This window comes from Kitasatospora sp. NPDC049258, from assembly GCF_040678895.1.
Classification (GTDB): Bacteria; Actinomycetota; Actinomycetes; order Streptomycetales; family Streptomycetaceae; genus Kitasatospora.
In genome coordinates this window covers 1-55,339 of record NZ_JBFAQT010000002.1, presented here as the reverse complement: position 1 = coordinate 55,339, position 55,339 = coordinate 1, and the positions used below count along the sequence as shown (strand labels likewise).

The 55,339-nt window shown below is 74.5% G+C and carries 55 protein-coding genes and 1 pseudogene; 30 read left to right on the top strand and 26 right to left on the bottom strand.

Annotated features, from left to right (window positions below; all coding sequences use genetic code 11):
• Nucleotides 1-17 precede the first annotated feature (17 nt).
• Complete coding sequence (ligD, locus tag AB0K43_RS02155) at nucleotides 18-944, top strand: non-homologous end-joining DNA ligase (RefSeq protein WP_363635253.1); 927 nt, start codon at nucleotides 18-20, stop codon at nucleotides 942-944.
• A 111-nt stretch (nucleotides 945-1,055) separates the two neighbouring features.
• Nucleotides 1,056-1,253 carry a DUF1508 domain-containing protein gene (locus tag AB0K43_RS02150; protein ID WP_363634805.1) on the top strand — a complete coding sequence of 66 codons (198 nt, stop codon included), beginning with the start codon at nucleotides 1,056-1,058 and terminating at the stop codon, nucleotides 1,251-1,253.
• A gap of 225 nt (nucleotides 1,254-1,478) precedes the next feature.
• Here the strand turns inward: AB0K43_RS02150 and AB0K43_RS02145 are convergent, their stop codons facing one another.
• Nucleotides 1,479-1,991: a hypothetical protein gene (locus tag AB0K43_RS02145; protein WP_363634803.1), complete on the bottom strand. Its 513-nt coding sequence runs from the start codon at nucleotides 1,989-1,991 to the stop codon at nucleotides 1,479-1,481.
• A 44-nt stretch (nucleotides 1,992-2,035) separates the two neighbouring features.
• Nucleotides 2,036-2,392, bottom strand: a complete 357-nt coding sequence (locus AB0K43_RS02140; RefSeq protein ID WP_363634801.1) for a DUF488 family protein — start codon at nucleotides 2,390-2,392, stop codon at nucleotides 2,036-2,038.
• Between the two features lie 120 nt (nucleotides 2,393-2,512).
• Between AB0K43_RS02140 and AB0K43_RS02135 the strand changes: the two genes are divergently transcribed.
• From AB0K43_RS02135 to AB0K43_RS02100, 8 genes are all read left to right on the top strand, one after another.
• Complete coding sequence (locus AB0K43_RS02135; RefSeq protein ID WP_363634799.1) at nucleotides 2,513-3,598, top strand: NUDIX hydrolase; 1,086 nt, start codon at nucleotides 2,513-2,515, stop codon at nucleotides 3,596-3,598.
• A 72-nt stretch (nucleotides 3,599-3,670) separates the two neighbouring features.
• On the top strand, nucleotides 3,671-4,054 hold the full coding sequence (locus tag AB0K43_RS02130; protein ID WP_363634797.1) for a DUF6188 family protein: 384 nt from the start codon (nucleotides 3,671-3,673) through the stop codon (nucleotides 4,052-4,054).
• A gap of 139 nt (nucleotides 4,055-4,193) precedes the next feature.
• Nucleotides 4,194-4,490, top strand: coding sequence for a DUF4193 domain-containing protein (locus AB0K43_RS02125; protein ID WP_350640198.1), 297 nt, complete (start codon nucleotides 4,194-4,196; stop codon nucleotides 4,488-4,490).
• 251 nt (nucleotides 4,491-4,741) lie between these two features.
• Nucleotides 4,742-5,941, top strand: coding sequence for a DUF5685 family protein (locus tag AB0K43_RS02120; protein WP_363634795.1), 1,200 nt, complete (start codon nucleotides 4,742-4,744; stop codon nucleotides 5,939-5,941).
• A gap of 123 nt (nucleotides 5,942-6,064) precedes the next feature.
• A complete protein-coding gene (gene dnaE / locus AB0K43_RS02115; RefSeq protein ID WP_363634793.1) occupies nucleotides 6,065-9,619 on the top strand; it encodes a DNA polymerase III subunit alpha in 3,555 nt (1,184 codons plus the stop codon).
• A 62-nt stretch (nucleotides 9,620-9,681) separates the two neighbouring features.
• A complete protein-coding gene (locus AB0K43_RS02110) occupies nucleotides 9,682-10,455 on the top strand; it encodes a hypothetical protein (protein ID WP_363634791.1) in 774 nt (257 codons plus the stop codon).
• Between the two features lie 638 nt (nucleotides 10,456-11,093).
• Nucleotides 11,094-11,477, top strand: a complete 384-nt coding sequence (locus AB0K43_RS02105) for a hypothetical protein (RefSeq protein WP_363634789.1) — start codon at nucleotides 11,094-11,096, stop codon at nucleotides 11,475-11,477.
• 236 nt (nucleotides 11,478-11,713) lie between these two features.
• On the top strand, nucleotides 11,714-12,052 hold the full coding sequence (locus AB0K43_RS02100; RefSeq protein ID WP_363634787.1) for a hypothetical protein: 339 nt from the start codon (nucleotides 11,714-11,716) through the stop codon (nucleotides 12,050-12,052).
• 20 nt (nucleotides 12,053-12,072) lie between these two features.
• Here AB0K43_RS02100 and AB0K43_RS02095 read toward each other — a convergent pair whose 3' ends face one another.
• Nucleotides 12,073-12,441: a metalloregulator ArsR/SmtB family transcription factor gene (locus AB0K43_RS02095; RefSeq protein WP_363634785.1), complete on the bottom strand. Its 369-nt coding sequence runs from the start codon at nucleotides 12,439-12,441 to the stop codon at nucleotides 12,073-12,075.
• Nucleotides 12,441-12,812 carry a hypothetical protein gene (locus tag AB0K43_RS02090; protein ID WP_363634783.1) on the bottom strand — a complete coding sequence of 124 codons (372 nt, stop codon included), beginning with the start codon at nucleotides 12,810-12,812 and terminating at the stop codon, nucleotides 12,441-12,443. The genes AB0K43_RS02095 and AB0K43_RS02090 overlap by 1 nt, the downstream gene beginning before the upstream one ends.
• A 444-nt stretch (nucleotides 12,813-13,256) precedes the next feature.
• On the opposite strand from AB0K43_RS02090, the gene AB0K43_RS02085 reads away from it, so the two are divergent.
• Complete coding sequence (locus AB0K43_RS02085) at nucleotides 13,257-14,171, top strand: hypothetical protein (protein WP_363634781.1); 915 nt, start codon at nucleotides 13,257-13,259, stop codon at nucleotides 14,169-14,171.
• A gap of 68 nt (nucleotides 14,172-14,239) precedes the next feature.
• Here AB0K43_RS02085 and AB0K43_RS02080 read toward each other — a convergent pair.
• Nucleotides 14,240-14,632: pseudogene (locus tag AB0K43_RS02080) on the bottom strand (pyridoxamine 5'-phosphate oxidase family protein); the annotation flags it as partial.
• A 122-nt stretch (nucleotides 14,633-14,754) separates the two neighbouring features.
• Here AB0K43_RS02080 and AB0K43_RS02075 point away from each other — a divergent pair.
• Complete coding sequence (locus AB0K43_RS02075; protein ID WP_363634779.1) at nucleotides 14,755-15,942, top strand: Ig-like domain-containing protein; 1,188 nt, start codon at nucleotides 14,755-14,757, stop codon at nucleotides 15,940-15,942.
• Between the two features lie 97 nt (nucleotides 15,943-16,039).
• Nucleotides 16,040-16,558, top strand: a complete 519-nt coding sequence (locus AB0K43_RS02070) for a histidine kinase (RefSeq protein WP_363634777.1) — start codon at nucleotides 16,040-16,042, stop codon at nucleotides 16,556-16,558.
• A gap of 16 nt (nucleotides 16,559-16,574) precedes the next feature.
• Here the strand turns inward: AB0K43_RS02070 and AB0K43_RS02065 are convergent, their stop codons facing one another.
• Nucleotides 16,575-17,477 carry a polysaccharide deacetylase family protein gene (locus tag AB0K43_RS02065; protein ID WP_363634775.1) on the bottom strand — a complete coding sequence of 301 codons (903 nt, stop codon included), beginning with the start codon at nucleotides 17,475-17,477 and terminating at the stop codon, nucleotides 16,575-16,577.
• 123 nt (nucleotides 17,478-17,600) lie between these two features.
• Entirely contained in the window at nucleotides 17,601-18,782 is a 1,182-nt protein-coding gene (locus tag AB0K43_RS02060) for a PP2C family protein-serine/threonine phosphatase (RefSeq protein WP_363634773.1), read from the bottom strand.
• Nucleotides 18,783-19,020: 238 nt separating this feature from the next.
• Between AB0K43_RS02060 and AB0K43_RS02055 the strand changes: the two genes are divergently transcribed.
• From AB0K43_RS02055 to hypE, 13 genes are all read left to right on the top strand, one after another.
• Nucleotides 19,021-20,112 carry a hydrogenase expression protein HypE gene (locus tag AB0K43_RS02055; RefSeq protein WP_363634771.1) on the top strand — a complete coding sequence of 364 codons (1,092 nt, stop codon included), beginning with the start codon at nucleotides 19,021-19,023 and terminating at the stop codon, nucleotides 20,110-20,112.
• 108 nt (nucleotides 20,113-20,220) lie between these two features.
• Nucleotides 20,221-22,005, top strand: a complete 1,785-nt coding sequence (locus AB0K43_RS02050) for a nickel-dependent hydrogenase large subunit (protein ID WP_363634769.1) — start codon at nucleotides 20,221-20,223, stop codon at nucleotides 22,003-22,005.
• Nucleotides 22,002-22,547, top strand: a complete 546-nt coding sequence (locus tag AB0K43_RS02045; RefSeq protein WP_363634767.1) for a hypothetical protein — start codon at nucleotides 22,002-22,004, stop codon at nucleotides 22,545-22,547. Before AB0K43_RS02050 ends, AB0K43_RS02045 begins: the two co-directional genes overlap by 4 nt.
• Nucleotides 22,544-23,188, top strand: a complete 645-nt coding sequence (locus tag AB0K43_RS02040; RefSeq protein WP_363634766.1) for a DUF5947 family protein — start codon at nucleotides 22,544-22,546, stop codon at nucleotides 23,186-23,188. The genes AB0K43_RS02045 and AB0K43_RS02040 overlap by 4 nt, the downstream gene beginning before the upstream one ends.
• A complete protein-coding gene (locus tag AB0K43_RS02035; RefSeq protein WP_363634764.1) occupies nucleotides 23,185-23,844 on the top strand; it encodes a DUF6084 family protein in 660 nt (219 codons plus the stop codon). The genes AB0K43_RS02040 and AB0K43_RS02035 overlap by 4 nt, the downstream gene beginning before the upstream one ends.
• Nucleotides 23,841-25,238 (top strand): hypothetical protein, encoded by a 1,398-nt coding sequence (locus AB0K43_RS02030; RefSeq protein WP_363634762.1) that lies wholly within the window; start codon nucleotides 23,841-23,843, stop codon nucleotides 25,236-25,238. The genes AB0K43_RS02035 and AB0K43_RS02030 overlap by 4 nt, the downstream gene beginning before the upstream one ends.
• On the top strand, nucleotides 25,235-25,762 hold the full coding sequence (locus AB0K43_RS02025) for a hydrogenase maturation protease (RefSeq protein ID WP_363634760.1): 528 nt from the start codon (nucleotides 25,235-25,237) through the stop codon (nucleotides 25,760-25,762). Before AB0K43_RS02030 ends, AB0K43_RS02025 begins: the two co-directional genes overlap by 4 nt.
• Before the next feature lie 331 nt (nucleotides 25,763-26,093).
• Nucleotides 26,094-26,477 (top strand): hydrogenase maturation nickel metallochaperone HypA, encoded by a 384-nt coding sequence (locus AB0K43_RS02020; RefSeq protein WP_363634758.1) that lies wholly within the window; start codon nucleotides 26,094-26,096, stop codon nucleotides 26,475-26,477.
• 4 nt (nucleotides 26,478-26,481) lie between these two features.
• Complete coding sequence (hypB, locus tag AB0K43_RS02015) at nucleotides 26,482-27,342, top strand: hydrogenase nickel incorporation protein HypB (protein ID WP_363634756.1); 861 nt, start codon at nucleotides 26,482-26,484, stop codon at nucleotides 27,340-27,342.
• A complete protein-coding gene (gene hypF / locus AB0K43_RS02010) occupies nucleotides 27,339-29,693 on the top strand; it encodes a carbamoyltransferase HypF (protein ID WP_363634754.1) in 2,355 nt (784 codons plus the stop codon). Before hypB ends, hypF begins: the two co-directional genes overlap by 4 nt.
• Before the next feature lie 32 nt (nucleotides 29,694-29,725).
• On the top strand, nucleotides 29,726-30,016 hold the full coding sequence (locus tag AB0K43_RS02005; RefSeq protein WP_363634752.1) for a HypC/HybG/HupF family hydrogenase formation chaperone: 291 nt from the start codon (nucleotides 29,726-29,728) through the stop codon (nucleotides 30,014-30,016).
• Nucleotides 30,013-31,146, top strand: a complete 1,134-nt coding sequence (gene hypD / locus AB0K43_RS02000) for a hydrogenase formation protein HypD (RefSeq protein ID WP_363634750.1) — start codon at nucleotides 30,013-30,015, stop codon at nucleotides 31,144-31,146. Before AB0K43_RS02005 ends, hypD begins: the two co-directional genes overlap by 4 nt.
• On the top strand, nucleotides 31,139-32,230 hold the full coding sequence (gene hypE, locus AB0K43_RS01995) for a hydrogenase expression/formation protein HypE (RefSeq protein WP_363634748.1): 1,092 nt from the start codon (nucleotides 31,139-31,141) through the stop codon (nucleotides 32,228-32,230). Before hypD ends, hypE begins: the two co-directional genes overlap by 8 nt.
• Nucleotides 32,231-32,301: 71 nt before the next feature.
• On the opposite strand, the gene AB0K43_RS01990 is transcribed toward hypE, so the two are convergent.
• The 4 genes from AB0K43_RS01990 to AB0K43_RS01975 are packed head-to-tail and all read right to left on the bottom strand — an operon-like array spanning nucleotide 32,302 to nucleotide 36,570.
• Entirely contained in the window at nucleotides 32,302-33,402 is a 1,101-nt protein-coding gene (locus AB0K43_RS01990) for a glycerate kinase (protein WP_363634746.1), read from the bottom strand.
• Nucleotides 33,399-34,238 carry a sugar phosphate isomerase/epimerase gene (locus tag AB0K43_RS01985; protein WP_363634744.1) on the bottom strand — a complete coding sequence of 280 codons (840 nt, stop codon included), beginning with the start codon at nucleotides 34,236-34,238 and terminating at the stop codon, nucleotides 33,399-33,401. Before AB0K43_RS01985 ends, AB0K43_RS01990 begins: the two co-directional genes overlap by 4 nt.
• Nucleotides 34,235-35,344 (bottom strand): dihydrodipicolinate synthase family protein, encoded by a 1,110-nt coding sequence (locus AB0K43_RS01980; RefSeq protein WP_363635251.1) that lies wholly within the window; start codon nucleotides 35,342-35,344, stop codon nucleotides 34,235-34,237. Before AB0K43_RS01980 ends, AB0K43_RS01985 begins: the two co-directional genes overlap by 4 nt.
• A gap of 38 nt (nucleotides 35,345-35,382) precedes the next feature.
• The gene (locus tag AB0K43_RS01975) at nucleotides 35,383-36,570 is read right to left on the bottom strand and encodes a Gfo/Idh/MocA family oxidoreductase (RefSeq protein ID WP_363634742.1); all 1,188 of its coding nucleotides are present in this window, start codon (nucleotides 36,568-36,570) and stop codon (nucleotides 35,383-35,385) included.
• A gap of 162 nt (nucleotides 36,571-36,732) precedes the next feature.
• Between AB0K43_RS01975 and AB0K43_RS01970 the strand changes: the two genes are divergently transcribed.
• Nucleotides 36,733-37,767: a LacI family DNA-binding transcriptional regulator gene (locus AB0K43_RS01970; protein WP_363634740.1), complete on the top strand. Its 1,035-nt coding sequence runs from the start codon at nucleotides 36,733-36,735 to the stop codon at nucleotides 37,765-37,767.
• Between the two features lie 18 nt (nucleotides 37,768-37,785).
• On the opposite strand, the gene AB0K43_RS01965 is transcribed toward AB0K43_RS01970, so the two are convergent.
• On the bottom strand, nucleotides 37,786-37,995 hold the full coding sequence (locus AB0K43_RS01965) for a hypothetical protein (RefSeq protein WP_363634738.1): 210 nt from the start codon (nucleotides 37,993-37,995) through the stop codon (nucleotides 37,786-37,788).
• Nucleotides 37,996-38,191: 196 nt separating this feature from the next.
• Between AB0K43_RS01965 and AB0K43_RS01960 the strand changes: the two genes are divergently transcribed.
• A complete protein-coding gene (locus AB0K43_RS01960; protein ID WP_363634736.1) occupies nucleotides 38,192-38,950 on the top strand; it encodes a hypothetical protein in 759 nt (252 codons plus the stop codon).
• Between the two features lie 364 nt (nucleotides 38,951-39,314).
• Here the strand turns inward: AB0K43_RS01960 and AB0K43_RS01955 are convergent, their stop codons facing one another.
• On the bottom strand, nucleotides 39,315-39,509 hold the full coding sequence (locus AB0K43_RS01955; RefSeq protein WP_363634734.1) for a hypothetical protein: 195 nt from the start codon (nucleotides 39,507-39,509) through the stop codon (nucleotides 39,315-39,317).
• Nucleotides 39,510-39,574: 65 nt separating this feature from the next.
• Between AB0K43_RS01955 and AB0K43_RS01950 the strand changes: the two genes are divergently transcribed.
• Nucleotides 39,575-40,165, top strand: a complete 591-nt coding sequence (locus tag AB0K43_RS01950; RefSeq protein WP_363634732.1) for a sigma-70 family RNA polymerase sigma factor — start codon at nucleotides 39,575-39,577, stop codon at nucleotides 40,163-40,165.
• A 63-nt stretch (nucleotides 40,166-40,228) separates the two neighbouring features.
• On the opposite strand, the gene AB0K43_RS01945 is transcribed toward AB0K43_RS01950, so the two are convergent.
• A complete protein-coding gene (locus tag AB0K43_RS01945) occupies nucleotides 40,229-40,627 on the bottom strand; it encodes a hypothetical protein (protein WP_363634730.1) in 399 nt (132 codons plus the stop codon).
• 144 nt (nucleotides 40,628-40,771) lie between these two features.
• On the bottom strand, nucleotides 40,772-41,500 hold the full coding sequence (locus AB0K43_RS01940; RefSeq protein WP_363634728.1) for an alpha/beta hydrolase: 729 nt from the start codon (nucleotides 41,498-41,500) through the stop codon (nucleotides 40,772-40,774).
• Between the two features lie 123 nt (nucleotides 41,501-41,623).
• Here AB0K43_RS01940 and AB0K43_RS01935 point away from each other — a divergent pair, with 123 nt between their 5' ends.
• Complete coding sequence (locus AB0K43_RS01935; protein WP_363634726.1) at nucleotides 41,624-42,253, top strand: alpha-ketoglutarate-dependent dioxygenase AlkB; 630 nt, start codon at nucleotides 41,624-41,626, stop codon at nucleotides 42,251-42,253.
• A 10-nt stretch (nucleotides 42,254-42,263) separates the two neighbouring features.
• Here AB0K43_RS01935 and AB0K43_RS01930 read toward each other — a convergent pair whose 3' ends face one another.
• From AB0K43_RS01930 to AB0K43_RS01880, 11 genes are all read right to left on the bottom strand, one after another.
• Entirely contained in the window at nucleotides 42,264-42,725 is a 462-nt protein-coding gene (locus tag AB0K43_RS01930; protein WP_363634724.1) for a DUF5990 family protein, read from the bottom strand.
• A gap of 29 nt (nucleotides 42,726-42,754) precedes the next feature.
• On the bottom strand, nucleotides 42,755-43,807 hold the full coding sequence (gene sbnB / locus AB0K43_RS01925; RefSeq protein WP_363634722.1) for a 2,3-diaminopropionate biosynthesis protein SbnB: 1,053 nt from the start codon (nucleotides 43,805-43,807) through the stop codon (nucleotides 42,755-42,757).
• 44 nt (nucleotides 43,808-43,851) lie between these two features.
• A complete protein-coding gene (sbnA, locus tag AB0K43_RS01920; RefSeq protein ID WP_363635249.1) occupies nucleotides 43,852-44,949 on the bottom strand; it encodes a 2,3-diaminopropionate biosynthesis protein SbnA in 1,098 nt (365 codons plus the stop codon).
• A 153-nt stretch (nucleotides 44,950-45,102) separates the two neighbouring features.
• Nucleotides 45,103-46,521, bottom strand: coding sequence for a condensation domain-containing protein (locus tag AB0K43_RS01915; RefSeq protein ID WP_363634720.1), 1,419 nt, complete (start codon nucleotides 46,519-46,521; stop codon nucleotides 45,103-45,105).
• Nucleotides 46,518-46,784: an acyl carrier protein gene (locus AB0K43_RS01910; RefSeq protein ID WP_363634718.1), complete on the bottom strand. Its 267-nt coding sequence runs from the start codon at nucleotides 46,782-46,784 to the stop codon at nucleotides 46,518-46,520. The genes AB0K43_RS01915 and AB0K43_RS01910 overlap by 4 nt, the downstream gene beginning before the upstream one ends.
• Before the next feature lie 85 nt (nucleotides 46,785-46,869).
• A complete protein-coding gene (locus AB0K43_RS01905; RefSeq protein ID WP_363634716.1) occupies nucleotides 46,870-48,396 on the bottom strand; it encodes an acyl-CoA dehydrogenase family protein in 1,527 nt (508 codons plus the stop codon).
• Nucleotides 48,393-50,123 carry an acyl-CoA dehydrogenase family protein gene (locus AB0K43_RS01900; RefSeq protein WP_363634714.1) on the bottom strand — a complete coding sequence of 577 codons (1,731 nt, stop codon included), beginning with the start codon at nucleotides 50,121-50,123 and terminating at the stop codon, nucleotides 48,393-48,395. Before AB0K43_RS01900 ends, AB0K43_RS01905 begins: the two co-directional genes overlap by 4 nt.
• On the bottom strand, nucleotides 50,120-51,880 hold the full coding sequence (locus AB0K43_RS01895; RefSeq protein ID WP_363634712.1) for a fatty acyl-AMP ligase: 1,761 nt from the start codon (nucleotides 51,878-51,880) through the stop codon (nucleotides 50,120-50,122). Before AB0K43_RS01895 ends, AB0K43_RS01900 begins: the two co-directional genes overlap by 4 nt.
• An 8-nt stretch (nucleotides 51,881-51,888) precedes the next feature.
• A complete protein-coding gene (locus AB0K43_RS01890) occupies nucleotides 51,889-53,322 on the bottom strand; it encodes an MFS transporter (RefSeq protein WP_363634710.1) in 1,434 nt (477 codons plus the stop codon).
• Nucleotides 53,319-54,296 (bottom strand): ornithine carbamoyltransferase, encoded by a 978-nt coding sequence (locus tag AB0K43_RS01885; RefSeq protein ID WP_363634708.1) that lies wholly within the window; start codon nucleotides 54,294-54,296, stop codon nucleotides 53,319-53,321. Before AB0K43_RS01885 ends, AB0K43_RS01890 begins: the two co-directional genes overlap by 4 nt.
• 64 nt (nucleotides 54,297-54,360) lie before the next feature.
• Nucleotides 54,361-55,339: alpha/beta fold hydrolase (locus AB0K43_RS01880; protein WP_363634706.1), on the bottom strand; the 979-nt coding region annotated here is incomplete at its 5' end.

The following is a 55,339-nucleotide window of genomic DNA, read 5'->3' as shown; positions in this document are numbered from 1 at the left end:
AGAATCCTCCGACGCCGATGCTGGCCACCGCGAGCGACCGGCGGGCGTTCGACGGCGACTGGCTGCTGGAGCGCAAGCTCGACGGCATCCGGGCGCTCGCCCGCCGGGACGCCTCCGGGGTGCGGCTGTACTCGCGCACCGGCAAGCCGCTGGGCGAGCGCTACCCGGAGCTGGTGGCCGCGCTGGCCGGTCAGCCGGTGGCCGAGTTCACCGTGGACGGTGAGATCGTCGCCCTGGCGGGCGGTGCCACCAGCTTCGCCCGGCTGCAGCAGCGGATGCAGCTGCGCGACCCGCGGGCCGCCGAGGGTGCCGGGGTGCCGGTCACCTACTTCCTGTTCGACCTGCTGGGGCTGCTCGGGCACGACACCACCGCCCTGCCGCTGACCGACCGCAAGGAGCTGCTGCGGGAGTCGATCGTCTACGGCGACCGGCTGCGCTACACCGAGCACCGGCGGGCGGACGGGCCGGTGCCGCTCGCCGAGGCCTGCGCCCGCGGCTGGGAAGGGCTGATCGCCAAGCGCGCCGGCAGCCGCTACCTGCCGCGCCGCTCGGGCGACTGGCTGAAGCTGAAGTGCGAGCAGGGGCAGGAGTTCGTGGTCGGCGGCTTCACCGACCCCGCCGGCAGCCGGATCGGGTTCGGCGCCCTGCTGCTCGGCTACCACGAGGACGGGCGGCTGAGGTACGCCGGGAAGGTCGGCACCGGCTTCGACACCAGGACCCTGACGGCGCTGCGCGAGGTGCTCGACGGACTGGCGCGGCCGGACAGCCCGTTCGGCGATCCGGTGCCCGAGCGCCGGCCGCACTGGGTGGCGCCCCGGCTGGTGGCCCAGGTCGGCTTCACCGAGTGGACCAGGGACGGCCGGCTGCGGCAGCCACGCTTCCTCGGCCTGCGGCAGGACCGCCCGGCGGGTGAGGTGGTCCGCGAGCGGCCCGGCCCCGTCTGACGCCGCCGCCCGCGGCGGGGCGTGACCCGTCCGACGGCGTCCGGGTGCGCGACCGGGCGGCTGCGCCTAGGTTGCGGCTGGGGGGTGGTCCTACGAGAGGTGGAGACGTCCATGGCAGGGAAGTTCGAGATCTACCAGGATTCCGCGGGCAACCACAGGTTCCGGCTGAAGGCGGCCAACGGGGCGGTCGTGGTGACCGGTGACCCCGAGGAGTCGCCGGAGAAGTGCCTGAAGAGCATCGAGTCGCTCCGCAAGCTGGCGCCGTACGCGCAGGTCCAGGAGGTCCCGGAGGTTCAGGCGATGTCCTGAGCGCCCTGAGTGTCCCGGCCGGGCCGACCACCGCGGAGGTGGTCGGCCCGGCGGCGTGCCGGGGGCCGGGCAGACGCATGGGATCTCCGCGAAAGCCTCACAGGTGGCACCTGTCGAGCGGGTCGATGCCGTGCGTAGGGTCCATGACAGGTCTCGCGAGGGACGCGAGCGGCACCATCAGAGGCGATACCGGAAAGCTCACATGGACCAGGGCACACCGCTCAACTACTGCGTACCGTGCCGGCGGCACCTGAACGGCGCGTACTCCTGCCCCGGCTGCGGGGCACCCGCGAGCGCCGCCGTACCGCAGCCGGCCGCCGGGCCCGCCGTCGAACCCCGACCGGCGGGGCGGGCCCGTCGACGGACCGGGCGCGGGCGCCGGCTGGTCCTGGTCACCGCGGCCGGGCTGGTGATCGGCGGCGCCGGGGTGGTGGCGCTGGCCGCGCCGCAGGACACCGGCACCGCGCGCCCCGGCAGCGCACCGACCGAGGAGCACCCGGTGCAGACCATGCCGAGCCTGACGCCGGCCTCCGCCAGCACCGCCCCGGCCTCCTCCGCGGCCCCCAGGCCGAGTCGCAGCGCCAAGCCGAGCGCCTCCTCCTCGGGCCCGGCCGCCAGCACTCCCCCGGCCGCCAGGCCGAGCGAGGCGCCGAGCAGCGCCGCACCCGCGCCGACCACCGCCGCACCGACCGGGCGGCCGACCGGCGGTGCGTCGCCCTCGCCCACGTCGACCTGCAAGCCGTTCCTGTTCTGGTGCACCTGACCGCTCGCGCCGGGCGGCCTCAGGCCCGGGCCCCGAGCAGTTCGGCGAGCACGGCCAGGTGGCTGAGCTCCGGTTCGCGGGTGGCCGTCAGCAGGGTGAGCGGCCCGGCGGCGGCCAGCGCGCGCAGCCGCTCCAGTGCCCGGGCGGCCCCGCCGTCGGCCAGCTCGGCCCGGTAGCGGGTGCGGAACTCGCCGTACCGCTCGGGCCGGTGGCCGTACCAGCGGCGCAGCTCGGTGCTCGGGGCGACCTCCGGCAGCCACTCGTCGAACGCTCCCGCGTCCTTGCGCAGGCCGCGCGGCCACAGGCGGTCCACCAGCACCCGGTGGCCCTCCCCGGCGGCCGGGTCGGCGTAGATCCTGCGGACCGTGACGCCCACTCGTCCTCCTCGGTCGGCTCGCACCCCTTCGCCATCCTCGCGCGGAGATCACCGGGATGCCTGCGTGCGCGCCGCGGTCTCCGGCATGCTGGGCGGGACGGGTCGAGGACAGGGGGCGCGATGACGGACCATCCGGCGGGCGGCGACGGGCGGGATCTGCTGGCGGCGGCCGGGGTGCTGTTCACCGACGCGCAGGGGCGGCTGCTGGTGGTGCGGGTCTCGTACGCGGCCGAGCATCCGGTCGAGGTACCCGGCGGTGGCTGGGAGGAGCAGGACGGCTCGCCGCGGGCGACCGCCGTCCGGGAGATCGAGGAGGAGCTGGGCCTCACGCCCCGGCTCGGCGCGCTGGCCTGCCTGGACTGGTCGCTCGACACGGACCGGCCGCCGATCGCCTCCTTCCTCTACTGGGCGGACCCGCTGACCGAGGCCGAGCTGCGGGCGCTGCGTCTGGAGGAGGCCGAACTCGGCTGGTACGGCTACCTCTCGCCCGAGCAGGCCGCCTCCGCGCTGCCGCCGATGCTGTCCCGCCGGGTGACGGCCTGCCTGCGGGCGCCGCGCTCGGCCGGGCCGCTGGAGCTGGCGGTGGGCCACCCGGTCGGCCACACCCTGGCGCACCTGGCGTCCGCTCCCCCGCCGCCGTACACCGGGCCCGCCGGCCTACCTCCGCTGGCCGACGAGCGGCCGCCCCCGGCACCACCGCTGGACCGCGAGACCTGGATCGCCACCCGGGCCCGGATCCGGGCCAAGGCGCGGATGCTGTTCACCGATCCGGACGGCCGGGTGCTGCTGGTCCGCCTGCACCCGCGGCCGGGCGACCGGCGCCCGTACTGGGTGCTGCCCGGCGGCGGGATCGAGGCCGACCGCGAGCTGCCGCGGCAGGCCGCCCGGCGGGAGATCCGCGAGGAGCTCGGCTGGGACTGCGAACCCGGCCGGCTGCTGGTGCTGGACTGGCTGCCGGGCCACCCGGGCAGCCACCCGCAACTGGTCCACGTCTTCGACGGGGGCGTCGTCACCCCCGCCCGGCTGGCCACCGCCACGCTGCCCGAGGACGAGGTGGCCCAGGCCCGGCTGGTCACCCCCGAGCAGGCCCGCGAGCTGCTCTCCGCCCCCGCCTGGGCCCGGGTCGCCGCCGCGCTGGCGGCGCGGGAGCGGGCGGGCGGACCGGCCGAGCTGGTCCGGGGGGCACCCGCCGGCGAACCCGCCTGATGGCGGGGTGCGGGCAGCCCCGAAGGCGGGGACAATGGACCGTCCCGGCGGCGGCGGAGGAGGTGCGCGAGGATGGCGAGCGGTCCGATCGAGTCCGTGCTGTGCGGGCAGCGGGTGGAGGCTGTCGACGGCGGCTACCGGCTGCGGGTCGAGCTCACCGAGGGGCTGGCCGTGACGGTGCACAACGACTTCCGGCTGTCCGGCCCCCGCGCGGTCCAGCACTACTACCCCGGGCTGACGATGGCGCCGGCCGCCGGCCTCACCGGGCTGGTCGGCACGGTGGTCACGGCCGTCCGGGTCAGCCTCGCCGGCACGTTGGAACTGGACTTCGACAACGGGCGCACCATCGCCGTCCCACCCGAGCTCGGGCCCGGCGGCCCGGCGGAGGCCTGGCGGGTCAGCGGCCCGGCCGGACCGCTGTTCACCTCGGTACCGGGCGGCTACCTGAGCGTCTGAAACCGGACGGCCGGCCCGCGCGGGCCACGGGCCGGCCGTCATCCGAACAGGTGCGGGCAGCCTGTCGCGGTACCGCCCACGGCCCGGACAGGACAGGATGTCCGTCGACACTCACCCACTCGACGGGAAGGCCCCCGTTTTGGCAACCGACTACGACGCCCCGCGCAACAACAACGAGGAATCGGACGACAGCATCGAGGAGCTGAAGAGCCGCCGCAACGACAAGTCGACCGGCTCGGTCGATGCGGACTTCGAGGCCGTCGAAGGCCTGGAACTCCCCGGCGCGGACCTCTCCGGTGAGGAGCTCACCGTCCAGGTGCTGCCGGAGCAGCAGGACGAATTCACCTGCGCCACCTGCTTCATGGTGCACCACCGCAGCCAGCTCGCCGGCAAGGACAGCAAGGGCCGGCCGATCTGCAAGGAATGCGCCTCCTGACGGACGGGCTCGTCGCCCGCCCCCGCGGCAGCCGCGGCGGGGCCGGGTCACGGCGGGCACCGGCCCGGCCGGCGCGCCGGGCCATGGTCAGGATTCCTGGTCATGGCCCGCGGGGCCGGCCCGGACCGTCCCGCCGCCGAACGGCTGCTCCGGGCGGGCTCGACCGGTGCTGACCGGTGCCGGCGGTCCACCTCTAGGATGTGTGATCGACCACAGCCGGGGAGGCCTGTGGCAGGGGGATGCGGGGACACTTGTTCGGAATCATCAGGCCCTGCCGGCACCGGCTCTCGGACCGGCTGCGCACCAGCTGGCTGGCCCACCTCTGCGGTCTGTGCCTGGCCCTGCGCGACGACCACGGCCAGCTCGCCCGGACCGCGACCAACTACGACGGCCTGATCATCTCGGTCCTGGTCGAGGCCCAGCAGCCACCGGCGCCCGGCCGGACCGGCCCGGCGGGGCGCCGCAAGGCCGGTCCGTGCCCGCTGCGCGGGATGCGCGGCGCCGAGGTCGCGGACGGCGAGGGCGCCAGGCTGGCGGCCGCGGTCTCGCTGGCGCTCGCCTCGGTGAAGATGCGGGACCACGTGCTCGACGCGGACGGCGCGTTCGCCCGCAGGCCGGTCGCCGCCGGGGCCCGCGCGGTGGCCCGGCGCTGGGACCGGCAGAGCGCGGGCGGCGGCTCCGCGGTCGGCTTCGACACCGGGGTGCTGCTCGGCGCCGCCGACCGGCTGGAGCGGGCGGCGGCGCCCGGCAGCTCGGTGCTGCTGGTCACCGAGCCGACCGAGAGCGCGACGGCCGCCGCCTTCGCCCACACCGCCGTCCTGGCCGGCCGGCCGGCCAACGCCCCGGCCCTCGCCGAGACGGGCCGGCTCTTCGGGCGCCTCGCCCACCTGCTGGACGCCGCCGAGGACCAGCGGGCGGACGCCGCCGCCGGCGCCTGGAACCCGCTCACCGCGACCGGCACCGACCGGGCCCGGGCCGAGCGGCTCTGCCGGGACGCCGTGCACGGCATCCGACTGGCGCTGGGGGACGTGGAGTTCACCGACCGGGCGCTGGTCCACCTGCTGCTGGCGCACGAGGCCGCGCGGGCGGTGGACCGGGTCTTCGGGCACGGCGCCGGCTGCGCGCTGCCCGCGCTCGCGGCGGACGGCGGCCCGGCACAGGGGTCGATCACGGACCGGCCGCCGACCGGCCGGCCACCGACCGACCATCCACCGGGCAGGGCCCCGCGCGGTCTGCTCGCGGGCTGCGCGGTCTGGGCCCTGATGGCCTGCAGCTGCCGGCTGATGTGCTGCGACCACGACGATCCGTTCAGCCGGGAGCGCAGGGAGGGCTGGTGCCGGCGCAACTGCGACTGTGACTGCTGTGACTGCTGCGACAGTTGCAGCGGCTGTGACGGCTGCGGCTGTGACGGCTGCGGGTGCGACGGCTGTGACTGCGGCTGCGACTGCTGACCGGCCCCGCTCCGGCGCGGTCGCGGGCCCGACCCCGGCCCAGTGGGCGCCGGGCGGTCCGGGCGGCCGCTAGGGTGGGGAGCTTCCCCTCCGGATGCCCGATCCGCAAGGAGCCGCACAGCCGTGTCCGACACCTTCACCCACCTGCACGTCCACACCGAGTACTCGATGCTGGACGGGGCCGCGAAGAACGGCAAGCTGTTCGCGGAGGCGGAACGGCAGGGCATGCCGGCCATCGCGATGAGCGACCACGGCAACATGTTCGGCGCCTACGAGTTCTTCCACGCCGCGGCGAAGACCGGGGTGAAGCCGATCATCGGGATCGAGGCGTACGTCGCGCCGGGGTCGCGGTTCGAGAAGAAGCAGGTCTTCTGGTCACCGGGCGGCCAGCGCCCGGCCAGCTCCGACGGCGAGGGCGGCAAGGACGTCTCGGGCGGCGGCCGCTACACCCACATGACCATGTGGGCCCAGAACGCGACCGGCCTGCGCAACCTCTTCAAGCTCTCCTCGCTCGCGTCGATGGAGGGCTACTACATGAAGCCCCGGATGGACCGCGAGCTGATCGCCGCGAACTCCACCGGGATCATCGCCACCACCGGCTGCCCGTCCGGCGAGGTGCAGACCCGGCTGCGGCTCGGGCAGTACGACGAGGCGGTCAAGGCCGCCGGGGCGTACCAGGACATCTTCGGCCGGGAGAACTACTTCCTGGAGCTGATGGACCACGGCCTGTCCATCGAGCGGGACGTCCGCGCGGACCTGCTGCGCCTGGCCGAGCAGTTGAACATCCCGCTGCTGGCCACCAACGACTCCCACTACGTGACCGCCGACCAGGCGGACGCGCACGACAGCCTGCTCTGCGTCGGGGTGGGCAAGAACAAGGACGACCCGAACCGCTTCAAGTTCCAGGGCACCGGCTACTACATCAAGACCGCGGCCGAGATGCGCGAGCTGTTCCGCGAGCTGCCCGAGGCCTGCGACAACACCCTGCTGATCGCCGAGCGGATCGAGCCGTACGACGAGGTCTTCACCTACGTCGACCGGATGCCCCAGTTCGACGTGCCCGAGGGCGAGACCCAGGCCTCGTACCTGCGCAAGAAGATCGCGACCGGGCTGAAGGTGCGCTACGGCGACAACCCGAGCCAGGAGGTGCTGGACCGGGTCGAGCTGGAGATGGGCGTCATCTCCCCGATGGGGTTCGACGCCTACTTCCTCGTGGTCGCCGACATCTGCCAGTACGCCCGGGACAACGGCATCCCGGTCGGCCCGGGCCGAGGCTCGGCGGCCGGCTCGATGGTCTCGTACCTGACCCGGATCACCGAGCTCGATCCGCTGGAGCACGACCTGCTGTTCGAGCGGTTCCTCAACCCCGAGCGGATCAACCCCCCGGACGTCGACATCGACTTCGACGACCGCCAGCGCGACCAGATGGTGCGCTACGTCACCGACAAGTACGGCGCCGCGTACACCGCCCAGGTGAACACCTTCGGCACCATCAAGGCGAAGGCCGCCGTCAAGGACGCCAACCGCATCCTCGGCTACCCCTTCGCGATGGGCGACCGGATCACCAAGGCGATGCCGCCGGACGTGATGGGCAAGGGCGTCCCGCTGGCGGACCTGTTCAACGAGAGCCACCCGCGCTACAACGAGGGCACCGAGATCCGGGCGCTCTACGCGAACGAGCCCGACGTCAAGAAGATCATCGACACCGGCCTGGGCATCGAGGGGCTGATCCGCGGCACCGGTGTGCACGCCGCCGCCGTGATCCTCTCCTCCACCCCCCTGCTGGAGCTTGTCCCGCTGCACAAGCGGGACAAGGACGGCGTGATCATCACCGGCTTCGACTACCCGTCGTGCGAAGCCATGGGCCTGATCAAGATGGACTTCCTGGGTCTGCGGAACCTGGGCATCATCGACCACGCCATCAAGATCATCAAGTCCAACCGGGGTGTCGAGGTCGACATCGAGAAGATCCCGCTCGACGACCCCACCACGTACGAACTGCTGGCCCGGGGCGACACCCTGGGCGTGTTCCAGCTCGACGGCGGCCCGATGCGGGCGCTGCTGCGGCTGATGAAGCCCACCGAGTTCGCCGACATCTCCGCGGTCAGCGCGCTCTACCGGCCCGGCCCGATGGGCATGAACTCGCACACCAACTACGCGCTGCGCAAGAACGCCCAGCAGGAGATCATCCCGATCCACCCCGAGCTGGAAGCCCCGCTGAGCGAGGTCCTCGGCCCCACCTACGGCCTGATCGTCTACCAGGAGCAGGTGCAGCGAGCCGCGCAGGTGCTGGCCGGTTACAGCCTCGGCCAGGCCGACCTGCTCCGCCGCGCCATGGGCAAGAAGAAGAAGGAGGTCCTGGAGAAGGAGTTCATCCCGTTCCAGGCCGGCTGCCGGGAGCGCGGCTACTCGGACGAGGCGATCCAGTCGGTGTGGGACGTCCTGGTGCCGTTCGCCGGCTACGCCTTCAACAAGTCGCACTCCGCCGCCTACGGCCTGGTCTCCTACCAGACCGCCTACCTCAAGGCCAACTACCCGGCCGAGTACATGGCGGCGCTGCTCACCTCGGTGGCGGACGACAAGGACAAGATGGCGGTCTACCTGGCCGAGTGCCGCCAGATGGGCATCAAGATCCTCTCCCCGGACGTGAACGAGTCCGTGGTCGACTTCACCGCCGTCGGCAGCGACGTCCGGTTCGGCCTGAAGGCCGTCCGCAACGTCGGCGTGCCGGTCATCGAGTCGCTGGTGCGGACCAGGAAGGAGAAGGGCAAGTACGCCTCCTTCGCCGACTTCCTGGACAAGGTCGAGCTGGTGGTGTGCAACAAGCGCACGGTGGACTCCCTGGTCAAGGCCGGCGCGTTCGACTCGCTCGGCCACACCCGGCTGTCGCTCAGCTCGGTGCACGAGAGCGCGATCGACGCCGTCACCGGGGTGAAGAAGCAGCAGGCGATCGGGCAGGACGACCTGTTCGGCGCGCTCGGCGGCGACCAGGACACCCCCACCATCGGTCTCGACTTCGAGCTCACCGAGCGGGAGTGGCCGCGCAAGCAACTCCTCAGCCTGGAGCGGGAGATGCTCGGCCTGTACGTCTCCAGCCACCCGCTGGACGGCGCCGAGCACATCCTCTCCCGCAACCGCGACATCTCCATCGCCGAACTCCTCGGCTCCGGCCGCACCGAGGGCGAGGTCCGGCTCGCCGGCCTGATCACCGCGGTGGACCGCCGGATCAACAAGGCCGGCAACGCCTGGGCCATCATCACGCTGGCCGACCGCGACGGCTCGGTCGAGGTGCTGTTCTTCCCCGCCACCTACAACCTGATGGCCGACCAGATGGTCGAGGACAACGTGATCTCGGCCCGGGGGCGGCTCAACGAGCGGGACGGCTCGCTGAGCATCTTCGGCCAGGAGATCACCACCCTGGACGTCTCCTCCGCCGAGCTCGGCACCAAGCCACCGGTGCAGATCACCCTGCCGGTCGGCAAGATCACGCCGGGCACCGTCGCCGACCTCAAGGCCGCCCTGCTGGCCCACCCGGGCGACGTGCCGGTCCGCCTGCTGACCACCAACTGGGACCGCAACACCCTGTACGAGCTGGGGCTGCGGGTGAACCCCGACCACGGCCTCGCCTCCGACATCAAGACGGTGCTGGGCACCCACGCCTGGGTGGGGTCGCTCTAGACACGCCCCAGGGCCGGATACCGCGGTGCGGGGGGGTGCCGGCCATGGGCTAGGGTCACGCGGTGATCAATGTGACCGAGCGGCCCGGCGCGAGCTGGTGGGCCCTCGTACGGGGGATGTCGGCGGCCTGCTGGTGGCGGCTGCTCGTGGTGGAGGTGCTGCTCGCGGTGGCCGGGCTCGCCGTCACGACGGTGGGTTGGATGCTCGTCGGCGCCGGCCTCCCGCCGGTCGGCTACCTGGTGGTCCTGGCCGCGGGCGGCCTCGCCGCCGCCTGGAAGTGGTCCGCCGCCCTGCGGATCCTGGACGGCGGCCACGGGATCCTCCCCGCGCTGCGGCCCGACCCGCGCCGCACCGGGCGGCTCTGGCTCTGGCTGGTGGCGCTCGACCTGGCCGGCCTGATGACGTTGCTGGAGTTCGTCGGCGGCCCGCTGATCTACTCCCTCGACCTCCCGACCGTGCTGCCCGCGATCGAGCTGGCCTCGCTGTACCTCGCGTTCGCCGCCGCCCTGCTGCCGATGGCGGTCCTGCTGGAGGGGCGCGGCTTCGGCCGGGCCTGGCGGCTGTCCCACGGTGGATGGCGCGCCGTCCTGCGGGTGCTGCCGGTGGTGCTGATCGGCTCCGCCGCCTCCTCGGCCCTGGAGCAGGGGCAGATCGGCGCCATCGGCAGCTACCCGCCGCCGGCCTACCTCCTCCTGCTCCAGCCGGTGGCCGCCCTGATCGGGGCACTGCTGAGCACCGTCACCACGGTGCTGCTGTACGCGGCCTACCGGCTGTCCGCACCGCACCCCGCCACCGCCGAGCACCAGCAGGCCCGGACGGCCGGCGCGACGGTCTGACCGTACGAGGGCGACCGACTCGATCCGGGCGGACCTTCTCGGCCCGCGCCACGCTCCCGAGGGGGAACGCACGGTGACGAGCGGCGGAGGGTGCGCCGTCACGCACGGCACACCCTCCGTCGGGCGCCGCGCTCGACACCGGGCCCGGGCCGGCGCGCGGGCGACGTTCCGTGACCGGTGAGGCTGACCGCCTCCAGCGAATAACGCAGCGTGGCAGGACCACCTACGTGGAACCGGAATGACGTACCGTCAACGTGTCCCGCCCCGGTCGTGAGTGGGTTGCATCACCCGATCAGGGCGCTCACACTTGTCGTGCAAGCGTTTCTCGCCACCCCCGAGTGGTAGCGGTGTCGGCGGCATCCGATCCCGGTCGCATCCCCGTGTTGCACTCCACAGGCCGCCGTCGGCGAACCCGCGGACTCCCCTGTGGCCGTACTCGAGGCTGGACCGAGGGACGGCACATCGGCCGTGGCCACGGAGTGTCGACCCGCACGAGGTGGCTCCCCGCTCCGGCGGCCGGCCACCGGCGCTCTCGACCTGATTCGGACCACGCGCGGTCCACCGGAAGCGGTGGTCCACCGGACGCAGCACGGGCCGTGTCGGCGATTCTGCGCCCAGTGGCGTGAAAGGAATACGCAATGAGCTTCGACGGCGAATTCAAGTTCTGCATGAACGGCTCAGGACTGCCCACTCCCGCACAGGCCTTGGAGTCTGCCGGGGAGGTGCTCGACTTCATGGAGACGCTCCACACGGCCGCGGAGGCCGCCGGGGGAGCAGAGATCACGCTGGCGGCCCTCGAAGCCGCCGGGTTCACCGGCCTCGGCGCCATCGCCCAGGATGTCGCCGCGGTGACCGTCGCCGCCTACGTGGGGGCGGTTGCCGGATGCATCATCGCCGCCACCGGGTCCACGATCTTCGACCTGCTCACCGCGCGGAACGACAGCAGCGAGGTGGTGCAGGACGTCGTCGTCGCGGCGAACGACGCAGGCGTGTCGGTGCCCGAGGGCTTCGCCGTCGCCTAGTACTCCGGTGCGACTCCGCGAGCATGTCGGTCGCGCGGTCTGCGCCCGATGAGCGTCATGCATGTCCACGGCCGCTGGGGGCCGGTGACGGAGAACCCGTTGACACCCGCAGGCTTCCCCGTGGACCCGGCGACCGCGCCCCAGGACGTGGGGCCGCGCACAAGCGGGGGGCTACGCTCGACCGCCGAAGTCACCGGCCCGGAACTGCCCGAGGCCTCAGGCTGCCGACGGCCGACGTGTCCGACCTCCTGACGTTCCTGCGCACCGCCGGACACCCAGCTGCCCTGACGGTCCTGGCGCGCTGCCTCCCGGACGGGCTTCGCCGGCTCTCGGGACGCCGGCTGGGCCTGAGCACGGCCCGGACCGCCGACGGCCCGATCGTCCTGACCCTGTTCGCGTCGGCCCGGACCCTGTTCCCGCCGGCACCGGACGCGCCGGCCGGGCTGGCACCCGCGCTGGACCGGGTCCGCGACCTTCCCGTACGCCGTGCCCTGGTGGCCATCGGGCTCGACGCCGCCCGCGACGAGCCCGCCTTCTCGGTAGGGCTGGTCCGGGGCCGGCCGCCGAGCCGATGACGGAGCCACCGGTGCGGACGCTAGAGCCGGCCACCGAGCCGTTCGGGCTCGGGCGAGGTGTCGGCCTCGCGCAGTTGCTCCAGCACGCCCGCGCGGTCGGAGAGCAGCACGGTGAGGATCCGGCGGGCCGAGCGCAGCAGGTCGGCGACGTCCGTGCCGGCGAGCGAGTAGAGGACCACCGGCCCCTCCCGGACCGAGACCACGATGCCCGACCGTCTGAGCACGCCGAGCTGCTGGGACAGGTTCGAGGCCTCGATGCCGAGGTCGGCCAGCAGGTCGCGGACCGGCAGCGGCCCGCCCTGGAGCAGCTCCAGCACGCGGATCCGGACCGGGTGACCGAGCATCCGGAAGAACTCGGCCTTGACCTGGTAGAGCGGAGGTTGCGGCATCAGACCTCGAGCTCGCTCTCGACCACCTGGAGCCGGCGCCTGGCCATCGCCAGGTTGGCCCGGCTGCGGTCCAGCGCGAGGTAGAGGAAGAGACCGCTGCCGTTCCGCGAGGTGAGCGGGCGGATCAGGTGGTACTGGCCGCTGAGGGTCACCAGGATGTCCTCGATGGTGCCCTGGAGGCCGAGCATCTCCATCGTGCGCATCTTCGCCCGGACCAGATCGGTGTTGCCGGCGGCGGCCACCGACAGGTCGAACTCCCGGCCGCCGCCGAGAGTGCCCAGGGCCATGCCGCTGCCGACGTCCACGAGTGCGACGCCGATGGCGCCCTCGATCATCATCGCTTCCTTCAACGCCACGTCTGTGTGTGCCATGGCGATGACCCTAAGCAATCTCCTGACTGCGCATCAGGTGAATTGCAGAACTCTGCAATTCACGTTGCCGTTGGTGTACCGTGCGCGCCGGCGCCCCGCCCGACGCACCCGCCCGCGGCACCCCGCGCGTCCCGGCCCGCGGCCGGACCGGCTCCGGGCCACTGCCCCCGAACGGCCCTGTACCGGGGGCTCTCCGGTGGCGCGCACGGCAGGGCGGTCCGGAAGCTGTGAGTGGACATATCTCAATCCCGAGATATTTCACCTACGAAGGAACCAGTTGTGGCAAGACCCATCTCCGTCTCCTTACCTCCCGCAGGCGCCGGCCCGGCCGGATCGAACCTCCTCCTCACCGCCCCCGAACCCACCCCTGATCCCACCTCCGGACCCACCCCGGGCGCAGCCGCTCCGCCGCCCGATGCCGACTGGGGGACCACCCTCCTCGACATGGCGGCCACCGTCCGTCCCGTCCCTGAAGTCGGCGCCCTGCTGGACCTGTTGGAGACCTCGGACACGTCCGTCCTGGCCCGCGCCCTCGACGCCGCGGCGCGCAACCGCCCGGTGGAGGAGCTCGCGGATCTGATCGTCGCCCTCGCCGGAGCCCCCAACGCCATCGCCCACGAAGCCCTCCGGATCGCGGCGGTCACCAGGGAAGTCCCCGACGTCGCCCGGCTGATCGGGCTGCTCGGCGGCGCCCCGGGGTCCGGCGTCCGCGAGGCGCTCTGCGCGGCGGCGCTGGAGCGGCCGGTCGCCGAGGTCGCCCAACTCGCCCGCTGCCTGAACCGCCCGGCGCCCCGCACCCCGGACACCGTGCACATCCCGGAGCCCGGCGGCGCCCTCGGCGAAGAATCGGCCCCCAGCCCGCGCACCGCGCCCGACGGTCCTGCCGAGCCCGCGGCCGCCCGGCAGCCGGCCCGGCCGGCGACCGCGTCCGGTGAGCGCCGGATCGCCCGGCGGCTGCGCTCCCCGCTGCGCCGCCCGGCGGCCGTCGCGCTGCTGACCGCCGCGGCGGCCCACCTCCCGCTGGTGCTGCCGCACTGGCGCTCGGCGCCCTACCTGGGCGCGCTGGCCGCCCTGCTGATCGGGCTGTGCCTGCTGCTGGCCGTCCAACTGGTCCGGCGGGACACGGTGGTGGTCTGGTGCTCGACCGCGGCGGTGGGCGCCACCGCCGTCGCCGGGTACTTCCTGACCCACCGCTACCTGCTGCCCGCGGCGGCCGCCGAGGTCGGCCGCTGGCAAGGCCGGCTCGGCCCGCTCGCGCTGGCCGCGGAGCTCGTCACGGTGGTGCTCGCCGCCGCCCTGTGCGTGCCGCGCCTGCGGCAGCAGAAGCCGGTGCGCGGAAGTCGCGGCAGCGGCGCCTGAGCGGTCGAAGGTGCCCGGCCGGTCTCCGCGGGGGCCGGCCGGGCACCCGTGTCTGCTCGGGCGTTGTCGAAGCGCCAGCGGGTCTGCCCGTACCCGCCCTTGGTGCACCCGAAGGCCGTGACCGGCTCCACCCGGAAGACCAGGTCGTCGCCGCCCTTGCCGACGAAGCCGCCGTCGCGCACCTCGAAGTGCCACTCGCTGCCGTACTTCCGCTCGTACGCCTCGGCGACCGCCCGCAGCGCGGCGACCTCGACCAGCCGCAGCGCCTCGCCCGCCACCACCACGTCCGGGCCCGCGCGCAGCGCGTTGGAGCCGGTGGTGAGCACGCAGTGCCGATTGCGGGCGAGGTTGCCGGCCTTGCGCTCGCCGGGCCCGGTGCAGAAGTGCAGTGCGCCGTCCACCCGCACCGCGATCAGCGGACTGACGTGCGGGCGGCCGTCCGGACGGACCGTGGACAGCCAGTGTCGCAGCCCACGGCCGGGGCACCGCCGACGTTCTGTGACCGAATCGTCCGCGTCTACGGGAACCTGGTCGGGCCCTGCGGCGTGTATAGGGCTGGAACTCGGCAAGAGGGGTTACTCGGGTGGAGCGCAAGAACAGGGTCCTGGCGGTAGCGGTGCTCGGCGGCGCGCTGGCGCTGACGACGGCGTGCGGCGGCGGGGGCGGCGCGTCGTCGGCGCCGGCCGCCTCGAAGCCGCGGACCTCCGCCGCCGCGGTGAGCATCGAGCCGGCGAACGGGGCGACGGACGTCAAACCGGCCGGCGCACTGAAGGTCGCGGTCGCGAACGGCACGCTGACCGAGGTCAAGGTGACGGGCAAGGACGGCACCGAGGTGCCCGGCGCCCTCACCGCCGACGGCACCGGCTGGGCGCCCGCCGGCGGCCTCGCGGTCTCGACCGAGTACCGGGTGAGCGCCCGGGCCACCGATGCGGCCGGCCTGGCGGCCACCGCCGAGAGCAGCTTCACCACCCTGACGCCGAAGCAGGGCGCCGGGCCGCAGGACAACATCGCCGACGGCCAGACCTACGGCACCGGCATGATCGTCTCGCTGACCTTCAAGAAGCCCGTCAAGGACCGGGCCGCGGTGGAGAAGGCGGTCAGCTTCGAGACCTCCGACGGCAGTGTGGTCAAGGGCCACTGGTTCAACGACTCCCGGGTCGACTTCCGCCCGGAGAAGTTCTGGAAGTCGCAGACCAAGGTGGTCGCCCACTACCGCCTGAAGAGCGTCGAGACCGCACCGGGGGTGTACGGCGAGGTGGACAGCGACCAGTCGTTCACCATCGGCCGCTCCCGGATCAGCACGGCGGACGCCGCCTCCCACCAGATGGTGGTCGAGGAGGAGGGCAAGCCCGCCGAGACCATCCCGATCAGCGCCGGCGCCTCCTCCCCCGCCTCCCAGAACACCTTCAACGGGACCATGGTGATCATGGCGAAGGAGGGCACCACCGTGATGGACTCCTCCACCGTGGTCAACCACGAGGGCCCCGACTACAAGGTGAAGATGCCGCACGCGCTGCGGCTCACCCCCACCGGCACCTACGTCCACGGCAAGTACGCGCCGGACAACCCCTTCGGCAGCCGCAACACCAGCCACGGCTGCGTCGGGCTGCAGGACGGCTCGGCCGAGGACGGCGACGACGGCTCGGTGGCCGGGCGCTTCTACGCCGCGTCGCTGATCGGCGACGTGGTGACGGTGAAGAACTCGGTCGGCGCCCCGGTCGACGCGGCCAACGGCCTGAGTGGCTGGAACATCGCCTGGGACAAGTGGTGACCCACCCCCCGCGGCGGCGCCGGGCCTCCCGCGCGCACCGCGCGGGCGGGCCTACGGTGTCGGTAGCGCCCGCACCCGTAACCCGAGAGGCAGCAGGATGACCGAGACCCACTCCATGCTCTTCGTGACCTTCGACGACACCGGGAGCGCCCGGGCGGCGTACCGGGAGATGAAGGAGCTGCACGGGGTCCGGCAGGCCGCCGTCATGGAGCGGACCGCCGACGGGCTGCTGGACGTACCGGACAGCTGGGTGCGGGGGGCCGGCGCGACGACCGTGCTCAGCGGGGTGGTCGGCGGACTGGTCGGGCTGATCGGCGGTCCGATCGGCGTGTTCCTGGGCTGGGGCGCGGGCACCGCCCTGGGCGGCGGCGCGGAGTTCAAGCGGTTCAGCGACGCGACCGAGGGCCTGATGGTCTTCAGCCGCGGGCTGGCCGAAGGCACCACCCTGCTGATCGTCGAGCTGACCGAGTCCGGGCCGCAGGCGGCGGACGAGATCGCGGCCCGGCACGGCGGCCGGCTGGTCCGCCGCCCGGCGGCCGAGGTGGAGGCCGAGGTGCGGGCCGCGCAGGAGGCGGCCGAGGAGTCGCTGCACGCGGAGCGGGACGAGCGGGACTAGATCCGCCCGCCGCGGCTCACCAACGGACGTCGGACAGCCGCACGAAGCGGTTGCCGGCGTCCAGCAGTTCGGGCAGGGCCGCGGCCACGCCCGCCGCGGTGCCGGCGGCCGGGTGGTTCATGTGGGCGATGACGATCGACCCGGGCTCGGCGGCCGCGACGGTGCGGTGGACCTGACCGGCCGAGAAGGTGGCGCCCGCGTCGCCGTTGACCGTGAAGCCGGCGATCCGCTCGCCCAGCAGGCCCACCACCTGGGCGGCGACATCGTCGTAGTAGGCGGTGCCGGAGCGGAAGAAGGCCGGCGGGTGACCGAGCAGCTCGGTGAGCCCGTCCCGGTTGCCGGCGATCTCGTCGTACACCTCGCCCACGTCCCGGGTGCCGGCGATCCCGTACGCGGACCGGCCGGAGACCGACAGCGGCCGGTGCCGGGTGCCGTGGTTGCCGATCTCGAACAGCGGGTCGTCGGCGAGCTGCTGGAAGACGTCCGGATTGGCGTCGATCCAGCGGGAGTTCAGGAACAGCGTGGCGGGCACCTGCCGGGCCCGGAGGGTGTCGATCAGCGCGGCGTCGTAGCCGTCGCTGCCCGGTCCGCCGCAGGCGTCGAAGGTCAGCGCGATCGCCTGCTCACCTGCGGGGAGGCCGGTGATCACACCCGGCCCGTCCAGCGCCCAGCTGCTCGGGGTCAGCTCCCCGAGGCGGGCCACCAGGTCGTCCCTGGTGGGCACGGCGGGCGCCGCGGGGGCGGGTGCGGGGACGGGCGGGGCCGCCGGGGCCGCCGGGGCCGGCGCAGCGGCCGGGCCCGGGGTCGGGGCGCCGGAGGTGCGGGTGCCCGCAGCGTGCGGCGACCGCCGCGAGACACCGCACCCGGCGACCGCGCTACCGGCCAGCGCGGCCAGGACCACCCGGCGAGCCAACGACATCCGAACCTCCGTGCCCGTGGCGGACGACAGCTTTCGACCACCGTAGGCACGGGCCCTTCGAACGCGCGTCGGGTGCACCGCCGTTCGGGTCCTGACCGGCCGTCGGCCCGGCGCCGGAACGCGTCAGCGGTGTCCGGCTCCGTCCGGGTCCGAGTCCGGGTCCGGGTCCGGGTCCGGGTCCGGGTCCGGGTCCGGGTCCGGGTCCGGCAGGCGGACGATGGCCACCATGGCGGCGTCGTCGCCGAGCCGGCCGCCGGTGTGCTCGGAGAGGTCCTTGCAGACCCGGCGCAGCAGCGCCTGGGGGTCGTCGGCCGGCCAGCCGGCGACGCGCTCGGCCAGCGGGTAGAAGGTGCCGGCGGCGTCCCGGGCCTCCACCACGCCGTCCGTGTACAGCAGCATGGTGTCGCCGACCTCGAAGCGGAAGGACTCCACGCCCAACCCGCGCTCGGCCAGCGCGGCGAGGCCGAGCGGCGGGGCCGGTTCCCTGGCCTCCATCGGGATCACGAGGCCGCCGCGCAGCAGCAGGGGCGGTGGATGGCCGCAGTCGACCAGGTGGATGACGGGAGCGCGGTCCGGGATGTCGAGCACGACGGCGGTGGTGAAGGACTCCTGCCGGTCCGGCTGGTCGTCCGGCTGGTCGAGGTCGCCGGCGACGGTGCCGTCCAGGAAGTCGACCAGCTCGGTCAGCGCGACCCGGCGGTGCGCGGCGGCCCGGAAGGCGCCGAGGACCAGCGAGGCGTCACCGATCGCCCCGAGCCCCTTGCCCCGGACGTCGCCGACGATCACCCTGGTCGCCCGGCCGGACCGGACGGCGGCGTACAGGTCTCCGCCGATCTGGGCCTCGGCCTCGGCCGCGACGTAGACCGAGGCGATCCGCAGCGGCCCCATCCGGGGCGGCAGGGGGCGCAGCACCACCTGCTGCGCGGCCTCGGCGACCGAGCGCAACTGCGTCATCTCCTTCTCGTGCTGCTCCCGCAGGTAGGCGAAGAGCGTGACGAGGGCGGAGATCAGCACCAGCGCGGTGGTCTGCACGGTGTGGTTGAGGTCCAGCACGGTGGTGCGGGCCGCGCCGACCACCACCTGGGCCAGCACGGCGAGCGCTCCGATCACGGCGGTGGTCCGCGGCCCGGCGAACGAGGCGGTGATCGCGGGGGCGGCGACCAGGAACGGCCCCAGGTGGACCTGCGGCGGAGCGAGGACGTCACCGATCGAGACCAGCACGATCAGGAGCAGCGGGATGGCGACCAGCGCCCACCCGGCCGGGCCGCTCCGCCGGAGCGCCTCGGCTCGTCCCCGAATGTCCATGACTCCTGGATACACCCGCCCCCGCGCGGGCGCCGTCGGGGCGGGTGGCGGCGCGGCGGGGCAGGCGGTCGGGCGGCGGAGGCGGTACCGGACGGGTGCTCACCCGGTCGGCGGAGCCCGGCCCAAGGTCCACCGGTTCGGCCGTATCGACCTCCCCGCTCCGGCCGGGCCTTGGTAGGAAGATGCCAGAGGACCGATTTGTCGGTCTTGTCGTGCCTTCGCAAGGAGGAGGCGTCCTATGGCTTCGACACCGTCGGCCACCGAGGCGACATCCCGATCCACCGGCCCGCCCACCGAGGGCGAGGAACCGGTGGTGCACATTCTCTGGATCAACGCGGGGCTGAGCTGCGACGGCGACTCCGTCTCACTCACCGCGGCGACCCAGCCCAGCATCGAGGAGATCGTCCTCGGTGTACTTCCCGGCCTGCCGAAGATCGCCGTGCACTGGCCCCTGATCGACTTCGAGTGCGGTCCGGTGCAGGGTGCCGACAACTTCGTCGAGTGGTTCTTCAAGGCGGACCGCGGCGAGCTGGAGCCCTTCGTGCTGGTGATCGAGGGGTCCATCCCGAACGAGGCGATCAAGGCCGAGGGCTACTGGTGCGGGTTCGGCGACGACCCCGCGACCGGGCAGCCGATCACCACCAGCGAGTGGGTCGACCGGCTGGCCCCCAAGGCCACCGCCGTGGTCGCGATCGGCACCTGCGCCACCTACGGCGGCATCCACGCGATGGCCGGCAACCCCACCGGGGCCATGGGCCTGCCCGACTACCTGGGCTGGGACTGGAAGTCCAAGGCCGGGCTGCCGATCGTGTGCGTGCCGGGCTGCCCGATCCAGCCGGACAACTTCTCGGAGACCCTGGTCTACCTGCTCTACCAGCTCACCGGCGCCGCGCCGATGATCCCGCTGGACGACAAGCTCCGCCCCACCTGGCTGTTCGGCGCCACCGTGCACGAGGGCTGCGACCGGGCGGGGTACTACGAGCAGGGGCAGTTCGCCACCGACTACGGGCAGCCGACCTGCCTGGTGCGGATCGGCTGCTGGGGTCCGGTCGTCAAGTGCAACGTCCCCAAGCGCGGCTGGATCAACGGCGTCGGCGGCTGTCCGAACGTGGGCGGCATCTGCATCGCCTGCACCATGCCCGGGTTCCCGGACAAGTTCATGCCGTTCATGGACGAGCCGCCGGGCGCCAAGGTGTCCAGTTCGGCCAGCGCCGCGTACGGCTCGGTGATCCGCAAGCTCCGTTCGATCACCACGCACACCGTGGACCAGGAGCCGAAGTGGCGCAGCACCGGCCGGAAGCTGACGACGGGCTACCGCCCGCCCTGGTGACCGCCCCGCCACCCGTTCCGGGGTCGCGTCCGCCCGCTGCGGCGGCCGCGGCCCCGGCGCGGTGCACCGCACCCCCACGCAGACCTTCAGAAGGGCACGACACACGCCATGACGACAACAGCCCCGCGGCCGGGCGGCAACGACGGCCTGGTGGAGATGAGCTGGGACCCGATCACCCGGATCGTGGGCAGCCTCGGCATCCACACCAAGATCGACTTCAAGCAGAAGAAGGTCGCCGAGTGCTACAGCACGTCGTCGGTCTTCCGCGGCTACAGCGTCTTCATGCGCGGCAAGGACCCGCGCGACGCACACTTCATCACCAGCCGGATCTGCGGCATCTGCGGTGACAACCACGCCACGTGCTCGGTGTACGCGCAGAACATGGCGTACGGCGTGAAGCCGCCGCACCTGGGCGAGTGGATCATCAACCTCGGCGAGGCCGCCGAGTACATGTTCGACCACAACATCTTCCAGGAGAACCTGGTCGGGGTCGACTACTGCGAGAAGATGGTCCGCGAGACCAACCCCGGGGTGCTGGAGAAGGCCGAGCGCACCGAGGCACCGCACGCCGCCGAGCACGGCTACAAGACCATCGCCGACATCATGCGCTCGCTCAACCCGATCGAGGGCGAGTTCTACCGCGAGGCGCTCCAGGTCAGCCGGTACACCCGGGAGATGTTCTGCCTGATGGAGGGCCGCCACGTGCACCCCTCCACGCTCTACCCGGGCGGGGTCGGCACGGTGGCGACGGTACAGCTGTTCACCGACTACCTGAGCCGGCTGATGCGCTACGTCGAGTTCATGAAGCGGGTCGTGCCGCTCCACGACGACCTGTTCGACTTCTTCTACGAGGCGCTGCCGGGCTACGAGGAGGTCGGCCGGCGGCGGATCCTGCTCGGCTGCTGGGGTGCGCTCAACGACCCGGACCACTGCGACTTCACCTACCGCAACATGACCGACTGGGGCCGGCGGATGTTCGTCACCCCGGGCGTGGTGGTGGACGGCAAGCTGGTCACCAACGACCTCACCGAGATCAACCTGGGCATCCGGATCCTGCTCGGCTCCTCCTACTACCAGGACTGGGAGGGCAAGGAGCAGTTCGTCACCCACGACCCGCTCGGCAACCCGGTCGACCCGCGGCACCCCTGGAACCAGCACACCATCCCGGCCCCGCAGAAGCGCAACTTCGACGACAAGTACAGCTGGGTGATGTCGCCGCGCTGGTTCGACGGCAAGGACTACCTGGCGCTGGACACCGGCGGCGGCCCGATCGCCCGGCTGTGGTCCACCGCGCTGTCCGGCCTGGTGGACATCGGCTACGTGAAGGCGACCGGGCACAGCGTGGTGATCAACCTGCCGCGCACCCTGACCAAGCCGGAGACCAGCTTCGAATGGAAGATCCCGAAGTGGTCCAACGCGCTGGAGCGCAACCGGGCCCGGACCTACTTCCAGGCCTACAGCGCCGCCGTCGCCCTGCACTTCGCCGAGAAGGCGCTGGCCGAGGTCCGGGCCGGGCGCAGCCAGACCTGGGAGCGGTTCGAGGTACCGAACGAGGGGCTGGGCGTCGGCTTCACCGAGGCGGTGCGCGGCGTGCTGTCGCACCACATGGTGATCCGCGACGGCAAGATCGCCAACTACCACCCGTACCCGCCGACCCCGTGGAACGCCAGCGTCCGGGACAGCTACGGCACCCCCGGGCCGTACGAGGACGCGGTGCAGAACACGCCGATCTTCGAGGAGAACTCCCCGGAGAACTTCAAGGGCATCGACATCATGCGGGCGGTGCGCAGCTTCGACCCGTGTCTGCCCTGCGGTGTGCACATGTACCTCGGCGACGGGAAGACGCTGCAGAAGATGCACGTCCCGAGCGGTCTGAGCGGGATGTCCGGATGAGCGCCGCGACCGGGGAGGCCGCCGGCCGGCGGGTCGAGGAGATCCTCGACCGGCTGGCGGCGGCCGGCGACCAGCAGGCCGTGGCCACGGCCGAGGAGCTGGTGCGGGTGCTGATGGACTTCTACGGAGCGGGGCTGGCCCGTGCGGTGGAACTGCTGGCGGCCCAGGCGCACGACCCCGACCGGCCGGCCGCCGGGCCGCTGGCCGAGCTGCTGGACGACCAGCTGGTGACCGGGCTGCTGGTGCTGCACGAGCTGCACCCGGAGGACCTCACCGCGCGGGTCGAGCGGGCCGTGCGGCAGGTGCCGGGCGCCTCGGTGGCCGCCTTCGACGCAGCCTCGGGCATGCTCCAGGTGCGGGTGGAGAGCTCCGGATGCGGGTGCTCCGGCAGCTCGGACGGCACCCGGGAGGCGATCGCCGAGGTGGTCGCGGTGTTCGCGCCCGAGGTGGCCTCGGTCCAGCTCGCACCACCCGGACCCAAGGAGCCGGCGCTGCTGCAGATCGGGGTCCGGCCCGGGCTGGTGCCGGCGGAGACCCGGTGAGCGCGCCCGCCACCGGACTGCGCCGGTTCCGGGCGCCCGCGCCGCCGCGGCCCGAGCGCTGCGAGCTGTGCGGGGTCGCCCTGACCGACCGTCACCGGCACCTGGTCCGGCTGGAGAACCGCAGCCTGACCTGCGCCTGCACGCCCTGCGCCCTGCTGTTCGAGCAGCAGGGCGCGGGGCAGGGCCGGACGGGGCAGGGCCACTACCGCACGGTGCCCGACCGCTACCTGGCCGACTCGGCGCACGCCCTCGACGACGGGGCCTGGGAGCAGCTGCAGATCCCGGTCGGCACCGCCTTCTTCTTCCGCAACGCCGAGCTGGACCGGCTGGTGGCGCTCTACCCCAGCCCGGCCGGGGCCACCGAGAGCGAGCTCGATCCGGCCTCCTGGCAGGCCGTGCTGGGCGACAGTCCGCTGGCGGCCCTGCTGCAGCCCGACGTGGAGGCGCTGCTGGTGCGCCGGGAGCAGGGCGCCGCGGAGTGCTTCCTGGTGCCGATCGACATCTGCTACGAGCTGGTCGGCCGGATGCGGCTGACCTGGCAGGGCTTCGACGGCGGGGCCGAGGCGCGGGCCGAGCTCGCCGCCTTCTTCGAGAACGTCCGGGCCCGCGCCCGGACCGTACGGACCGAGGAGCCGGCGTGAGCGAACTGGGCTTCAGCTGCACCGGGGTGCGGGCCGACCCGTACGCGGCCGGACCGACCCTGGTGTTCCGGCTGCGGATCACCGCGGCCGACAACGCGCGGGTGCACGCCCTGGCGCTGCGCTGCCAGCTGCGGATCGAGCCGGCCAAGCGGCGGTACGGGCCGGCCGAGGCGGCCGGGCTGGCGAACCTGTTCGGCGAGCCGGCCAGGTGGGGCAGCACACTCAACCCGGTGCAGTTCGCCCAGGTCTCGCTGACCGTGCCGGGCTTCACCGGGGAGACCGAGGCGGACCTGGTGGTGCCGTGCAGCTACGACCTGGACCTGGCCGCCACCCGCTACTTCGAGGCGCTGACCGAGGGCGACGCACCGCTGCTGCTGCTCTTCTCGGGCACCGCGTTCACCGGTGCGGGCGGCTTCCGGGTGGAGCCGGTGCCCTGGGACCGCGAGGCGACCTGCGCCCTGCCCGCCGCGGTGTGGCGGGAGATGATCGACCAGCACTTCCCCGGCTGCGGCTGGGTGCGGCTGCCCAGGGAGGACCTGGCGGCGCTGCTGGAGTACCGCTCCCGGCACGCGCTGCCGTCCTGGGAGGCGACCGTCCGCGCGCTGCTGGCCTCGGCGGCCGCGCCCGTTACCGTGGCAGAGGGGAGTGTGCGGTGAGCGCGACCACCGAGGTGGACCCCGCACCGTTCGAGGTGGCCCGCCGGATCGCCGACGCGGTGCTCTTCGAGGGCTACGTGCTCTACCCCTACCGGGCCTCGGCCGCCAAGAACCGGCTGCGCTGGCAGTTCGGCGTGCTGGTGCCGCCGGCCTTCGAGGAGATCGGCGGCGAGCACTCCTGGCAGCGCACCGAGCTGCTGATGGAGCCTGCGGCGGGCGCCCGGCTGACGGTCGAGGTGCGGTTCCTGCACGCCGTCCGGCGGACCGTCCAGGAGCTGCGGCCGGACGGCTCGACGCCGACGGTGGCCGCGCTGGAGCTGCCGGACCGGGTGCTGGTGCCGTGGGACGAGGGCGCCGAGGAGCGGGTCCGGTTGTCCCTGCCGGTCGCCGAGCTGCTGGGCGAGGGCGTGACCCTGCCGTTCAACCGGCCGGCGGCGACCGAGACCGAACTAGTGTCGGCGCAGGGCCGGCCGGTGGGCCGGCTGAACCGGCGCCGCGAGCGGGTGGAGGGCGCGGTACGCCTGACCGCGGTCGAACTCCCCGGGCCGTGGGCGGCGCTGCGGCTGACCGCCGAGGTGCTCAACACCAGCGCCTGGGAGCCGACCGCCGGCTCGGCCGACCGGGAGGCCGCACTCCCCCGGTCGCTGGTCGCGGCCCACCTGCTGCTCGGGCTGGACTCCGGCTCGTTCCTGTCGATGACCGACCCGCCGCAGTGGGCCGCGGGCGCCGTCGCCGAGTGCCGCAACCTGCGCACCTGGCCGGTGCTGGCGGGCGCCGACGGCAAGGCCGACGTGGTGCTCTCCTCGCCGATCATCCTGGAGGACCACCCCGCGATCGCGCCGGAGAGCCCCGGCGGGTTCTACGACGCCACCGAGATCGACGAGATCCTGGCGCTGCGCACCTCGGCGCTGACCGACCAGGAGAAGCGGGAGGCCCGCGGCACCGACGAGCGGGCCGGGGCCGTGATCGACCTGGCCGACTCGCTGCCCGCCGAGGTGATGGAGCGCCTGCACGGCGCCGTCCGGGCGCTGCGCGAGGTCACCGGGCCGACCGCGCAAGGTGCGCCGGAGGGCGACCTGACCCCCTGGTGGGATCCGGGTGGCGACCGCTCGGTGGACCCGGCGCGGGACCAGGTGCTGATCGACGGCCGGAGCGTCGGCGCCGGCAGCCGGGTGGTGCTGCGGCCCGGTCGGCGCCGCACCGACGCCCAGGACCTGTTCCTGCAGGGCCGGACCGCTCTGGTGGAGGCCGTGCTGCACGACGTGGACGGCTCGGTCCACCTCGCCGTGACGGTCGAGGGCGACCCGGGCGCCGACCTGTGGCGCGAGCAGGGACGATTCCTGTACTTCCAGCCGGACGAGGTCGCCCCGGCGCCCGCGGAGGAGGAGCGATGAGCGGCGGACTGCCGCAGGGCAAGGTGCTGGTGGCCGGCGTGGGGAACATCTTCCTCGGCGACGACGGCTTCGGCGTGGAGGTGGTCCGGCGGCTGTCCGCCCTGGCCATGCCCGAGCACGTGGAGCTCGTGGACACCGGCGTGCGCGGCGTCCACCTGGCCTACCAACTGCTGGAGGGCTACCGGTCGGTGGTGCTGGTCGACGCCACCGCGCGCGGCTGCGAGCCGGGCACGGTCTACCTGATCGAGGCCCGGCTGCCGGAGCCGGAGGAGCAGCCCACCGCGCTGGTGGACGGCCACCGGATGACCCCGGACGCCGTGCTCGCCGTGCTCGGCACGCTCACCGCCGGGCTCGGCGGCAGCGGGCCCGAGCGGGTGCTGGTGGTGGGCTGCGAACCGCTGACGCTGGACGAGGGCGTGGGGCTCAGCCCCGTGGTCGAGGCGGCCGTCGACGAAGCCGTCGCGGTCGTGCTGGGGCTGGTGGAGGAGGCCGGTCGCACCGCGGCCGCGATGGGGACCCGATGACAAGAGAGGAATGCCCGCACATGAGCAAGTTCCTGATCCGCGGGGCGGCCGTGGTGGTCGTGCTCGCCGTGGTGAAGCTGACCCTGCCCGACATCAAGCGCTATCTGAGGATCCGGCAGATGTGACCTGGTGCAGCCGAGCGACCGGCCGGGCTAGCCGACTGGGGCAGCCGGCTGGGGCAAACGGCTGGGGCAAACGGAGTACGCCGGGCCCGGTGCCCGGCGCGGCGCGGGTGCCGCGCCGGGCACCGGGCCTGTAATGGTCCACGTCGCCGGGCGCCCGCCCGGGGCGTGGCGGCAGCAGGCGCGGGCCCGACGGGCGGAGAGAGCCGATGCACGAGATGTCGATCGCGCTGGCGATCGTCGACCAGGTCACGGCCAGCGCCGAGGCCAGGACGGGCGACACCGCGCAGCGCGTCCGGCTCCGGGTCGGCGAGCTGGCCGGCGTGGTGCCCGACGCGCTCCGGTTCGGCTTCGACCTGGTCTGCGAGGGCACCCCGCTGGCCGGCGCCGAACTGGAGATCGACCAAGTCGCCGCGCTCGCCGAGTGCGGCCCCTGCGGGACCGGCTGGGCCCCCGGGATGCCGCCCGACCTGGTCTGCCCGACCTGCGGCAGCGGGGCCGGCACCCAACTGGTGGCCGGCCGCGAGCTGCAGATCACCGCCGTGCACTGGGCCGGCGAGCCGGCCCTGGCAACCGAAGCCGAGGAGCTGTGAACCCGTGTGCCGTGTGGTCGAGCTGAAGCAGTCGGTACTGGCCCGCAACGACGGGTGCGCGCTCGCGCTGCGCACCGAACTGGCCGCGCGCGGCACGGTGGTGGTGAACCTGCTCTCCAGCCCCGGCAGCGGCAAGACCGAGCTGCTGGAGCGTGAGCTCACCCTCGCCCGGGAGCGCGGGGTGCCGGTGGCCGCGCTCACCGCCGACCTGGCGACCGAGCACGACGCGGCCCGGCTGGCCCGCTCCGGCGTGCCCGTGAAGCAGGTGCTCACCGACGGCCTGTGCCACCTGGAGGCGCAGATGCTGCACGGGCACCTGGACGGCTGGCTGCCGGCGGAGACCAGGCTGCTGTTCGTGGAGAACGTTGGCAACCTGGTCTGCCCGGCCTCCTACGACCTGGGCGAGACGCTGCGGGTGGTGCTGGGCTCCGTCACCGAGGGCGAGGACAAGCCGCTCAAGTACCCGACCGCGTACGGGCTGGCGAACCTGGTGGTGGTCACCAAGACGGACCTCGCGGCGGCGGTCGGCTTCGACGAGGCAGCGTTCCGGGCCAACGTGGCGCGGGTCAACCCCGGGGTGGAGGTGGTGCTGACCTCGGCCCGGCAGGGGGCCGGCGTCGGCACGCTGCTGGGCCGGGCACTGGCCGCGCTGGAGGGCGGGCCGGTGCACCGGCCGGTGATGGCCCGGCCGGCCCCGCACGGCCACGAGGGCGAGGGGGGCGACCAGGCGACCGAGCACGGGCACGCGCACGCGCACGGCGACCAGCACGACCATGAGCACGGGCAGCAGCACGAGCGCGGCCACGGCCATGGGCCGCAGGAGCACCTCGGGCGCCACGACCACCCCGCCGCATCCGTCCGATGACCGATCTGCGCGCGCCCGGCGACGAGGTCGAGCGGCGGGCGGTGACGATCCGCGGGGTGGTCCAAGGCGTGGGCTTCCGGCCGTTCGTGCACGGGCTGGCGGTCGGCCTCGGGCTGGCCGGCCACGTCACCAACACCGGGGAGGGCGTGCTCGCCGAGGTGGAGGGCGCGGCCGGGGCGGTCGGCGAGTTCTGCGAGCGGATCGGCCGGGACGCCCCGCCGCTGGCCGAGGTGGAGTCGGTGGTGCACCGGCCCGCCACGGCCACCGGGCAGACCGGCTTCCGCATCCTCGCCTCGGTGGCGGACGGGCCGCAGCGCACCCTGGTGCCGCCCGACGTGGCGACCTGCGACGCCTGCCTGGCCGAACTCGCCGACCCGGCCGACCGCCGCCACCGGCACCCGTTCATCAGCTGCACCCACTGCGGGCCGCGGTTCACCATCGTCACCTCGCTGCCCTACGACCGGGCGGGCACCACCATGGGGCGGTTCCCGATGTGCGCGCGCTGCCGGGCCGAGTACGGCGACCCGGGCGACCGGCGCTTCCACGCCCAGCCGATCGCCTGCCACGACTGCGGGCCGGTGCTGCGGCTGTGCGGCGCCCGCGAGGCGAGCGGCGGCGGAGCGGTCGGCGCCGCCCGGGAGTTGCTCGCCGGGGGCGCGATCGTCGCGGTCAAGGGGATCGGCGGCTACCACCTGGCCTGCGACGCCGGGAACCCGGCCGCCGTGGCGCTGCTGCGCCGGCGCAAGGGGCGCGGGGACAAACCCTTCGCGCTGATGGCCCGTTCGGTCGCCGAGCTGGAGCCGCTGGTGCACGCCGGACCGGCGGAGCTGGCCCTGCTGACCGGGCGGGAGCGCCCGATCGTGCTGCTGCGCCGGCGGGCCGGCGGCTCCGGCTGCTCGGGCGTCGCCGAGGAGGTCGCGCCGGGCAGCCCGGACCTCGGTGCGATGCTCCCCTACACACCGCTGCACCACCTGCTGCTGGGCCTGCCCGGTGACCCGCCCGGGCCCGGGCTGCTCGTGCTGACCAGCGGGAACCGCTCGGGCGAGTCGATCGTGACCGAGGACGCCGAGGCGCTGGAGCGATTGGCGCCGCTCGCGGACGCCTGGCTGACTCACGACCGGCCCATCCAGGTGCCCTGCGACGACTCGGTGGTGCGGGTCTGCGACGGCCAGGTGATGGTGCTGCGCCGCTCGCGCGGGTACGTGCCCCGGCCCGTCGCGCTGCCGGTCGCGGTCCCGCCCACGCTCGCCGTCGGCGGGGACCTCAAGAACACCTGCTGCCTCGGCGAGGGCACCAGGGCCTGGCTCTCGGCGCACATCGGCGACATGGACGACCTGTCCACGCTGCACGCCTTCGACCGGGCCGAACGGCACCTGGAGGCCGTCACCGGGGTCCGGCCCGAGCTGCTGGCGGCGGACCGGCACCCCGGCTACCGGTCGGGCGCCTGGGCCCGGCGGGCGGCCGACGGGCGGCCGCTGGCCCTGGTGCAGCACCACCACGCCCACATCGCCTCGGCGATGGCCGAGCACGGGCTGGAGCAGCCGGCCCGGGTGATCGGGGTGGCCTTCGACGGCACCGGGTACGGCGAGGACGGCGCGGTCTGGGGTGGTGAGGTGCTGCTGGCCGGGTACGGCGACTTCGAGCGCTTCGGGCGGCTCGGGTACGTGCCGCTGCCGGGCGGCGACGCTGCGGTGCGGCGCCCGTACCGCAGCGCGCTCGCCCAGCTGTGGGCCGCCGGGCTCGGCTGGGACCCGGAACTGCCCTGCGTGGCGGCCTGCCCGGCGGACGAACTGGCCGCGCTGAGGGTGCAGTTGGAGCGCGGGCTGAACTGCGTGCCGAGCTCCGGGATGGGGCGGCTGTTCGACGCCGTCTCGGCGCTGGCCGGAATCTGCCAGATCGCCGGGTACGAGGCCCAGGCGGCGCTCGAACTGGAGGCCGCGGCGCTCACCCGGCCGGACTGCGGCAGCTACCACTTCGAACTGCGGCCCGGGGCCGGCGGGGTGGACGGGGAGCTGGTCGCCGAGCCCGGGCCGGTGATCGCGGCGGTGGTCGGCGACCTGCGCGCCGGCGAGCCGGCCGCGGTGGTGGCGGCGCGCTTCCACGCGGCCGTGGCCGGGCTGGTGCTGCGGCTGTGCGAGGCGGCCCGGCACCGGCACGACCTGGAGACGGTGGCGCTGACCGGCGGGGTGTTCGCCAACACCGTGCTGTCCACCGCCTGCGCGCGCGGCCTGCGGGCGGCCGGATTCGGCGTACTGCGCCACCGGCTGGTCCCGCCCAACGACGGCGGGCTGGCGCTCGGCCAGCTGATGGTGGCGGCGGCCCGCGCACGGCGAGCGTCACCGCAGCCGTGACCCTGCCCGGACGAAGAGGCGAGGAGAGACCCATGTGCCTGGCGGTGCCCGGCAAGGTGTTGGAGATCGAGGAACGCGACGGTACCCGGATGGCGGTGGTCGACTTCGGCGGCGTGGTCAAGGACGTCTGCCTGGAGTACCTGCCCGACCTGGCGGTCGGCGAGTACGCCATCGTGCACGTCGGCTTCGCCCTGCAACGGCTGGACGAGGAGTCGGCGCTGCGCACCCTGGAGCTGTTCGCCGAGATCGGCGCGCTCCAGGAGGAGTTCGGTGACCCATGGGAGCTGGCCGCCGAGACGGCCGGCGGGGAGGAGCAGCGGTGAAGTACCTCGACGAGTTCCAGGACCCGGAGCTGGCACGGCGGTTGCTGGCCGACATCCGGGCCACGGTGACCCGGCCGTGGGCGCTGATGGAGGTCTGCGGCGGGCAGACGCACAGCATCATCCGGCACGGCCTGGACCAACTGCTGCCGGACGAGATCGAGTTGATCCACGGCCCGGGGTGCCCGGTGTGCGTCACCCCGCTGGAGATGATCGACAAGGCACTGGAGATCGCGTCCCGGCCGGGAGTGATCTTCTGCTCCTTCGGGGACATGCTCCGGGTCCCGGGCAGCGACCGCGACCTCTTCCAGGTCAAGAGCGCCGGCGGCGACGTCCGAGTGGTGTACTCCCCGCTGGACGCGCTGCGGATCGCCCAGGAGAACCCGGCCCGGCAGGTGGTGTTCTTCGGGATCGGCTTCGAGACCACCGCGCCGCCCAACGCCATGACGGTCCACCAGGCCCACCGGCTCGGGATCCGCAACTTCAGCCTGCTGGTCTCGCACGTGCGGGTGCCCCCGGCGATCACCGCGCTGATGGAGTCGCCGACCTGCCGGGTGCAGGCCTTCCTCGCGGCCGGCCACGTCTGCTCGGTGATGGGCACCCGGGAGTACCCGGAGCTGGCGGAGCGCTACCGGGTACCGATCGTGGTGACCGGCTTCGAGCCGCTGGACATCCTGGAGGGCGTCCGGCGGGCGGTGCGGCAGCTGGAGCGCGGCGAGGCCGCGGTCGAGAACGCCTACCGGCGCGCCGTGCAGGACGAGGGCAACCCGGCCGCCCGGGCGATGATCGAGGACGTCTTCGAGGTCACCGACCGGGCCTGGCGCGGGATCGGGGTGATCCCCGGCAGCGGCTGGCGGCTCTCGGAGAAGTACCGGGAGTTCGACGCCGAGCAGCGCTTCTCGGTGGGCGGGATCACCACCGTCGAGCCGGCCGAGTGCCGCAGCGGCGAGGTGCTGCAGGGCCTGCTCAAGCCGCACGAGTGCGGCGCCTTCGGCACGCTCTGCACCCCGCGCACGCCGCTCGGCGCGACCATGGTCTCCAGCGAGGGCGCCTGCGCCGCGTACTACCTCTACCGGCGCCTGGGCACCGGATCCGCCACCACCACGACCCGGGAGGCGAGCCCCGTTGGCTGACCTGCTCGACTTCGGCACCACCGGCCCGGCGCCCGACTTCGACGGCTGGAGCTGCCCGCTGCCGCTGCGCGACCAGCCGCGGATCGTGCTCGGGCACGGCGGCGGCGGGGTGCTGTCCGCGGAGCTGGTCCAGCACATCTTCGCGCCCGCGTACGGCAATCCGGTGCTGGACCAGCTGGGCGACGCCGCGACGGTGACGCTCGGCGGGGCCAGGCTGGCGTTCTCCACCGACTCGTACGTGGTGCGGCCGCTGTTCTTCCCCGGTGGGAGCATCGGCGACCTGGCGGTCAACGGGACCGTCAACGACCTGGCCATGACCGGGGCCCGGGCGGCCTACCTGTCCTGCGGGTTCATCCTGGAGGAGGGCGTGGAGACCTCGGTGGTGGCCCGGGTCGCCCAGGCGGTCGGGGCGGCCGCGCGGGCGGCCGGGGTGGAGATCGCGACCGGCGACACCAAGGTGGTCGAGTCCGGTCACGGCGACGGCATCTACCTCAACACCGCGGGGATCGGGCTGATCCCGGCGGGCGTCGACCTGCGGCCGCAGCGGGCCCGGCCCGGCGACGTGGTGATCGTCAGCGGCGACATCGGGGTGCACGGGGTCGCCGTGATGAGCGTCCGGGAGGGGCTGGAGTTCGGGGTGGACATCCGCAGCGACTGCGCCGCGCTCGGCGGCCTGGTGCAGGCCATGCTGGACGTGACGCCGACGCCCGATCTGCACGTGCTGCGGGATCCCACCCGCGGCGGGCTGGCGGCCGCGCTCAACGAGATCGCCTCGGCGGCCGGGGTCGGGGTGGTGCTGCAGGAGCGCAGCATCCCGGTGCCGGCGCCGGTGGCCAACGCCTGCGCGATCCTCGGCCTGGACCCGCTGTACGTCGCCAACGAGGGCAAGCTGGTGGCGTTCGTGCCGCGGGCCGGTGCCGAGCGGGTGCTGGCCGCGATGCGGGCGCATCCGCTGGGCGCGGGCTCGGCGGTGATCGGCGAGTGCGTGGACGAGCACCACGGGATGGTGGTGGCGCGCACCGGGCTGGGGGGCACCCGGGTGGTGGATCTGCCGATCGGGGAGCAGTTGCCGCGGATCTGCTGAGGGGCGGGATGGGGTGCGCGGAGCGGGAAGTGCCGAACGGTCTCTTCCCGCTCCGCGCAGTGCTCCCCCGGCTAGTGGGGGAATGTTCTGGCGGTGCGGGCGGCGGCGGTGCGGAGCCAGCGGGTGGGGTGGCGGCGGGCCTCGGCCGGGGTGCCGGCCAGGGCGGTGAGGCTGCGCAGTGCGTGCAGGCCCGCGCGGGGGGTGCCGACCTGTACGGCCCCGGCGATCACCACGGCCGGGACCCGGGCCGCGGTGGCTCGGCGGGCGACCTCGCCGACCGCCTTGCCGCGCAGGCTGGTCAGGTCGTAGCGGCCCTCGCCGGTGATCACCAGATCGGCTCCGGCCAGCGCCCGGTCGAGGCCGAGCAGGTCGGCGACGGCGGCGGCGCCCGGGGCGATCCGGGCGCCCCAGCCGGCGTGCAGCCCGTACGCGGTGCCGCCGGCCGCACCGGAGCCGGGCAGCTGCGGTTCGCCGCCGAGGACTTCGGCGAGTCGGGCGAGGCCGGCTTCGAGGATGCGGATGTCCGCCGGGGTGGCGCCCTTCTGCGGGCCGTAGACGGCGGCGGCTCCGTCGGGGCCCAGCAGCGGGTTGGTGACGTCGGTGAGCAGGACCACGCCGTCGGGCGGCGGCGGGCGCAGGGCGGCCCGGTCCGCGTGCCGGACGGCTCCCAACGCCGCTCCGCCACCGGGTGGTTGGTGGCCGTCGGCGTCGGTGAGGCGCAGGCCGAGGGCGCTCAGCAGGCCCGCGCCGCCGTCGGTGCCGGCCGAGCCGCCGAGGGCCAGCAGCAGCCGGCGGGGGCGGTGCCGGTCGAGCGCGGCGGCGATGGTCTCGCCGGTGCCCCGGGTGCCGGCGGTGAGCGGGGCCGGGCGCTCCAGCAGCGGGAGTCCGCTCGCCACGGCGAGTTCGACCACCGCCGTGCCGTCCGGGAGCAGGGCGTACCTCCCGTTCACCGGGCGGCCGTCGGGGCCGGTGCAGCCGGGGACCAGGTGGCGGGTGCTGTCGGGGTGCGCGGTGGTGACGGCGGCGAGGGTGCCCTCGCCGCCGTCGGCCATCGGGCACAGCAGCAGCTCGTCCTGCGGCCGGACGGTGCGCCAGCCCTCGGCGAGCGCCCGCGCGGCGCCGGCGGCACCCAGCGAGCCCTTGAAGGAGTCCGGCGCCAGTACCACCCTCATCCGGCCGGCACCACGTGCACGGTGTGCCGCTCGACCAGGGTGCGCAGCGTCTCGGCCCCCGGGGTTTCCCAGACCTCCTGGTTGAAGATCTCGACCTCGATCCAGCCGGTGTAACCGGCCGCCGTGACCTGGTCGGTGAGCGTGCGGAAGTCGATGCAGCCGTCGCCGACGTGGCCCCGGCCGAGCAGGGCGTCGGCGGGCAGCGGCAGGGTCCAGTCGCCGACCTGGTACGCGGCGATCCGGCCGCCCGCACCGGCCCGGGCCAGCTGGGCGCCCAACTCCGGATCCCACCAGACGTGGTAGCTGTCCACCACGACACCGACCTGGTCGGCGGGGAAGAGCTCGGCGAGGTCGAGCGCCTGCCCCAGGGTGGAGACCACCGCGCGGTCGGCGCAGAACATCGGGTGCAGCGGCTCGATCGCGAGGCGCACCCCCAGGTCGCCCGCGTGCGGCGCCAGTTCGGCGAGCAGGTCGGCGACCCGGGTGCGGGCCGCGGGCAGGTCGCGGTCGCCCTCGGGCAGCCCGCCGACCACCAGTACCAGGGTGTCGGTACCGAGTTCGGCCGCCTCCTCGACGGCCCGCAGGTTGTCGGCGAGCGCGGCGCGCCGGGCGGCGGGGTCGGTGGCGGTGAGGAAGCCGCCCCGGCAGAGGCTGCTGACGCTCAGGCCGGCCGCCCGGACCAGCCCGGCGGCCCGGGCGGCGCCGACCTCGGCGACCTTGTCCCGCCACAGGCCGATCGCCGGGATGCCGGCCTCGGCGCAGCCGCGGACGGCCTCCGGCAGGCTCCAGCCCCTGGTGGTGATCTGGTTCAGCGACAGGCGGGCGGTCGTCGTCACCGCGCCACCCCCGCGACGGTGAGCAGCGCGGTCATCCGCCGGGCGGCGAGGTCCGGGTCGGGCAGCAGGCCGGCCCGGTCGGCGAGCCGGAACAGCTCGACCAGGTGCGGCAGGGAGCGCCCGCTCTGCGCGCCGGCCACCATGGTGAAGTGCTCCTGGTGGCCGGCCAGCCAGGCCAGGAACACGATGCCGGTCTTGTAGTGGTAGGTCGGCGCCGCGAACAGGTGCCGGGCCAGCGGCACGGTCGGTGCCAGCAGCGCGTCGTAGCGGGCCCGGTCACCGGCGTCCAGGGCGTGCAGGGCGGCGGCGGCCGGGCCGGCGATCGGGTCGAAGACCCCCAGCAGGGCGTCGCTGTGGCCGAGTTCGTCGCCGCGGATCAGCTCCGGGTAGTGGAAGTCGTCGCCGGTGTAGAGCCGCACGCCGGGCGGCAGCGCGCGGCGCAGGGCGACCTCGCGGCCGGCGTCCAGCAGCGAGACCTTGATGCCGTCGATCCGGCCGGTGTGCTCCGCCATCAGCGCCAGCACGGTGGCGGTGGCCCGGTCGAGGTCGCGGGAGCCCCAGTAGCCGGCCAGCGCCGGGTCGAACATCTCCCCCAGCCAGTGCAGGACGACCGGCCGGTCGGCCGCCGCGATCAGCCCGCCGTAGACCCGCAGGTAGTCCTCCGGGCCGGTCGCCAGGGCCGCGAGCGCCCGGCTGGCCATCAGGACCGGTCGGGCGCCGGCCGCCTGCACCACCTCCAGCTGCTCGCGGTAGGCGGCCGTGACCTCGGCCAGGGTGCGGGCGGGGGTGGTGAGCTGGTCGGTGCCGACGCCGCAGGCGAGGCGTCCGCCCACGGATCGGGCCTCGGCGCCGGAGCGGGTGATCAGCTCACGGGTCGCGGGCCAGTCCAGGCCCATGCCGCGCTGGGCGGTGTCCATCGCGTCGGCGACACCGAGACCGAGCGACCAGAGGTGGTGGCGGAAGGCGAGGGTGGCGTCCCAGTCGACGGCGGCCGGCGCGCCGGGCGCGTTCCCGCCGAGCGGGTCGGCGACCACGTGGGCGGCGGCGTAGGCGCCCCGGGCCCGGGGCGCCCCGGCGGGGCGGGCGAGCGGCACGGGGGCGTGCATCCGGTGGCGGCCGTGGCCGGGGAGGTGGAGCTCGGTCATCACCGCTCCTGCTCGGGCTCGGACGGCCGGGGTGCGGTGAGGTCGAGTTCGGGCACCTCGAGGCGACGGCCCTCGCGGGCGGAGCGCAGGCCGAGTTCGGCCAGCTGGACGCCCTTGGCGCCGGCCAGCAGGTCCCACCGGTACGGGGAGCCGGTGACCACGTGCCGCAGGAACAGCTCCCACTGGACCTTGAAGCCGTTGTCGAACTCCTCGTTGTCGGGCACCTGCTGCCACTGCGCGCGGAACGGCTCGGTGGCCGGCAGGTCCGGGTTCCAGACCGGCTTCGGGGTGCCGGCGCGGTGCTGGATCCGGCAGCTGCGCAGCCCCGCGACGGCGCTGCCCTCGGTGCCGTCGACCTGGAACTCGACCAGCTCGTCGCGGTCGACCCGGACCGCCCAGGAGGAGTTGATCTGCGCGGTGATGCCGCCCTCGAGCCCGAACAGCGCGTAGGCGGCATCGTCGGCGGTGGCCGGGTAACGGCGGCCCTGCTCGTCGACGCGCTCGGGGATGTGGGTGGCGGTGTGCGCGTACACCGAGCGGACCGGGGCGATGATCTCGTCCAGCACGTAGCGCCAGTGCGGGAACATGTCGAGCACCATGCCGCCGCCGTCCTCGGCGCGGTAGTTCCAGGACGGCCGCTGGGCGCTCTGCCAGTCGCCCTCGAAGACCCAGTAGCCGAACTCGCCCCGGACGGACAGGATCCGGCCGAAGAAGCCGGCGTCCACCAGCCGCTTGAGCTTGCGCAGACCCGGCAGGAAGAGCTTGTCCTGCACCACGCCGGTGCGCACGCCCGCCGCGGCGGCGAGGCGGGCCAGCTCCAGCGCGGAGTCCAGGGATTCGGCGGTCGGCTTCTCGGTGTAGAGGTGCTTCCCGGCGGCGATCGCGGCGCGTAGGGCGGCCTCCCGGGCCGGGGTCACCTGGGCGTCGAAGTAGACCTCGGCGAGCGGGTGGGCCAGCGCCTCGTCCAGCGAGGTGGTCCAGTGCGCGAGGCCGTGGCGGTCGGCGAGCGCCTTGAGCCGATCGGCGCTGCGGCCGACCAGGATCGGCTCCGGCCAGAGCAGTTCGCCGTCCGCCAGGGCGAGGCCGCCCTGCTCGCGGAGGGCGAGGATCGAGCGGACCAGGTGCTGGCGGTGGCCCATCCGGCCGGTGACGCCGTTCATCACGATGCCGATCACCCTGCGGGTCACGGGGGCTCCTCGTCTGCGGTGGGGTGGGAGGTGCGTGCCGGAAAGCGCGGAAAGCGCTTTCCACCATCGAGGCTAGAGGCCGTTCGAATGTTCGGTCAAGGGTTGCGAGCAGCGCGGTACCCTGGCCCGGACGATCACAGGAGACGGCGACAGGAGCGCGCGGTGGCGGTCACCCTCGGCGATGTGGCCCGGCACGCCGGGGTCTCCCTGGCCACGGCCTCCCGGGTGCTGAACGGCTCCGCCCGGACGGTCACCGACGAGCTGTCGGCCAGGGTGCGCAGCAGCGCGCGGGAGCTCGGCTACCTGCCGAACGCCCCGGCGCAGGCGCTGGCCCGGGCCTCCAGCGCCACCATCGGGGTGCTGCTGCACGACGTGGCGGACCCGTACTTCGGCACCATCGCCCGCGCGGTCTGGGACGCCAGCTCGCAGGCCGGCCTGCTCAGCCTGGTGGCCAGCACCGACGCCGACCCCGAGCGGGAGCTGCACGCGGTACGGATGCTGCACGCTCAGCGGGTTCGGGCGATCGTGCTGGCCGGGTCCGCCTACACCGACCCGGCGGCGGCCGGGCCGATCGACGAGGCGCTGGCCGGCTACCGGGCGCAGGGCGGGGTGGTCACCGCGATCACCGATCACGGGTCCGGGTACGACACGGTGAGCCCTGCCAACCGGGCCGGCGCGGCGGAGCTGGTCCGGGCCCTGCTGGGGATGGGTCACCGCAGGTTCGCGGTGGTCGGCGGGCCGGGGCGGCTGCGGGTCGCGCAGGAGCGGCTCGCCGGGGTCCGCGATGCGCTCGCCGAGGCCGGGCTGACGCTGCCTCAGGAGTGCTTGTTCGAGGCCGATTTCAGCCGGGAGGGCGGGCGTTCGGCCGCCGCCGGGCTGCTGGACGGCCACCCCGGGGAGCTGCTGCCGACGGCCGTGCTCGCGCTCTCGGACATCCTCGCGGTGGGGGTGCTGGCCGAGTTCCGGGACCGCGGGATCGACGTACCGGGGCGGGTGTCGGTGGCCGGGTTCGACGACGTGCCGCTGGCGGCCGACCTCGCGCCGCCGCTCACCACCGTCCGGATGCCGTTGGAGCTGATGGGGCGGGAGGCCGTCCGGTTGGCCCTGGCCGCGGCGCCGGGCGCGGCGCCCCAGGTGGTCGCGCTGCCGCTGGAGGTCGTGCTGCGGGCGAGCACGGCGGCTCCGGCGCGGCCGTAGCCGGGGCTACTGCCTGGCTCAACGACCGTGGGACGAAGGCGTGTTACCGGCCAGCTCCAGGCCGGCTCGATGGCGCGGCGCCGCCGTGATCTCGCGGATCAGCAGGATCGCCACCTGCGTGGCCGGCGCCCGGCGGCCCGGATCGACCAGGGAGTCCACCCGGTGCGGATCCCACGGGCCCTGCGGGACACCGGGCGAGGCGCCGCCCGTCGACGGTCGCTCGCCCATGGCTCGTTCCCCGCTGTCCGGCCGGCGCCGGTCGATCCCCCTGCCGACCGTGGCGACGCGACCGTGCCGCCCCGATGGAGAGTTGACTGTTCAACAGGCCGCTGAGGCCCGCGGCTCGAAACCGGTGGTCCGTCCGCCCGGGTACCCCCCGGGGGTTTCGACGCCGGCGGGCGGGGGTGGCACGATGGCGAACACTGTGACTGTCCGACTGCCCCGCGTCATCCGTTCGGGGGTCTTCGCCGCCCTGTGCGTGGCGCTGGCCGCCTGTGCGCACGTCAGCATGACGACGGCTGAACTGCCGTCGCGCTGGCTCGCCCTGGCGTTCGCGGGGGTCATGGGGTGTTCCTGGCTGCTGGGCGGCCGGCCGCGCGCGCCGCTCGCGGTCACCGGCTGGATGCTCGCCCTGCAAGGTGGGCTGCACCAGCTGTTCGACCGGGTGCAGCAGTTGCCCGGTGCCACGGGCGGCAAGCCGGACTGGATCTCACTGCTGCTCTGCACGGCCGAGCCGCTGAACGGCCGGGTCGACCCCGAGCAGCTGGCCCGGGCGGCCGGGCTGGACCCGGACGCGATGCCCGCGGGCACGGCGATGGCCCACCGGATGCCCGGCATGCCCGGCATGAGCGGCATGGTGGGGACGGACGGCGGCGCGGCGCAGCACGGCTGGGCGCTTCCCGACGGCCTGCACGCCGGCTCCACGGGCATGGTGGCCGCGCACGCGCTGGCGGCGCTGGCCTGCGCCCTGCTGTTCTGCCGCGGCGACGCGGCCGTGAGCGGACTCGGCCGGCTGCTGCTGGCGCTGGCGCATGCGGTCGCCCCCGTCCTGCTGCTGCTCCCGCCGACCCTGCGACCGGTCGCGCCGGGCAGCCGGCCGCGCCGGCGGGAGAGACCCGCCGCCGAGCCGGTCCTGCTGCACGTGGTGGTGCGGCGGGGCCCGCCGCGGCTCGCGCTGCCGTGACACGCCCATCGCCCCTGCCGCCGACCGGAACTCCGGCCGGCGCCCCGGTGGTGGGCCGGTAGCCCCTGCGTTCACGCGCCCGGGCCTGCCCGCACCGCTGCCCCACCGCTCGCCGGGCCGGCTCCCACGCCGGCCCTCGAAGCGCCCCGCCCCCGCCGAGCACGGCGCGGGCCGGTGCGCCGACCCGGCGTCAGCGGCGGCCGTCGGACGCGGATCCACCACTGTCCCCTGCCCCCAGGACCTCACCATGTCTGTCGGTCTTCCGGCCGCCCCGCACCCGCCCGTCCCGGCGATACCGCCACGCGACGGGCGGTCCCCCCGCTCCTGCGCCCGCACCCTCGGCCGACGTCCGGCGGGCGGGGCGTCAGTCCCGCCCGAGCGCCTCGTCGAGTCGGCCCATCAGCCCACCGCTCCAGCTCTCGGACGGCCCCGGCGCCTGCCCGGCCAGCTCGGCGAGCCGGCGCTCGGCGCGCAGCCACTCGGCGCACTCCGGGCAGTCGGCGCCCGGCCCCCCGTTCGGCTCTGCGGCGGGGGCGGCACGGTGCTCCGGGCATCTCATGGGCCCATCGTCCCGTACTCCCGGCGCGGCCGATCACCCCGCCCCCTCGCCCCGGGGGGCCGCTCGTGAACGACGACCAGCTGACCGAGCTCGCGCTGGCGGGCGGCCGTGGCGACCGGCCCGCCGTGGAGGCCTTCGTCCGGGCCACCCAGCGCGACGTCTGGCGCTTCGTGGCCCACCTCGCCGACCCCGACGCCGCGGACGACCTGGCCCAGGAGACCTTCCTGCGGGCCCTGCGCAGCCTGCCGGGCTTCACCGGCCGGGCGTGCGCCCGGACCTGGCTGCTGTCCATCGCCCGCCGCACCGTGGTGGACCGCTACCGGCGGTCGGCCGTGCGCCCCAGAAACGCCGGCCTCGCCGACTGGGAGGAGGCCGTGGACCGGCGGCCCGCGCCGCCCGGCGGCTTCGAGGAGGGGGTCGCCCTGGCCGACCTGCTGGCCCGGGTCTCGGTGGACCGCCGGGAGGTGTTCGTGCTCACCCAGGTCCTGGGCTACAGCTACCAGGAGGCGGCGGAGGTCTGCGGCTGCCCGGTCGGCACCGTACGGTCACGGCTGGCGCGGGCCCGGGACGAGCTGGTGCTGCTGCTCCGCGCGGCGGAGGGCCCGGGGCGCGAGCAGGCGCTCGTCCGCGGGCTGCCGGCGGCGGTCGGCGGCTGAAGCGGGTGGGCCGGGCGGGCCGGGCAGCCGGACGGCCGGGCGCAGGCCCCCGGCCCGCCCGGGTCAGCGGGCCAGCAGCCACAGCACGGCGAACGGGACCGGGATCAGCACCGTGGCGGCGAGCCACGGCCCGGCCTCCCGGCCGCGGGCGCGCGGCAGCAGCAGGTCGACCAGCAGGACCAGGGCCAGCACCAGGCCGCCGGTGAGCAGCAGGAGGAAGGCGACGACGCCCGCGTGGTCGAGCACGGTGTAGTTGCAGGTGCCGGCGAAGCCCGGCGCGGCCGCCTCCGCCACGCTCGCGCAGTCCATCGGGGCGTACTCGGTGAGCAGCCACCACGCGAGGTACAGCGGCACCACCGCGGGCAGCCCGATCCCGAGGTTCGCCCAGACCTGGGGGCGGGCCCGGAGCCGCCGGGCCCTGCCCGTCGCGCCGGTCGGGCGTACCCTCAGCCGCTCCGCCATCGCCCGATCCCCCGTCGCCGTCCGTCCCCGCCGCTGGGAGTCTGTCACGTGGCCGGCCGGCCGCGCCGTGCCGGCCCAACACCCGCAACCCCGCGCCGTCGGGCACGGGGTTGCCGGTCCGGGGAGCGCAGCTGCGGTGCGGCGTCAGCCGTACAGGCTCGCGCCCTCGCCGTTGGCGGCGCGGACCAGGACGTCGGCGAGGTCGAGCGGGGCCGTGAGCATCGGGAAGTGGCCGGTGGCCAGCTCGAAGAAGGTCACCCCGGGCTCGGCGAGCTTGGCGAACCTGGGGTGGCCGGTGGCGTGCAGGGAGCGGGCCACCTCCAGGCTGAGGCCGTTCTCCAGGCAGAACACGCCGGTGGTGGGCAGCGTGCGCCAGGCTCCGGTCAGCTCGACGGGGTCGGCCACGGTCGCGGCGGGGTGCGGGGTGGCCAGGCGGTGGTAGCGCGCCAGCTGCGCGCCGCTGAGGCCGGACAGCTCGCTCGGCACCGGGAGGACCCCGCGCTCGGTGGCGGCCGGCAGGGCGGCGCCGACGAAGCTGGTCAGCACCGACTCGCCGTGCTCCGGGATACCGGTGTCCACGAACACCACCCGCTCGACCTGGCCGGGGCGACGGTCGGCGGCGGCGAGGGCGGGGAAGGCCGCGTAGCTGTGGGCCACCAGGACCACCCCCGGCCCCTGGGCGTCGAGCAGCGCCACCAGCGCCTCGGTGTGGTCCGCCAGGCCGGTCTCCGCGCCCGGCTCGCCGGCCCGCTCGCCGAGGCCCGGCAGGGTGACCGGCACCGCCCGGTGCCCGCGTGCGGCGAGCTCGGCGGCCACCTCCGTCCAGGCCCAACCGCCCATCCAGAGCCCGGGGACCAGCAGGAACGTCGTCATGGTCGACCTCTTTCCTCGTGTTGCCGACTGCTGGACGGACCGTAGGACCTCCCCCGGGGGGAGATTCCAGCCCGAGCCTGGCGATTCGCTCGCCTGTTCGATTCTGGGGGTAGGCTGGTCGGCATGGGTGTCCAGGTGCAGGCTTCGCTGTTCGACGCGGCCGAGGGGATCGGGCTGCGGGAGCTGACCGGGGTGCGGCGCCGGGTGCTCGGGAACGGGGCCTGGATCGATCTGCTGCCCGGGTGGCTGACCGGGGCGGACGCGCTGTTCGAGGAGCTGGCGCAGCGGGTGCCGTGGCAGGCCGAGCGACGGCTGATGTACGAGCGGGTGGTGGCGGTGCCGCGGCTGCTCGCGCACTACCGGGAGGGCGCGGCGCTGCCTCACCCGGTGCTGGCCCAGGCCCGGGAGGCGCTCGGGGCGCACTACGCACGGGAGTTGCGGGAGCCGTTCGTCAGTGCCGGGCTGTGCTACTACCGGGACGGACGGGACAGCGTCGCCTGGCACGGCGACCGGATCGGGCGGGGTGAGCTGGAGGACACCATGGTGGCGATCGTCTCGGTCGGCGAACCGCGGCCGCTGCTGCTGCGGCCGCGGTTCGGCGGCGGGGAGAGCGTGCGCCAGGCGCTCGGGCACGGCGACCTGCTCGTGATGGGCGGGTCCTGCCAGCGCACCTGGGAGCACGCCGTGCCGAAGACCGCGCGCCCGGTGGGGCCGCGGATCAGCATCCAGTTCCGGCCGCGCGGGGTCGCCTGAGCCGGTCCGGTCAGGCGACCCGCTCGGCGCTCCACTCGACCCGCGGCGGGCGGACCGCCGCACACACCGGCAGGCCCGTCCCGTCGGTCAACCGCAGCCGGGCGGTCAGCCGGCCGAGCCGGACGGCCTCGGCCAAGGTCTCGGCCGGGACGGCGTCGAGCATCAGCTTGGCCCGGCGGAACATCGCGGGCCGGCCGGTGTCGTCGGCCGCGACCCAGGACAGGTAGACGAAGCGGCCGCCGAGCCGGTTCTGCAGGTACGGGCCGCGCAGCTCGATGCCGTCCGGACCCTCGGCGGCGGTGCAGTCCAGGGTCCAGACGGCGGTCAACGCGTCCGCGGGCACCAGGTCGAGCAGTTCGTCCGGGCGGTCCTTGCGCTGGACGCCCACGTGGATGTCCCGCCCACCGGCGAAGCCGGGGACGGCCGGGAAGGTACGGCCGGGCAGGGCGGTGGCCTCGATACGGATCTGCATCCGACCAGTCTCCCCCGCCCGGCGCCGGGTCAGCGCACGGCCTCGCCGTAGAAGTCCGGCACCGGCTGCCCGCCACCCGCCGCGAGCACGGCGTCGTACACCCACTTGCCGACCGCCAGGTCCAGGATCCCGAGGCCGAACGGCGAGAAGACGGCGGCCCGCTGCGGATCCCGCCGCACCGTGCCCGCCAGCAGGTCGGCGATCGTGCCGTGCACGAACTCGCGGTGGCCGACCTGCTGTTCGGCCAGGTGCAGGGAGGTCCGCTCGCGCACCGCGTGGTCGATGTCGTCGGTGAAGTTCTGGGCGGCCAGGATCAGTTCGGGCGCCAGGTCGCGCAGCGAGAGGTGCAGCACCACCGGGGCGTGGGCCAGCAGCGCCGGATCGGTGAGGTGCGGCTCGCCGGCCACGGTGGTGAGGATCACCAGGTCGCAGTCGGTGAAGGCGCCGGCCGCCTCCTCGACCACCTCGACGTCCTCGACCCCGTCCGCCTTGAGGATCCGGGCGAACCGCTCGGCGTGCTCGGTGCTCAGGTCGAAGATCCGGAAGCCGCCGACCTGCCAGTCCAGGTCGCGGAGGAACTTCCACACATGGCCGCCGATCAGCCCGGCCCCGACCAGGCCGATCCGCCGCGCCCGCCGCCCGCCCACCAGGGCCTCGGCGCCGAGCACCGCGGAGGCGGCCGTCCGGCTGGCGGAGACCACCGAGGACTCCAGGGCGGCGATCGGGTAGCCGCTCTCGGTGTCGTTGAGCAGCAGGACCGCCGAGGCGCGCGGGATGCCGCGGGCCGGGTTGTCCGGGAAGCTGGCGATCCACTTGATGCCCGCGACCTCGAACTCGCCGCCCAGGTAAGCCGGGAGCGAGATGATCCGCGAGTTCGGGCGGTGCGGGAAGCGCAGGAAGGCACTCTCCGGGTTGACGCTCTTGCCCGCCGCGTGGGTGAGGTAGGCGCGGCGCACCACGTCGACGCAGCCGGCCCGGTCGGCGTCGATCCGGCGCAGCACGTCCTCGCCGGTGAGCACGCGCAGCTGCGGCAGGGTGAGCGGGGCGGGCAGCGCGCTGAGCGGGCTCTGGGTGTCGGTCATCTCTCGAGGCTCCTCTAGGGGTGCGGGTGACGGGTACGGGCTGGTCAGAGGGCGGACGGCAGGGCGGCGCCCGGCCACTGGGCGGGGTCGGGCCGGTCGGCGAAGGACCTGGCCACCCAGCCGGGGTCGTAGACGGTCTCCGCGTAGGCGGTGCCGCGGTCCGCGCACAGGAACGCGACGGTGGGGCGCGGGCCGCCGGCCGGCCGGCGGGCGAAGTAGTGGCCGATGGCGGCGTAGACGCTGCCGGTGGAGCCGCCGGCGTACAGGCCGTGCCGGCGGACCAGGTCCAGGCAGCCCTGGACGGCGGCGGGTTCGGGCACGATGACCACGTCGTCGATCAGCGCCCGGTCGCACAGCGGCGGCACCAGGCTGGAACCGAGTCCGGGCAGCAGCCGGGTCTGCGGCGGCTGGCCGAAGATCGCCGAGCCGGCCGCGTCGACCGCGACCACGGTGACCGCCGGGTTCTGCTCCTTGACCCGGCGGGAGACCCCGGCGATGGTGCCGCCGGTGCTCACCCCCAGGAAGACGTAGTCCAGCTTCGGCAGGGCCGCGCACAGCTCGCCGCCGGTCATCGAGTAGTGCGCGAGCAGGGCGTCCTCGTTGGCGTACTGGTTGGGCCAGTACACGTGCGGGTACTCGGTCTGCAGCTCCTTGACCCTGGTCAGCCGGGTGGCCAGGTAGCCGCCGCTGGCGTCGCGTTCGGTGACCTTCTCCACCCGGTCGCACATGATGCCGAGGTAGGCCTCGGTGAGCTGGTTGCAGTTGGGATCGATCACCGGGACGAAGCGGATGCCGAGGGACCGGCAGAACGCGGCCATCGAGATGGCGAAGTTGCCCGAGGAGGACTCCACCACCGTGGTCCCGGAGGTGATCTCGCCGCGCTCGATCGCCCCCTTGAGGATCCAGAACGCGGACCGGTCCTTGGAGCTGCCGTTCGGGTTGCAGTACTCAAGCTTGGCGTAGAGGTCGATGCCCTCGTCCTCGATCCGCACCAGCGGCGTCTCGGCGAAGGTCGCGGCCAGCATCGCCAGTCGGCTGCGCAGCGGGCCGCCCGGCCGGCCGGCGCCGGCCGTGGCCGGGCCCTGGGCGGCCTCGGCCAGCGGGTCGAGGACCGCGGGCGCACACTCGGCGGGCCGTGGCATCGTCGACACGGTGCAGTCCTGTTGACCGTTCTGTGCTGGCATAACGCCGTTTCTCCAGTCATGTGTGACGGTGTGGGAGGACGCCCCGGGCAGCAGGCGGTTTGCGCGGCGGGCTCCGGCGGACCGGACCGCCGGGCCGGGCCCGGTGTCCTGCTACCAGGCGGCCGTGGCGAGCGCGAGCAGGGTCTCCCGCTCGGCCGGCCCCACCAGTGGCACCCGGCGGACCACCAGGTCGGGGTCGGCCACCGCCGCGGCCAGCAGCAGCCGGTAGTGGCCGGCCATCCGGCCCACGGTGGCGGCGTCGAACAGGTCGGTGTCGTACTTGAACGCCACCTTCACCGCGCCGTCCGCCTGCAGCACCTCGGCGCTGAGGTCGAACTGGCCCTCCTGCTGCGGCAGGTCGAAGCCGGTCAGGCGCAACCCGTGGTGGACCAGCTCGGGCTTGGCGTCGTCCGGCGGGGCCAGCAGTTCCAGCAGTGGCTGGAACCTGGTCGCGGTGATCAGGCTGAACATGCTCTGGAACACCGGGGTCCGGCTCGGGTCGTGCGGCAGGCCCAGCTCGGCGGGCAGCAGCGGCAGCGGCAGATCCCGGTGGGCCAGGCCATGCCGCAGCTGGACCGCCGTACGGTCGAGGAGGCGACGGAACGTCAGCTCACGCTCGGCGAAGTCGGCCCGGGCGGGCAGGGTGTTGACGAAGTAGCCGACCGTGTTGCGCATGGTGCGCTCCGGGCGGGTGGAGACGGCGTAGCCGACCAGGAAGTCGGGCTGCGCCGTCCAGCGGTGCAGCAGCGCCTGGAAGGCGCCGAACAGCAGCACGAACGGGGTCACCCCGGCCGCCGCCGCGGCCGGCCGCAGCGACCTGGCGAGCTCCTCGGGCAGCCGGAAGTCCCAGCTGGCCCCGGTGAAGCGCTTGCGGGCCGGGCGCGGCCGGTCGGTCGGCAGCTCCAGCGCCGGCGGCGCCCCGGCGCACAGCGTCCGCCAGTGGTCGGCCAGTTCGGCCCGGCGGGGCGAGCCGAGCAGCTCCCGCTCGGCGCTCACGTACTCCTGGTACGGGCGGGCGAGCGCCGGCCAGGTCGGCTCGCCCGCACCCGCCGACTCGGCCTGGTAGGCGGCCAGCAGGTCCTCCAGCACCAGCACCTGGGACGCGCCGTCGGTGACCGCGTGGTGGGCGGCCAGCAGCAGGACGGAGTCCCGTTCGGCGCGGCGCAGCAGCAGGAGCCGGACAGGACCGGGCTCGGCCAGGTCGAACGGGCGGGCCACCGCCTGCCGGGCCGCGGCGTGCAGCTGTTCCTCGCTCGCGTCCGGCAGTTCGCGGATCTCCAGCAGTCCGGGCAGCGTCTCGACGGTGCGGCGCAGCGGCCGGCCGTCCTGCTCGACGAAGTGGGAGCGCAGCAGCTCGTGCCGCGTCGCGACCGCCGCGGCGGCCCGGCGCAGCGCCGCGTCGTCGACGGCCTGGCGGATCCGCACCGCCATCGCGACGTTGTAGGCCGGGCTGGCGGGGGCGAGGCGCTGCAGGAACCACAGCGCCTCCTGCCCCAGCGAGACCTGCTGCCCGGCGGGGTCGGCGGTCAACGCCCGCCCACCAGGGTGTGCAGGTAGCCGGTGATGGCCGCGATGGTCGGGTGGTCCCAGGCCAAGGTGGACTCCAGCTCGAGGTCGAAGCGGTCCTCGATCTCGGTGATGATGCTCATCCCGTAGACCGAGTCGAGGCCGTACTCGACCAGCTTGACGTCGGGTCGCAGCTCGGCGGCGGGCCGGTCGAGGTAGTAGGCGACCCTGCCGGTGAGCCAGTCTGCGATGGCTTCGGCGGAGGTGTCGAGGGCGGTTTCGGACATGTCGGGCTCCCTGCCGTTCGGTTCGGGGTGGGGCGGGCGGTGATGGGGGCTGATGACGCTGTTGACGCCGGTGACGGTGCGGCGGTCAGCAGGCCGGAGGGCGGGCCGCCAGGTCGAAGGTGCGGCCCTCGGCGAGCCTGGTGCGCAACTCGTCGAGCAGGGCGGCGTCGTGGCCCGACCGGGTGGCGGTGCTCCGGTGGCCGGCCCGGGTGGCCAGCCGGTGCAGCGCGGCGTGGATCCACAGCGGTTCGGCGCGGAAGCCCTCGTGGCCGGGACGGCCGTGCCACCAGAGCTGGAGGCAGGCCGCGGCGGCGAAGCCGGTGGCATCCGGGCGTTCGACCAACGAAACGGCCAGGGCGGCCAGTTCGGGATGGGCCGCGGTGAGCTCCGGGTCGATCCCGGGCGCGGGCTCGGCGGGCTCGTCCGCGATCCGGCCGAGCCGCTCCAGGTCCAGCTCGGGCAGCTGCGGCTCGGCGGCGAACAGCGCCCGATCGGTCAGGGCGGTGATCGGCCGTACCGGCTGCGCGGGCCCGGTGTGCAGGGTGGCCAGGGCCGTCCGGTCCCGCGACTGCTTCTGGAACAGGGCGTGCGGGCCCTCGCGCAGGTAGGAGCGGGCCCCGAGCAGCAGCGAGAGCTGGTGGACGGCGTCCCGCACCAGGCCGCTGACCAGCTGCCGGACGGCGTGCTGGAGACCGGCCCGGCCGGGCCGCAGGTGCAGGGCGCGGGCCGCGACGGCGGTGCAGCAGTCGGCGATCAGCAGGTCGAGGAAGGCGTCGACCAGCAGGGCCCGGGCGCTGGGCAGCCCGGTGACCGGCCGGCCGTACAGGACCCGCTCCTCGGCGAACCCCAGCGCGGTGCGCAGCTGGGTGTCCAGGACGCCGACCAGCGCCGAGCCGAGCACGGTGCCGGTGATCCGTCCGACGGCGGCGGCCCGGGCCGGCCCGTCGCCGTCCGGGTCGACCAGCCGGTCGGGGTCGACCCGCAGGCCGTCGGCGGTCACCGCGGCGAACCGGCAGCCGCGCAGGCCGGTGCTGCTGTGCGGCGGGGAGGCGATCAGGCGCGGGTCGGCGGGCAGCAGCAGGTGGCCGCGGCCGCGGTCGAGGGCGGCCGGGAGGAGCAGCGCATCGGCCCCGGCCGGGTCGCCGACCAGCTGCTCGGCGCCGCTCAGCAGCAGCTGCCCGCCGACCGGGGCGGCCCGCAGGCCGGGCCCGGGGGCGGTGAAGGCGGTGGCCACCCGGCCGCCGGCGAGCAGCAGTTCGGCCAGCTCGGCCTGGCGGCCGTGGTCGCCGGAGCGCTGCACGTGCAGGGCGGCGGTGAGGCTGCCCAGGCCGTAGCCGGTGGCCAGCGCGAGGTCCCGGCGGGCGACCGTGCGGAAGGCCTCGGCCAGCTCGTCCACCCGGGTGAACCGGCCGCCGAGGGCGGCGGGGAGCAGCTCGGCGTTGAAGCCGTACGCGTCCAGCGCCCGGATTCCGGCGGCCGGGAGTTCGCCGCGCTCGTCGGCCGCGACCACGGTCTCCGGGCCGAGCGGGCCCTCGGGGGTGCGGGGGTCGCCGAGCAGGGCGTCCAGCCGGTCCAGCCGGTCCAGCCGGCGGGCGGGCATCGGCGCGGTCATACCGTCTCCTCCATCCGGCAGTGCAGCAGCGAGAACAACTCGCCGTCCCGGTACTGGTCGAGGAGCCGGTCGGAGAGCCGGTCGAAGACCGCGCCGTCCCGCAGGGTGCCGGGGCGCAGCCGGGCCAGCAGGCGGGCGAGCCCGGCCTCCAGCCACAGGCCGTCGGCCCACAACGCCGCGGTGGGCGAGCCGGCGACCGCCTCGCGGTTGCGCAGCCACAGTTGGACGCAGGCCGCCGCGGCGAACACCTGGGTCCAGCGCCGGGCCAGCTCGAAGGCCTCGGGCGGGACGTCCCGGGCCGAGGGCCGGTGGTCGGCCATCGCCGCGTGCAACTCCTCGGTGACCTGGAGCAGTTCCTCGGCGTACCGGCCGAGGGTCGGCGGTACGGCGCGCAGCGTGGCCAGTTCGGCCAGTTCGGCGAGGGCCGAGGGCAGGCTCTGCACCAGGCTGCTGCCGGCCCGCGAGAGCAGTTCGAGGGCCTCGCCCCGGGCGGGCGGCAGCTCGGCGGACAGGTCGACGGCGACGGCCAGGCCGTCCTCGTCCACCGTGCGCCGCCGGTGGCCGCGGGTCAGCTGGGCGAACTGGTTGATCAGGCCGTTGAGGTTCACGAAGGTGTTGCCGTCGAAGATGCTCATGATGTGGTGGTCGCGCTCCAGCTTCTGGAACGCGCCGTGCAGGTACGAGCGGCTGAGGAAGACCCCGGCGCCCAGGGTCGAGCCGAGCGAGGCGATCAGCTCCTCGACGGTGTGCGGCACGAAGCACTTCACGGCGGCGGAGACCACGCTGAGCTCACCGGTGAGGGCGTGGATCGAGCGGGCCCCGGCCAGCGTGACGGCCTCCGCCACCAGCAGGTCGGTGTAGGCCTCGGTGAGCGGGCGGGGGGCTGTGCGGCCGCCCTCGGCCGGGCCGAGGTGGTCCAGGCTGTAGCGCACGGCCAGCCGCAGCGCGTGGTCGCCGGTGCCCAGCGACAGCGGCCCGCACAGGCTGCGGGTCAGCTGGAGGATCTTCAGCACGGTCTCCAGCCCGCGGCCGGGCTCGCCGACCACGGCGGTGGCGGGGACCTCGGCGTCGGTGAAGGCGATGCCGCTGATGTCGGCGCCGCGGATGCCCACGGTGCGTACGGCCGGCAGGCAGCGGAAGCTGCCGGGCGCCAGCCGTCGCTTGTCGACCAGCAGCAGGCTGAAGCCGCGCGGGCCGCCGGCCGGGTCGGTCCGGGCGAGCACGCAGACGAACTGGCCGCGCGAGGCGTTGCCGATCAGCCACTTCTCGCCGTTGACCCGGTACCAGCTCTCGCCCTCGACGGTCGCCAGCTCGTTGGCGAGCAGGTCGCTGCCGTGCTGCTGCTCCGTCAGGGCGAGCGAGACCACACTGCCGTCGCGGATCTCCGCGGCCAGCCGGCCGGCCTGCTCGGGGCTGCCGGCCAGCCAGACCGAGGCGGCGCCCAGGAAGGTGCTGACGTGGGCGATGGCCACCGTCAGGTCGCGGCGGGCGACGGTGCGCAGCAGCGCGGCCAGCTCCTCGTAGCTCTCCAGCGCGCCGCCGTGCGCGGTGGGGACGTAGTGCTGGGCGAGCCCGAGCTCGTCCAGCGCGCGGCAGATCTCGGTGGGGAACTGCTCGCGCTCGTCCAGGTCGGCGCAGCGGGCGAAGGAGAAGGCCTGGAGCGGGTCGTGCGGGTCGCCGAGCTTGCGGTCGAACAGCGCGGCCAGCTCGTGCGGCAGGTACTTCACGCGCCCGCCCCGCCCTCGGCCAGGGCGGCCGGCCGGTACTGCGCGCGGGTCCGCGGGCTGAGGTCCTCGTGCAGCGGCTCCAGTTCGGCGGCCAGGAACAGCTGCCGCATCCGGGAGCGCTGGATCTTGCCGCTGGTGGTGCGCTGCACCTTGCCCGGCTTGAGCAGGACCACGTTGCCGACCGGCACGCCGAGGCTGCGGCTGAGGGCGAGCTTGACCTCGCCTGCGAGGGTGGCCAGGTCGGTGGCGGCCACCTTGGCCTGGCGGACCTCCTGGACCACCACCAGGTCCTCGCCGACGCCGTCGCCGGGCACCGAGAAGACGCTCGCGGACAGACCGGCGAAGGCCGGGTGCAGCTCGCCGCTCTCGCGCTCGACGTCGTGCGGGTAGAGGTTGCGCCCGTTGACGATCAGCACGTCCTTGATCCGGCCGGTGACGTAGAGCTGGCCCTCGTGCAGCACGCCGAGGTCGCCGGTGCGCAGGTGGCCGCGGTCGCCCTCGGCGGTCGCCACGTCGAAGACCTGCTCGTTGACCTCGGGCTTGCCCCAGTAGCCCGGGGCGATCGAGCCGCCGCGCAGCCAGATCTCGCCGACCTCGCCGTCGGGCAGCACCCGGCGGGTGGCCGGGTCGACGATCCGGACCTCCAGGCCCACCGGTGAGCCGCAGCTGACCAGCGGCGAGCCGTCCGGCCGGGGCCGGAACAGGTTGCGCTCCAGCTCCGCCGGGTCGACCAGGGCGATCGGCGGCTCCTGGTCGAGCGCGGTGGTGGTCACCCCGAGGGTGGCCTCCGCCAGGCCGTACGCGGGCCGCATCGCGGTGGCCCGGAAGCCGGCCGGGGCGAGCCGCTCGGCGAACAGCTCCATGGTCCGCGCGTGCACCGGCTCGGCCCCGTTGGCCGCGCAGCGCCAGGAGGACAGGTCGAGCCGGGCCAGGTGGTCCTCGGTGACGGAGCGGGCGGCCAGGTTGTAGCCGAAGTTGGGCGCGTAGCTGTGGGTGGCCCGGTACGCGTGGATCAACTCCAGCCAGGCGTAAGGGCGGCGGACGAAGTCGGTCGGCGACATCAGTACGGTGCGCAGGCCGAGGTGGAGCGGGAGCAGCAGGGCGGCGATCAGGCCCATGTCGTGGAAGAGCGGCAGCCAGCTGCAGACGGTGTCGCCGGCCCGCATCCCGAGCAGGGCGCGCAGCTCGCCGAAGTTGTGGGCGAGGTTGCCGTGGCCGACCATCACCCCCTTGGGGTCGCTGGTCGAGCCGGAGGTGTACTGGAGGAAGCAGAGCTGCTCGGGCTGGGGCCGCAGCCACGCGTACTGCTCGGGCGCCACCTGCGGGACGGACTCCGTCACCACGCAGCGGACCTGCGACTGCTCCTCCTGCTCCAGCCAGTCGGCCACCTCGGGCAGGGTGGCGAGGTCGGTCAGGACGGCGGTGGCCTCGCAGTCCTGGAGGACACCGGTGGTGCGGCGGCGCTGGCTGGAGCCGCGGCCCGGCAGCGGGACGGGCACCGGGACGAGACCGGCGTAGAGGCAGCCGAGGAAGCCCTTGACGAACTCCAGGCCGGTCGGGAAGAGCAGCAGCACCCTGTCCCCCGGCTCGCAGTGGGCGCGCAGTCCGGCGGCCACCGACTGGGCGTCCTGGACCAGCCGGCCGTAGGTGAGCGTGTGGGTGACGGCGTCCTTGCCGTGGCCGGTGACGAATACGACGGCCTCGTTGCCGGGGATCTCGCGGGCGTGCCGCGCCGTCGACTGGATCAGGTCGGGCATGGTCGCTGTCACTTCCCTGCGGGGGTCGGGGTGGGGGCGTCGAAGGTGCCGGCCGGCTCGGCCTCCGCGGGCTCGGCCTGAGCCGCGGTGGCTGCGGGCTCGGCCGGGGCTGCGGACTCGGCCGGGGCGGGCTCGTCCGCGGCGGGCTCGTCCGCGGCGGCGGCCGGCTGCTCCTGGTCCGCCCGCTCGCGCAGCTCGGAGCCGATCCGGCGCAGCGACGGGCTGGCCACCGCGGCGAGGGTGAGCAGCAGCATCACCACGCTGCAGGCCAGCACGGAGGTCCGGAAGCCGAAGGCCTGGAGGGTGTAACCACCGATCAGGGCGCCGAGCGGCAGGGTGCCGAAGGCCACGATGCCGATCACGCTGGCGATCCGGCCCTGCATCTCGTCCGGGGTGATCTCGACCTGGAAGGAGACCACGGCGATCGTCCACATCGCGCCGATGAACGCCATCGGGGTGATCACCAGGCCGAAGAGCAGCGGGTTCTTCAGGAACACCGCCAGCGGGAAGAGCACCGTCCAGGCCGCGTTGGCGCCGATCACGATCACCGGCAGCCGCAGCCGCTCCATCCACCAGTTGGTGCTGAGCGCGCCGGCCACTCCGCCGACGCCCGCCGCGCCCATCACCAGGCCGACCACGGCCTGCTGCGCACCGTTGTCGCGGAGCGTGGTCAGCATCCCGAGCACCAGCACCTCGAAGAGCATGTTGCTGACCGCCACCAGCACGGCCGCGGCCCGCAGCTGCCGGTGGTTCCACAGCCACCGGACGCCGTCCGAGATGTCGGTGAGCACCTTGGGACGCTCGGCGTCCGGCTCGCGCTCGGCCTGGAACTTCCGCTTGATGCCCGAGAGGGTGACCAGCGAGACCAGGTGCGAGACCACCGTGAACAGCAGCGGCAGCCAGGCCGTCAGCGAGGACAGCGCACCGGCCAGCGGCTGGCCGAGCAGCCCGGCGCCCTGGACCCGCGCCTCGTTCTGCGAGATCGCCTGCGACAGGTGCTCGGACTCGACCACGTTGCGGACGGCGGAGTGCTCGGCCAGCTTGTAGACCACCGTCAGGCTCGCCTCGACGAAGGCGACGGCCAGCAGCAGCGGGAGGATCACCCGGCCGGAGAGCATGGTCGCGACCAGGACGGCGAGCGCGGCGGCCCGGCCCAGGTTGCAGCCGATCATCAGCCGGCGCCGGTCGAAGCGGTCGACCATCACCCCGGCGAACAGCGAGAACAGCAGCTGCGGCAGGCTCGCCGCGGCGCCGGTCAGACCGGCCTCGGACACCGAGCCGCCGGACCAGAGCACGATCAGCGGGTAGGCGAAGGTGCTGACCTGGGAGCCCAGCGAGGAGAAGGCGGTGCCGGTCCACAGCAGCCGGAAGTCGCGGTTGCGGCGGAGCGGGGCGGGCTCGGCGGTGGGGAGCTGCGCCGTCGGAATGTCGGTGGTGCTCATGCCTGGGTCTCCGGGGATTCGTCGGGTGCCGCGTTCACGGTGGTACGGCCGCGGGCGCACCACTCCAGGACGGCCATGGCGCTGTACAGCTTGTGTTCGGCCTGCCAGAAGGCGATGCTGGCCGGCCCGTCCAGTACCTCGGCGGTGACCTCCTCGCCCCGGTGGGCGGGCAGGTCGTGCATGAAGACCGCGCCGGGGCTGCTCGCCCAGAGCTCGGCCCGGGCCTGGAAGGGGGCGAAGGTCTGCCGCCAGTCGGGGTCGGGCTTGGTGGTCCCGGTGGTCTGCCAGCGGGTGGTGTAGACGACGTCGACGTCCGCCGGGAGCTCGTCCATGTCGTGGCGCTCGGTCACCACCGAGCCGTACGCCTCGGCCTGCTTGGTGGCCAGGGCCAGGTAGTCGGCGTCCAGCCCGTACCCGCGCGGGGTGCGCAGGTGCAGCTCGGTGCCGGGGAAGCGGCTGAGCGCCAGGGCCAGCGCGGAGGCGGTGTTGTTGCCCTCGCCCAGGTAGAGCACCCGCAGGCCGTCGATCCGGCCGAAGTGCCGGGAGAGGGCGGTGAGGTCGGTGAGCGCCTGGGTCGGGTGCTCCTCGGTGCTCATCGCGTTCACCACCGCCATCCGGCTGCGGGCGGCCAGTGCCCGCAGGTCGGCCGTGGGCTCGGCGGTCCGGGCGACCAGCACGTCGAGCATCCGGCCGAGGATGTCGCCGGTGTCCTCCAGGCTCTCGCCGGTGGCCAGTTGGAGGTCACCGTTCTGGTAGGTGACGATCCGGGCGCCGAGCCGCAGCGAGCCGCTGGAGAAGGAGGTCCTGGTCCGGGTCGAGGACCGCTTGAAGTAGATGCCGACGACGTCGCCGTCGAGGGTCTGCGGGTACGGCCGGCCGCTCTCGGCGAACTGCGCGCCCCGGGCCACGATGTGGCGCAGGTCGTCGTCGTCCAGGTCCGAGATCGAGATCAGGTGTCGTACGGGAGCCGTCATCGTCTTTCCGTTCCGTGATTGGTGGGGGCGGGGCGGGGCGGAGGGGCTGCGGCCGGGGCTGCGGTCAGCCGCCGAGCCGGCCGGTCAGCACGTGTCCGATCGCGGCCGCCGCCCGGCGGGTCGTCATGTCGGCGTGCGAGCAGTCGACGGGGTGGACCTCGACCGCACCGAGGGTGTGCCGTTGCCAGGCCGCCGGCTTCGGGTCGGCCGGGTCCTCGGTGCGCTCGGCGACGAACAGCAGTACGTCCTGGTCGAGCGCCGGGGCACGGTGGTCCTCGGAGATCCGCTCGCTGTTGAGCAGTACCTCGATCAGCGCGGTCGTGGACGGGCCGTCCAGGTCGGCGAGTTCGGGGTAGGCCGCGCAGAGGATCGCCAGGAAGCGGGCCCGGTCCGAGGCGGCGGACTCCGGCTCGGTGGCCGGGTCCTCCGCCGGGAGGATGCCGAGGCCGGCCAGCACCTCGATCAACCGATCGCGCTCGGTCCGGTCGGCGGGCGCCACCGGGCCGCCGGTCCAGTCGGGCGTGGCGTCGAGCACCGCGAGCAGCTCGACCTCCGCGCCCTGCGCCCTGAGCCCGGCGGCGATCACCGCGGCGACCGTGCCGCCGAACGACCAGCCGAGCAGCCGGTACGGGCCCTCGGGCTGGACGCCGCGGATCCGGGCCAGGTAGTCGGCGGCCATCTCCTCGATACTGCCGGGGAGTCGGCCCGTCCCGTCCAGTCCGCGGGCCTGCAGCGCGTACACCGGCAGCTCGGCGGGCAGGTACGGCAGCAGGCTCGCGTAGCTCCAGCCGACCGCGAGGCCGGGGTGGATGCAGAACAGCGGCCGGTCCGAGCCGCCGGCGCGCAGGGCCAGCAGCGGCGCGAGGGCGTCGCTGTCGGCGCCGCCCAGTCGGCCGGCCAGCGCGGCGACCGTCGGGGCGTCGAACAGGGAGCGGACCGGGAGCTCCGCGCCGAGTTCGGTGCGGATGCGGCTGACCAGGCGGGTGACCAGGAGGGAGTGGCCGCCGAGGGCGAAGAAGTTGTCGTCGATGGAGACCTGCTCC

Excerpts from the sequence above, each read along its gene's own strand:
- ligD (WP_363635253.1), top strand. The coding sequence starts at position 18 with ATGCTGGCCACCGCGAGCGACCGGCGGGCGTTCGACGGCGACTGGCTG.
- AB0K43_RS02150 (WP_363634805.1), top strand. The coding sequence starts at position 1,056 with ATGGCAGGGAAGTTCGAGATCTACCAGGATTCCGCGGGCAACCACAGG.
- AB0K43_RS02135 (WP_363634799.1), top strand. The coding sequence starts at position 2,513 with ATGACGGACCATCCGGCGGGCGGCGACGGGCGGGATCTGCTGGCGGCG.
- AB0K43_RS02130 (WP_363634797.1), top strand. The coding sequence starts at position 3,671 with ATGGCGAGCGGTCCGATCGAGTCCGTGCTGTGCGGGCAGCGGGTGGAG.
- AB0K43_RS02105 (WP_363634789.1), top strand. The coding sequence starts at position 11,094 with ATGAGCTTCGACGGCGAATTCAAGTTCTGCATGAACGGCTCAGGACTG.
- AB0K43_RS02095 (WP_363634785.1), bottom strand. The coding sequence starts at position 12,441 with ATGCCGCAACCTCCGCTCTACCAGGTCAAGGCCGAGTTCTTCCGGATG.
- AB0K43_RS02090 (WP_363634783.1), bottom strand. The coding sequence starts at position 12,812 with ATGGCACACACAGACGTGGCGTTGAAGGAAGCGATGATGATCGAGGGC.
- AB0K43_RS02085 (WP_363634781.1), top strand. The coding sequence starts at position 13,257 with ATGGCGGCCACCGTCCGTCCCGTCCCTGAAGTCGGCGCCCTGCTGGAC.
- AB0K43_RS02070 (WP_363634777.1), top strand. The coding sequence starts at position 16,040 with ATGACCGAGACCCACTCCATGCTCTTCGTGACCTTCGACGACACCGGG.
- AB0K43_RS02065 (WP_363634775.1), bottom strand. The coding sequence starts at position 17,477 with ATGTCGTTGGCTCGCCGGGTGGTCCTGGCCGCGCTGGCCGGTAGCGCG.
- AB0K43_RS02060 (WP_363634773.1), bottom strand. The coding sequence starts at position 18,782 with ATGGACATTCGGGGACGAGCCGAGGCGCTCCGGCGGAGCGGCCCGGCC.
- AB0K43_RS02055 (WP_363634771.1), top strand. The coding sequence starts at position 19,021 with ATGGCTTCGACACCGTCGGCCACCGAGGCGACATCCCGATCCACCGGC.
- AB0K43_RS02050 (WP_363634769.1), top strand. The coding sequence starts at position 20,221 with ATGACGACAACAGCCCCGCGGCCGGGCGGCAACGACGGCCTGGTGGAG.
- AB0K43_RS02045 (WP_363634767.1), top strand. The coding sequence starts at position 22,002 with ATGAGCGCCGCGACCGGGGAGGCCGCCGGCCGGCGGGTCGAGGAGATC.
- AB0K43_RS02025 (WP_363634760.1), top strand. The coding sequence starts at position 25,235 with ATGAGCGGCGGACTGCCGCAGGGCAAGGTGCTGGTGGCCGGCGTGGGG.
- AB0K43_RS02020 (WP_363634758.1), top strand. The coding sequence starts at position 26,094 with ATGCACGAGATGTCGATCGCGCTGGCGATCGTCGACCAGGTCACGGCC.
- hypF (WP_363634754.1), top strand. The coding sequence starts at position 27,339 with ATGACCGATCTGCGCGCGCCCGGCGACGAGGTCGAGCGGCGGGCGGTG.
- AB0K43_RS02005 (WP_363634752.1), top strand. The coding sequence starts at position 29,726 with ATGTGCCTGGCGGTGCCCGGCAAGGTGTTGGAGATCGAGGAACGCGAC.
- AB0K43_RS01990 (WP_363634746.1), bottom strand. The coding sequence starts at position 33,402 with ATGAGGGTGGTACTGGCGCCGGACTCCTTCAAGGGCTCGCTGGGTGCC.
- AB0K43_RS01980 (WP_363635251.1), bottom strand. The coding sequence starts at position 35,344 with ATGCACGCCCCCGTGCCGCTCGCCCGCCCCGCCGGGGCGCCCCGGGCC.
- AB0K43_RS01965 (WP_363634738.1), bottom strand. The coding sequence starts at position 37,995 with ATGGGCGAGCGACCGTCGACGGGCGGCGCCTCGCCCGGTGTCCCGCAG.
- AB0K43_RS01955 (WP_363634734.1), bottom strand. The coding sequence starts at position 39,509 with ATGAGATGCCCGGAGCACCGTGCCGCCCCCGCCGCAGAGCCGAACGGG.
- AB0K43_RS01945 (WP_363634730.1), bottom strand. The coding sequence starts at position 40,627 with ATGGCGGAGCGGCTGAGGGTACGCCCGACCGGCGCGACGGGCAGGGCC.
- AB0K43_RS01940 (WP_363634728.1), bottom strand. The coding sequence starts at position 41,500 with ATGACGACGTTCCTGCTGGTCCCCGGGCTCTGGATGGGCGGTTGGGCC.
- AB0K43_RS01935 (WP_363634726.1), top strand. The coding sequence starts at position 41,624 with ATGGGTGTCCAGGTGCAGGCTTCGCTGTTCGACGCGGCCGAGGGGATC.
- AB0K43_RS01930 (WP_363634724.1), bottom strand. The coding sequence starts at position 42,725 with ATGCAGATCCGTATCGAGGCCACCGCCCTGCCCGGCCGTACCTTCCCG.
- sbnB (WP_363634722.1), bottom strand. The coding sequence starts at position 43,807 with ATGACCGACACCCAGAGCCCGCTCAGCGCGCTGCCCGCCCCGCTCACC.
- sbnA (WP_363635249.1), bottom strand. The coding sequence starts at position 44,949 with ATGCCACGGCCCGCCGAGTGTGCGCCCGCGGTCCTCGACCCGCTGGCC.
- AB0K43_RS01910 (WP_363634718.1), bottom strand. The coding sequence starts at position 46,784 with ATGTCCGAAACCGCCCTCGACACCTCCGCCGAAGCCATCGCAGACTGG.
- AB0K43_RS01905 (WP_363634716.1), bottom strand. The coding sequence starts at position 48,396 with ATGACCGCGCCGATGCCCGCCCGCCGGCTGGACCGGCTGGACCGGCTG.
- AB0K43_RS01895 (WP_363634712.1), bottom strand. The coding sequence starts at position 51,880 with ATGCCCGACCTGATCCAGTCGACGGCGCGGCACGCCCGCGAGATCCCC.
- AB0K43_RS01890 (WP_363634710.1), bottom strand. The coding sequence starts at position 53,322 with ATGAGCACCACCGACATTCCGACGGCGCAGCTCCCCACCGCCGAGCCC.
- AB0K43_RS01885 (WP_363634708.1), bottom strand. The coding sequence starts at position 54,296 with ATGACGGCTCCCGTACGACACCTGATCTCGATCTCGGACCTGGACGAC.